This window comes from Acinetobacter sp. ANC_7634, from assembly GCF_056779875.1.
The window spans coordinates 1-57,671 of sequence record NZ_JBWYIT010000014.1 but is presented as its reverse complement, the minus strand read 5'-3'; the positions used below and the strand labels follow the sequence as shown (position 1 = coordinate 57,671).

General features: G+C 38.5%; 58 protein-coding genes (1 of these 58 running past the window's edge). 23 read left to right on the top strand and 35 right to left on the bottom strand.

Annotation, left to right across the window (positions count from 1 at the left end):
• From ppk1 to AC1M9A_RS13160, 6 genes are all read right to left on the bottom strand, one after another.
• Positions 1 to 1,978, bottom strand: partial view of a polyphosphate kinase 1 gene (ppk1, locus tag AC1M9A_RS13185; RefSeq protein ID WP_481610376.1) — the 5' portion only. Its footprint begins 89 nt before the window's first position; the window shows 1,978 of its 2,067 coding nt (coding positions 1-1,978); it begins with the start codon at positions 1,976 to 1,978; its stop codon lies off the left edge, out of view.
• Positions 1,979 to 2,155: 177 nt separating this feature from the next.
• Entirely contained in the window at positions 2,156 to 3,247 is a 1,092-nt protein-coding gene (locus AC1M9A_RS13180) for a porin (protein ID WP_180028952.1), read from the bottom strand.
• A gap of 218 nt (positions 3,248 to 3,465) precedes the next feature.
• The gene (locus AC1M9A_RS13175; protein WP_180028951.1) at positions 3,466 to 3,879 is read right to left on the bottom strand and encodes an HIT family protein; all 414 of its coding nucleotides are present in this window, start codon (positions 3,877 to 3,879) and stop codon (positions 3,466 to 3,468) included.
• A gap of 29 nt (positions 3,880 to 3,908) precedes the next feature.
• Positions 3,909 to 4,175: a YARHG domain-containing protein gene (locus AC1M9A_RS13170; RefSeq protein WP_035266544.1), complete on the bottom strand. Its 267-nt coding sequence runs from the start codon at positions 4,173 to 4,175 to the stop codon at positions 3,909 to 3,911.
• A gap of 83 nt (positions 4,176 to 4,258) precedes the next feature.
• Positions 4,259 to 5,128 (bottom strand): NAD(P)-dependent oxidoreductase, encoded by an 870-nt coding sequence (locus AC1M9A_RS13165; RefSeq protein WP_481610375.1) that lies wholly within the window; start codon positions 5,126 to 5,128, stop codon positions 4,259 to 4,261.
• Positions 5,129 to 5,133: 5 nt separating this feature from the next.
• Positions 5,134 to 6,228 (bottom strand): alpha/beta fold hydrolase, encoded by a 1,095-nt coding sequence (locus tag AC1M9A_RS13160; RefSeq protein ID WP_092768451.1) that lies wholly within the window; start codon positions 6,226 to 6,228, stop codon positions 5,134 to 5,136.
• 141 nt (positions 6,229 to 6,369) lie between these two features.
• Here AC1M9A_RS13160 and AC1M9A_RS13155 point away from each other — a divergent pair, with 141 nt between their 5' ends.
• The 9 genes from AC1M9A_RS13155 (at position 6,370) to trpB (ending at position 14,034) form a co-directional block, all read left to right on the top strand.
• Entirely contained in the window at positions 6,370 to 7,557 is a 1,188-nt protein-coding gene (locus AC1M9A_RS13155; RefSeq protein ID WP_481597984.1) for an O-succinylhomoserine sulfhydrylase, read from the top strand.
• A gap of 24 nt (positions 7,558 to 7,581) precedes the next feature.
• On the top strand, positions 7,582 to 7,911 hold the full coding sequence (locus tag AC1M9A_RS13150) for a YbaB/EbfC family nucleoid-associated protein (protein WP_035266548.1): 330 nt from the start codon (positions 7,582 to 7,584) through the stop codon (positions 7,909 to 7,911).
• Between the two features lie 12 nt (positions 7,912 to 7,923).
• Positions 7,924 to 8,520, top strand: a complete 597-nt coding sequence (gene recR / locus AC1M9A_RS13145; protein ID WP_481610374.1) for a recombination mediator RecR — start codon at positions 7,924 to 7,926, stop codon at positions 8,518 to 8,520.
• 209 nt (positions 8,521 to 8,729) lie between these two features.
• Positions 8,730 to 9,872, top strand: a complete 1,143-nt coding sequence (locus AC1M9A_RS13140; protein ID WP_035266550.1) for a ribonuclease D — start codon at positions 8,730 to 8,732, stop codon at positions 9,870 to 9,872.
• A gap of 129 nt (positions 9,873 to 10,001) precedes the next feature.
• The gene (locus tag AC1M9A_RS13135; RefSeq protein WP_481610373.1) at positions 10,002 to 10,307 is read left to right on the top strand and encodes a YcgL domain-containing protein; all 306 of its coding nucleotides are present in this window, start codon (positions 10,002 to 10,004) and stop codon (positions 10,305 to 10,307) included.
• 34 nt (positions 10,308 to 10,341) lie between these two features.
• Positions 10,342 to 10,713, top strand: a complete 372-nt coding sequence (locus AC1M9A_RS13130; protein WP_481610379.1) for a hypothetical protein — start codon at positions 10,342 to 10,344, stop codon at positions 10,711 to 10,713.
• A gap of 29 nt (positions 10,714 to 10,742) precedes the next feature.
• Complete coding sequence (locus AC1M9A_RS13125) at positions 10,743 to 11,594, top strand: AAA family ATPase (RefSeq protein ID WP_092768445.1); 852 nt, start codon at positions 10,743 to 10,745, stop codon at positions 11,592 to 11,594.
• Positions 11,595 to 11,602: 8 nt separating this feature from the next.
• Positions 11,603 to 12,790 (top strand): vWA domain-containing protein, encoded by a 1,188-nt coding sequence (locus tag AC1M9A_RS13120; protein ID WP_481593959.1) that lies wholly within the window; start codon positions 11,603 to 11,605, stop codon positions 12,788 to 12,790.
• Between the two features lie 35 nt (positions 12,791 to 12,825).
• On the top strand, positions 12,826 to 14,034 hold the full coding sequence (trpB, locus tag AC1M9A_RS13115) for a tryptophan synthase subunit beta (protein ID WP_481593958.1): 1,209 nt from the start codon (positions 12,826 to 12,828) through the stop codon (positions 14,032 to 14,034).
• A gap of 34 nt (positions 14,035 to 14,068) precedes the next feature.
• Here the strand turns inward: trpB and AC1M9A_RS13110 are convergent, their stop codons facing one another.
• From AC1M9A_RS13110 to AC1M9A_RS13095, 4 genes are all read right to left on the bottom strand, one after another.
• Complete coding sequence (locus AC1M9A_RS13110; protein ID WP_481610372.1) at positions 14,069 to 14,959, bottom strand: hypothetical protein; 891 nt, start codon at positions 14,957 to 14,959, stop codon at positions 14,069 to 14,071.
• A 175-nt stretch (positions 14,960 to 15,134) separates the two neighbouring features.
• Positions 15,135 to 15,566, bottom strand: coding sequence for a CBS domain-containing protein (locus AC1M9A_RS13105; RefSeq protein WP_035266567.1), 432 nt, complete (start codon positions 15,564 to 15,566; stop codon positions 15,135 to 15,137).
• Positions 15,567 to 15,653: 87 nt separating this feature from the next.
• The gene (locus tag AC1M9A_RS13100) at positions 15,654 to 16,037 is read right to left on the bottom strand and encodes a DUF2750 domain-containing protein (RefSeq protein ID WP_481597989.1); all 384 of its coding nucleotides are present in this window, start codon (positions 16,035 to 16,037) and stop codon (positions 15,654 to 15,656) included.
• Positions 16,038 to 16,177: 140 nt separating this feature from the next.
• Complete coding sequence (locus tag AC1M9A_RS13095) at positions 16,178 to 16,411, bottom strand: SEL1-like repeat protein (RefSeq protein WP_035266572.1); 234 nt, start codon at positions 16,409 to 16,411, stop codon at positions 16,178 to 16,180.
• 225 nt (positions 16,412 to 16,636) lie between these two features.
• On the opposite strand from AC1M9A_RS13095, the gene AC1M9A_RS13090 reads away from it, so the two are divergent.
• Both AC1M9A_RS13090 and AC1M9A_RS13085 read left to right on the top strand, forming a co-directional pair.
• Entirely contained in the window at positions 16,637 to 16,996 is a 360-nt protein-coding gene (locus tag AC1M9A_RS13090; RefSeq protein ID WP_481587962.1) for a hypothetical protein, read from the top strand.
• Between the two features lie 106 nt (positions 16,997 to 17,102).
• Positions 17,103 to 17,423, top strand: a complete 321-nt coding sequence (locus tag AC1M9A_RS13085; RefSeq protein WP_481610371.1) for a hypothetical protein — start codon at positions 17,103 to 17,105, stop codon at positions 17,421 to 17,423.
• On the opposite strand, the gene AC1M9A_RS13080 is transcribed toward AC1M9A_RS13085, so the two are convergent.
• Both AC1M9A_RS13080 and AC1M9A_RS13075 read right to left on the bottom strand, forming a co-directional pair.
• Positions 17,420 to 18,931 (bottom strand): M16 family metallopeptidase, encoded by a 1,512-nt coding sequence (locus tag AC1M9A_RS13080; protein ID WP_481610370.1) that lies wholly within the window; start codon positions 18,929 to 18,931, stop codon positions 17,420 to 17,422. The genes AC1M9A_RS13085 and AC1M9A_RS13080 overlap by 4 nt on opposite strands.
• Positions 18,932 to 18,938: 7 nt before the next feature.
• Positions 18,939 to 20,246 (bottom strand): M16 family metallopeptidase, encoded by a 1,308-nt coding sequence (locus AC1M9A_RS13075; protein ID WP_481610378.1) that lies wholly within the window; start codon positions 20,244 to 20,246, stop codon positions 18,939 to 18,941.
• A 252-nt stretch (positions 20,247 to 20,498) separates the two neighbouring features.
• On the opposite strand from AC1M9A_RS13075, the gene ftsY reads away from it, so the two are divergent.
• The 3 genes from ftsY to AC1M9A_RS13060 all read left to right on the top strand — a co-directional run bounded on the left by ftsY (position 20,499) and on the right by AC1M9A_RS13060 (position 23,164).
• Positions 20,499 to 21,578, top strand: coding sequence for a signal recognition particle-docking protein FtsY (gene ftsY / locus AC1M9A_RS13070; RefSeq protein WP_035266635.1), 1,080 nt, complete (start codon positions 20,499 to 20,501; stop codon positions 21,576 to 21,578).
• Positions 21,579 to 21,815: 237 nt separating this feature from the next.
• Positions 21,816 to 22,409 carry a nitroreductase family protein gene (locus tag AC1M9A_RS13065; RefSeq protein ID WP_035266583.1) on the top strand — a complete coding sequence of 198 codons (594 nt, stop codon included), beginning with the start codon at positions 21,816 to 21,818 and terminating at the stop codon, positions 22,407 to 22,409.
• 113 nt (positions 22,410 to 22,522) lie between these two features.
• Positions 22,523 to 23,164: a DUF2057 family protein gene (locus AC1M9A_RS13060; protein ID WP_481589509.1), complete on the top strand. Its 642-nt coding sequence runs from the start codon at positions 22,523 to 22,525 to the stop codon at positions 23,162 to 23,164.
• 59 nt (positions 23,165 to 23,223) lie between these two features.
• Here the strand turns inward: AC1M9A_RS13060 and AC1M9A_RS13055 are convergent, their stop codons facing one another.
• The 8 genes from AC1M9A_RS13055 to AC1M9A_RS13020 all read right to left on the bottom strand — a co-directional run bounded on the left by AC1M9A_RS13055 (position 23,224) and on the right by AC1M9A_RS13020 (position 28,945).
• Positions 23,224 to 23,520 carry a cyd operon YbgE family protein gene (locus tag AC1M9A_RS13055; protein ID WP_092768427.1) on the bottom strand — a complete coding sequence of 99 codons (297 nt, stop codon included), beginning with the start codon at positions 23,518 to 23,520 and terminating at the stop codon, positions 23,224 to 23,226.
• 1 nt (position 23,521) lies between these two features.
• Positions 23,522 to 23,623 carry a cytochrome bd-I oxidase subunit CydX gene (gene cydX, locus AC1M9A_RS13050; protein ID WP_035266590.1) on the bottom strand — a complete coding sequence of 34 codons (102 nt, stop codon included), beginning with the start codon at positions 23,621 to 23,623 and terminating at the stop codon, positions 23,522 to 23,524.
• Between the two features lie 26 nt (positions 23,624 to 23,649).
• Entirely contained in the window at positions 23,650 to 24,795 is a 1,146-nt protein-coding gene (gene cydB, locus AC1M9A_RS13045; RefSeq protein WP_481610369.1) for a cytochrome d ubiquinol oxidase subunit II, read from the bottom strand.
• Position 24,796: 1 nt separating this feature from the next.
• Entirely contained in the window at positions 24,797 to 26,377 is a 1,581-nt protein-coding gene (locus AC1M9A_RS13040; RefSeq protein WP_035266593.1) for a cytochrome ubiquinol oxidase subunit I, read from the bottom strand.
• Positions 26,377 to 26,568, bottom strand: coding sequence for a cytochrome oxidase putative small subunit CydP (cydP, locus tag AC1M9A_RS13035; protein WP_481587955.1), 192 nt, complete (start codon positions 26,566 to 26,568; stop codon positions 26,377 to 26,379). Before cydP ends, AC1M9A_RS13040 begins: the two co-directional genes overlap by 1 nt.
• A 415-nt stretch (positions 26,569 to 26,983) precedes the next feature.
• A complete protein-coding gene (locus AC1M9A_RS13030) occupies positions 26,984 to 27,598 on the bottom strand; it encodes an OB-fold-containig protein (RefSeq protein WP_035266601.1) in 615 nt (204 codons plus the stop codon).
• Between the two features lie 17 nt (positions 27,599 to 27,615).
• Positions 27,616 to 27,924, bottom strand: a complete 309-nt coding sequence (locus AC1M9A_RS13025) for a Rieske (2Fe-2S) protein (RefSeq protein ID WP_171076765.1) — start codon at positions 27,922 to 27,924, stop codon at positions 27,616 to 27,618.
• Positions 27,925 to 27,940: 16 nt separating this feature from the next.
• Positions 27,941 to 28,945, bottom strand: coding sequence for an adenosine kinase (locus tag AC1M9A_RS13020; RefSeq protein WP_092768421.1), 1,005 nt, complete (start codon positions 28,943 to 28,945; stop codon positions 27,941 to 27,943).
• A 258-nt stretch (positions 28,946 to 29,203) separates the two neighbouring features.
• Between AC1M9A_RS13020 and AC1M9A_RS13015 the strand changes: the two genes are divergently transcribed.
• Both AC1M9A_RS13015 and AC1M9A_RS13010 read left to right on the top strand, forming a co-directional pair.
• Positions 29,204 to 32,143, top strand: a complete 2,940-nt coding sequence (locus AC1M9A_RS13015) for an insulinase family protein (RefSeq protein WP_481596585.1) — start codon at positions 29,204 to 29,206, stop codon at positions 32,141 to 32,143.
• 73 nt (positions 32,144 to 32,216) lie between these two features.
• Positions 32,217 to 33,308, top strand: coding sequence for a phospholipase A (locus tag AC1M9A_RS13010; protein ID WP_481610368.1), 1,092 nt, complete (start codon positions 32,217 to 32,219; stop codon positions 33,306 to 33,308).
• 39 nt (positions 33,309 to 33,347) lie between these two features.
• Here AC1M9A_RS13010 and AC1M9A_RS13005 read toward each other — a convergent pair whose 3' ends face one another.
• From AC1M9A_RS13005 to AC1M9A_RS12975, 7 genes are all read right to left on the bottom strand, one after another.
• A complete protein-coding gene (locus AC1M9A_RS13005) occupies positions 33,348 to 33,983 on the bottom strand; it encodes a CoA transferase subunit B (RefSeq protein WP_481610367.1) in 636 nt (211 codons plus the stop codon).
• Positions 33,984 to 33,986: 3 nt separating this feature from the next.
• Entirely contained in the window at positions 33,987 to 34,691 is a 705-nt protein-coding gene (locus AC1M9A_RS13000) for a CoA transferase subunit A (protein WP_481610366.1), read from the bottom strand.
• 78 nt (positions 34,692 to 34,769) lie between these two features.
• Entirely contained in the window at positions 34,770 to 35,702 is a 933-nt protein-coding gene (locus AC1M9A_RS12995) for a hydroxymethylglutaryl-CoA lyase (protein ID WP_051586556.1), read from the bottom strand.
• The gene (locus AC1M9A_RS12990) at positions 35,702 to 37,696 is read right to left on the bottom strand and encodes an acetyl/propionyl/methylcrotonyl-CoA carboxylase subunit alpha (RefSeq protein WP_481610365.1); all 1,995 of its coding nucleotides are present in this window, start codon (positions 37,694 to 37,696) and stop codon (positions 35,702 to 35,704) included. The genes AC1M9A_RS12995 and AC1M9A_RS12990 overlap by 1 nt, the downstream gene beginning before the upstream one ends.
• Positions 37,697 to 37,709: 13 nt before the next feature.
• Positions 37,710 to 38,510 carry an enoyl-CoA hydratase/isomerase family protein gene (locus AC1M9A_RS12985; protein WP_481610364.1) on the bottom strand — a complete coding sequence of 267 codons (801 nt, stop codon included), beginning with the start codon at positions 38,508 to 38,510 and terminating at the stop codon, positions 37,710 to 37,712.
• 12 nt (positions 38,511 to 38,522) lie between these two features.
• Complete coding sequence (locus AC1M9A_RS12980) at positions 38,523 to 40,124, bottom strand: carboxyl transferase domain-containing protein (RefSeq protein ID WP_092768407.1); 1,602 nt, start codon at positions 40,122 to 40,124, stop codon at positions 38,523 to 38,525.
• A 26-nt stretch (positions 40,125 to 40,150) separates the two neighbouring features.
• A complete protein-coding gene (locus tag AC1M9A_RS12975) occupies positions 40,151 to 41,323 on the bottom strand; it encodes an isovaleryl-CoA dehydrogenase (protein WP_092768404.1) in 1,173 nt (390 codons plus the stop codon).
• Positions 41,324 to 41,468: 145 nt separating this feature from the next.
• On the opposite strand from AC1M9A_RS12975, the gene AC1M9A_RS12970 reads away from it, so the two are divergent.
• The 5 genes from AC1M9A_RS12970 to AC1M9A_RS12950 all read left to right on the top strand — a co-directional run bounded on the left by AC1M9A_RS12970 (position 41,469) and on the right by AC1M9A_RS12950 (position 47,282).
• Positions 41,469 to 42,095, top strand: a complete 627-nt coding sequence (locus AC1M9A_RS12970; RefSeq protein WP_092768402.1) for a TetR/AcrR family transcriptional regulator — start codon at positions 41,469 to 41,471, stop codon at positions 42,093 to 42,095.
• Positions 42,096 to 42,197: 102 nt separating this feature from the next.
• A complete protein-coding gene (locus AC1M9A_RS12965) occupies positions 42,198 to 43,889 on the top strand; it encodes an AMP-binding protein (protein WP_481610363.1) in 1,692 nt (563 codons plus the stop codon).
• A 98-nt stretch (positions 43,890 to 43,987) separates the two neighbouring features.
• Positions 43,988 to 44,662, top strand: a complete 675-nt coding sequence (locus AC1M9A_RS12960; protein WP_481610362.1) for a class I SAM-dependent methyltransferase — start codon at positions 43,988 to 43,990, stop codon at positions 44,660 to 44,662.
• Positions 44,663 to 44,784: 122 nt separating this feature from the next.
• Positions 44,785 to 45,783 carry a cysteine synthase A gene (gene cysK / locus AC1M9A_RS12955; protein WP_481610361.1) on the top strand — a complete coding sequence of 333 codons (999 nt, stop codon included), beginning with the start codon at positions 44,785 to 44,787 and terminating at the stop codon, positions 45,781 to 45,783.
• Between the two features lie 182 nt (positions 45,784 to 45,965).
• A complete protein-coding gene (locus AC1M9A_RS12950; RefSeq protein ID WP_481610360.1) occupies positions 45,966 to 47,282 on the top strand; it encodes a flavin monoamine oxidase family protein in 1,317 nt (438 codons plus the stop codon).
• 60 nt (positions 47,283 to 47,342) lie between these two features.
• On the opposite strand, the gene AC1M9A_RS12945 is transcribed toward AC1M9A_RS12950, so the two are convergent.
• Both AC1M9A_RS12945 and AC1M9A_RS12940 read right to left on the bottom strand, forming a co-directional pair.
• Positions 47,343 to 48,965 carry a long-chain-fatty-acid--CoA ligase gene (locus AC1M9A_RS12945; RefSeq protein ID WP_481610359.1) on the bottom strand — a complete coding sequence of 541 codons (1,623 nt, stop codon included), beginning with the start codon at positions 48,963 to 48,965 and terminating at the stop codon, positions 47,343 to 47,345.
• Positions 48,966 to 49,078: 113 nt separating this feature from the next.
• Positions 49,079 to 50,434: a flavin-containing monooxygenase gene (locus tag AC1M9A_RS12940; protein ID WP_213032621.1), complete on the bottom strand. Its 1,356-nt coding sequence runs from the start codon at positions 50,432 to 50,434 to the stop codon at positions 49,079 to 49,081.
• A gap of 104 nt (positions 50,435 to 50,538) precedes the next feature.
• Here AC1M9A_RS12940 and AC1M9A_RS12935 point away from each other — a divergent pair, with 104 nt between their 5' ends.
• The gene (locus AC1M9A_RS12935; protein WP_481610358.1) at positions 50,539 to 51,156 is read left to right on the top strand and encodes a TetR/AcrR family transcriptional regulator; all 618 of its coding nucleotides are present in this window, start codon (positions 50,539 to 50,541) and stop codon (positions 51,154 to 51,156) included.
• 4 nt (positions 51,157 to 51,160) lie between these two features.
• Here AC1M9A_RS12935 and AC1M9A_RS12930 read toward each other — a convergent pair whose 3' ends face one another.
• Positions 51,161 to 52,033, bottom strand: coding sequence for an alpha/beta hydrolase (locus tag AC1M9A_RS12930; RefSeq protein ID WP_481589522.1), 873 nt, complete (start codon positions 52,031 to 52,033; stop codon positions 51,161 to 51,163).
• Positions 52,034 to 52,275: 242 nt separating this feature from the next.
• Between AC1M9A_RS12930 and AC1M9A_RS12925 the strand changes: the two genes are divergently transcribed.
• Positions 52,276 to 52,854 carry a phosphatase PAP2 family protein gene (locus AC1M9A_RS12925; protein ID WP_481598005.1) on the top strand — a complete coding sequence of 193 codons (579 nt, stop codon included), beginning with the start codon at positions 52,276 to 52,278 and terminating at the stop codon, positions 52,852 to 52,854.
• Positions 52,855 to 52,858: 4 nt separating this feature from the next.
• Here the strand turns inward: AC1M9A_RS12925 and AC1M9A_RS12920 are convergent, their stop codons facing one another.
• From AC1M9A_RS12920 to AC1M9A_RS12900, 5 genes are all read right to left on the bottom strand, one after another.
• Positions 52,859 to 54,172 (bottom strand): ATP-binding protein, encoded by a 1,314-nt coding sequence (locus tag AC1M9A_RS12920; RefSeq protein ID WP_481610357.1) that lies wholly within the window; start codon positions 54,170 to 54,172, stop codon positions 52,859 to 52,861.
• A gap of 15 nt (positions 54,173 to 54,187) precedes the next feature.
• Positions 54,188 to 54,868: a response regulator transcription factor gene (locus tag AC1M9A_RS12915; RefSeq protein ID WP_092768381.1), complete on the bottom strand. Its 681-nt coding sequence runs from the start codon at positions 54,866 to 54,868 to the stop codon at positions 54,188 to 54,190.
• A 13-nt stretch (positions 54,869 to 54,881) separates the two neighbouring features.
• The gene (locus AC1M9A_RS12910) at positions 54,882 to 56,543 is read right to left on the bottom strand and encodes a phosphoethanolamine transferase (protein ID WP_481610356.1); all 1,662 of its coding nucleotides are present in this window, start codon (positions 56,541 to 56,543) and stop codon (positions 54,882 to 54,884) included.
• A gap of 182 nt (positions 56,544 to 56,725) precedes the next feature.
• Complete coding sequence (gene pcaD, locus AC1M9A_RS12905) at positions 56,726 to 57,505, bottom strand: 3-oxoadipate enol-lactonase (RefSeq protein ID WP_481610355.1); 780 nt, start codon at positions 57,503 to 57,505, stop codon at positions 56,726 to 56,728.
• Between the two features lie 48 nt (positions 57,506 to 57,553).
• Positions 57,554 to 57,671: hypothetical protein (locus tag AC1M9A_RS12900; protein ID WP_481610377.1), on the bottom strand; the 118-nt coding region annotated here is incomplete at its 5' end.

Here is a 57,671-nt window from a genome sequence, read left to right as displayed (position 1 = left end):
GATCTAATTCCCAAGCACGTTGATTATCGTTCAGATAATTCAGTAGACCATCTTTAATAATCGTTTTCTTTAGTTTTTTATCTTCAATCGGAAAACAAGTTTCTACTCTTGAAAATAAATTACGTCCCATCCAGTCTGCACTTGAACAATATAATTTCTCATTGCCTTGATCTAGAAAATAGTAGACCCGTGTGTGTTCTAAAAAACGTCCTACAATGGATCTGACGCGGATATTTTCTGATAACTGTCGTACTTGAGGTCTTAATGAACAGATGGAACGAATGATCAGATCGATTTGAACACCTGCATTTGACGCTTGATAAAGTGCCGCGATTAATTTAGGTTCAGTTAAAGCGTTAACTTTGATAATAATATGCGCTTTATGACCAGACTTAGCATGGTGGATTTCATTGGCAATGAGTTTTAAAAGCTGTTCATGCAAGGTAAAAGGTGCATGGAACAGCTTTTTAGGCTTTGCCATTTTTCCCATACCTGTCAATTCTTGAAAGATTTTATGGACATCTTCACAAATGTCATCATCAGTGGTCAGAAGACCGTAATCGGTATACATTTTTGCATTACCAGCATGATAATTGCCAGTTCCCAAATGAACATAACGTTTCAGATGATCTGCTTCTCTACGAACAACCAGAATCATTTTAGCGTGAGTTTTATAGCCCACGATGCCATACACAACAACAGCTCCAGCTTCTTGTAGGAGGTTGGCGACCATGATATTGGATTCTTCATCAAATCTAGCACGTAATTCAATAATCGCAGTAACTTCTTTACCATTTCGTGCTGCTTCTGCTAAGACCTGAACGATCTCTGAATCTGGTCCGCTGCGATAAAGAGTTTGCTTAATTGCCAAGACATTAGGGTCTTTTGCAGCCTCTTTTAACAGGTTGATGACGGGTGAAAATGAGTCAAAAGGATGATGTAAAAGGACATCACGTTGTTTTAATACATCAAATATACTTTTTGATTGTCTCAATATCTTCGGTATCACGGGTTGATAGGGTTTAAACTTCAAATCTGGACAATCAAAATCTGAAAATAATCGAGCTAAATTTACAGGACCTTGAACACGATAGAGTTGTGAAGGTTCTAAAGAAAATTGTTCAAGTAGATATTGGTTAATCGTTTCTGGGCAATTGTGATCAATTTCAAGTCGAACTTCACGTCCAAATCTTCGCGAAGAAAGTTCATCTTTAAGAGCAACTGCCAGATCGTCTACATCGTCAGCTAAATTTAAGTCAGCATTGCGTGTAACACGGAATTGGTAGCATCCTGTCGCCTTCATTCCTGGAAATAAGTCATTGATATGTTGTTGCAGAATAGCCGACAACAGGATGTAATGTTGCTTACCTTCGCATAAGTCATCAGGAATTTTGACCGCCCTTGGCAAAGTTCTCGGTGCAGGTACGATCGCGAGCTCAATCTGACGACCAAAAGCATCTTTACCTTCAAGCGTGACAATAAAATTAAGGCTCTTATTGACTAAACGGGGAAAAGGATGGGCAGGGTCTAAACTGATGGGCGTGATTACTGGTTGAATAAATTTACTGAAGTAGTTTTGAATCCATTCAGTATATTTATCTAAAATTCCATGATATTGGATAAATTCGATACCATAAGATTTAAGTTGAGGAATGAGCTCGTTATTAAGTATCTGATATTGTTCTTGAACCGCATGATGCGTTGTTTTAGATATTTGTTCTAAAATAATTTCATTGGGAATAGCATCAGCCGCAGTAGTTATTTGATTTAATTCGATCTGTTTTAAAAGTCCAGCAACGCGTATTTCAAAAAACTCATCTAAATTCCGAGAAAAGATGATTAAAAAATTTAGTCGCTCTAATAAGGGGTGGTGAGGGTCTTTAGCTTGAGCTAAAACTCGTTTATGGAATTCTAATAATGAAAGTTCGCGATTAATGTAAGTGTCTGAATTGTGTTGAAAGTTTTCAAAAGAGTGCATAGTACCAATTATTGCTTTTTGAGCCGTCAGGAAAGACCTTGCAGCGATGGTACGTTTGATGTGTGACAGTAATATTACATTGATTGGTATATATTCGATAAATATATATAATTGGATTTATTTTATTTTAATCAAAAAAGCACACAATAAGTGTGCTTTTTTTAAATCAATTAGGGCTTAGAAATCGTAACGGAAACCTAAAGATAAACCTAAAGCATCCTCACCTTTGAAACCCTTCACATTATTTGTACGTGCTTGTTCCCACGGTGTAAGGCTTGAGTTTTTGTCATTAAGCACAGTTGCGACGTTACCGTAAACACGAACTGCTTTATCAAGACGATGTTCAAGTCCTAAAGCAATGAGTGTTGCGTTCGCATCTTTAGCATCTACATCACGGTGCATCACTTGACCACGGATATATGTTTTTGGTGCAAATTTATAATCAGCTGCAACACCAATGACTTGTGCATCAGGATTTTTTACGTCATTGTCATGAGTCATATATTGATATAAACCACCAATATTTAGCTCAGGTGTGATTTTATAAGCACCAGCTAAACGGAAGCCATCACGTTCGCCGCGAGTCGCATCTTCTTCATAGTGTTCATAAGCAGCTGCGAAATCAACAGGACCTTCTTTATAGGTCAATGCAAGATCGTAAGCTTTATTCTTTTTAGAGTCGCCTTTCTTTTGAATAACTTCACCAGTATCTTTATCTACAATTGTTTCCGTGAAGCCTGGAGAATTGCTTTCGTGCAATGAAAGTGCTGCTAATACATTGAACCCATTTCCGAATTTTGGTGATTTATATTCGATGGTATTTTCATTACGCTCATCAAAACGTAAGTCACCAGCACGTGTTACATTACGTAAATCACCTACTTGATCGCCGAAAAAGTTAACTGGACCACGTGCTATTTTAAAAGGGCTATCAAAACGACCGACACGAGTTTGACCGAAATTACCTTTTAAGCCAACAAATGTATCACGTGTTGCAAAATCAACACCTGAATTTTGTCCACCGCTAGCAAAGTTGATTTCTTGTTCAATTTGACCAAAAACAGTCATATCATTTTCTAGTTTCTGTTCAACTTTAAAGCCTAGACGAGATGAATTAGATGATAAACCCACTTCATTATAATCTTTACCATCATCAAGGTAATCTAATGAAACATGCGCACGACCATAAATTTTAACGTCGGCTGCCATTGCGATTGATGGTGTAATTAGTGTTGCCCCAACTGCTAATGCACAAAGTGTTTTTTTCATTTCTAGCTCCAGTAAAGACTGATTTATTGTCCTAATAATCATGATCAGTAGTTTTTTTGTAACTACTGTTCTCTATTGGTGCTAAGTATTCATTACAAATAAGTCAGTAATATTAAGAATTTATTTCATTATCATGAAAATGGATAGAAACAATTTATAGTAATCAAAAGGCATAAACCAAAAAAAAGGAGCCAAAGCTCCTTTTTTATGAGGATCTGTTATAAAGCAGCTTTAATCTTCTCAGCCAAAGTCTTGATACGCTCTTGATCACCCATTTGTGCTGCGTGTTTACCCAGTTCATGAATTGAACTTGGAATAAGATGGAAGTGAACGTGAGGCACGGTTTGCCCAGCTGCAGCACCAGATAACTGCATCAACACTATACCTTTTGCATCTAGTGCTGTTTCAATCGCTTTTGCAATTTTTTGAACGATTTGAATCGTGTACGCTGCAGTGTTTGGATCTAAGTCGAGTAAAGTTACGGCAGGTGATTTAGGGATGACTAAAGTATGACCATCTGCCTGAGGCATAATGTCCATAAATGCAAGAACTTGCTCATCCTCATACACTTTAATTGCAGGAAGTTCACCACGTAGAATTCTTGCAAAAATATTTTGATCATCGTAAGCCATAACTATTCCCAGAATGTAATTAGATTGAATTATTTACAGTTCAATTCTTTCTGACGTTGCTTAATGGAGTCAAGCTTTTGTTGCTCTTTTTCTGAGAACTTAGGTTTAGTTGTATTGCAATTTTCATTGCCGAACTTTGCCTTAGTATCTGGATCTTTAAAACAGAAGCCTTTTGATGCATAGATGATGTTGTAATCATCTTTAAGTTTTTCACACTCTTTTGTAGTATCGGCAAAAGCATTAACCCCAGCTGAAACAGATACAGCAGTAATTAAACCTAATAAAAACTTATTCATGAGTATCCTCATTTAGAAATGGACATTTGATATTGTCACATTTCAATTATATGGGCTTTATATGTGAATTCAATGGCGAAAATTTATTCTAAGGTAATTTTGCTCCATGATTCGTACATTTTAACTGCTGTCGAAAAATCACTATTAGGTTCAGCTATTGCATTAGCAGCACCAATTAGACTTTGAGTAAGCGTAATGACAGGTGCGGATAATTTTGCTTGATGAATGAGGTCTACTGCGATACCAGTGTCTTTGCTCAGTAACGGTAAGGCAAAAGTATTTGGAAAACTTCGATTTAATACCCGTTGAGGCAATACATTTTCAGTCACACCACTTTTACCACTTGAAGCATTGATGCACTCTAATGCTTCATTTAAATCCACACCATGTGCTTTAAGTGCAGTAAAACCTTCAGCAGCGGCACATAAGTGAACAGCCAAGAGCATGTTGTTCACTGCTTTCACAGCAAAACCAGATCCTGAGTCTCCTACATGCTTAATCAGTTTACCCATGGCTTGCATTGCTGGTAATGCAGCTTCAAAAGCCGCTTTTTCACCACCAACCATGAAGGTTAAAGTCGCATTTTCAGCACCAATAGTTTGTCCGCTAACCGGCGCATCTAGAAAATATACACCTTTTGATTTTAAAAAAGCTTGTTGTGCTTTAGCTGCATCAGGCACGCCACTGGTACAGTCTACCCAAATTGATCCAGATTTAATGTCGACTTGATGAATGATCTCATTGACTTGCTGACTCGTTGGTAAGCAACTAAAAATGATATCAGCTTGGGCAGCTTCTTGAAGTGATACAGCTTGTGTTTGATATTCAGTTGCATGTTGTTTGGCTTTCTCGAAATTTCGATTCCATACCAAAACTGATTCATAGTGTTTGGGTAAATGAGCTGCCATACGGTAACCCATTGCGCCTAATCCAATAAATGCAACTGTCGTCATTTTCTTTACTCTATTTGTGTTGAACGCTCTGCTAACCAGTGAGCAAGTTCAGGCCAAAATTGATCGGCACTTTTTTGACTCGACATTAAACCTAAATGCCCACCAGGAATAAGAGTAAACGTGACATCACGACTATTTGTCAATTCAGTCAATGGTCTAACAGCATCAGCTGTGACCATTTGATCGCTTGAACCCGCGCCAATCATAAGAGAGCAGTCTATATTTTTTAATTCGATTTTCTTATCTTGAAGTTCGATATAACCATTTTTTAGCGGATTTCTTAACCAGACATTGAATAACATATCTTGGTTTACCCCAGCAGGATAATCAATCATATGATTGAGGAAATAACCTAAAGTGGCATGTTCATGCAAAAGTTTTTTATCATCAAGATTCAGTAATAATTGTTTATGGCCTTCATACCAACCTTTTGGATCTAAAATTTTAAATCCAATTGCATTTAAAATACCTGGGGAGTGAATGAGGCGCTTAGGAATACGACCGTTATAAACTTTATGTTTGAGTAGACGAGTTCTTTCAAGATAGCGATTCATCTTAGCATATAGCTTTCCGATACTACCTGAAGCAAAGCTATCAATTGGACTACCTAAAACGATTAGATTTTTTACATGGTTCGGCTGTCTGAGCGCTGTGTACAACAGAACAAATATTCCCGCCATACTCCAGCCATGTAATGAAATTTGATCAGATTTAGCGTGTGTGCGTATTTGATCGATACAATTCGGGATTGCATCATCAATAAAACCTAAAAAGTTGAGATCGCGATCTTTATAGCTAAAGTGTCCCCAATCCAATAAATACACATCAAAACCTTGCTCTGTATAATATTTGATAAGAGAACGGTATGGATAAAGATCATAAATATCCATCTTGATCGCTAAAGGCGCGACAAAGACCAATGGCTCAACATATTTTTTATTTTCAGATGCGTAATATCGAATTTTACTCGATTTATGAGTACCTATCACTTCATACGGCGTTGCTTGAGATAAAACCAAAGATTTACCGTAAAAAATGCGTGTCCCTAAATTTTTTAACTTGCTTTGTTTAGAACGCCAGTTAGTTTTTAAATGTTCCATGAAGGTTGAAGATCTCATAAGCATGTGATTTGAACGAAGTCTAAGCGATATTTATATATTTTACCTTGACCTTAAATGCTTTGGGCGCTCAAAATGTTGGCAATTATTCACAAAGGCAGTTTTTAGGACTGATTTAGAGCAATGAGCCAGCAAGACGACATTGAATACCAACTTGATACATTAGCACTTCGTACAGGTCATACGCGCAGTTTTGAAGGTGAGCATGCTGAACCGATGTTTCTAACTTCTTCATTTGTATATGCAAATGCAGCAGAAGCAGCAGCTAAATTCTCTGGGAAAGAGCCCGGTAATATTTATTCTCGCTTTACAAACCCAACAGTCGCAATGTTTGAAAAAAGATTGGCTGCAATGGAAGGTGCTGAACGTGCAGTGGCAACAAGTACGGGTATGGCTGCGATCATGGCGGTGGCGATGTCATTCTTAAAGGCTGGTGATCATGTTGTATGTTCTCGAGCAGTATTTGGTTCAACCGTGGCCTTATTTGAAAAATACATTTCTAAGTTTGGTGTGACTGTCAATTTTGTTGATTTAACAGATTTAGATGCTTGGAAAGCTGCGATCAAACCAGAAACTAAACTACTATTTGTAGAATCTCCGTCAAATCCATTATCGGAAATTGCTGATATTAGCGCATTAGCAGATATCGCGCATGAAAATGATGCCTTACTCGCAATTGATAATAGTTTCTGTACGCCAGTGCTACAACAACCATTAAAACTGGGTGCGGATCTTGTCGTGTATTCAGCAACAAAATATTTAGATGGTCAAGGTCGTGCGTTGGGTGGTGCTGTCGTAGGTAGTCATCAATTACTTGAAGAAGTTTTTGGCTACGTTCGTACAACTGGGCCTTCTATGAGTCCGTTCAATGCTTGGGTTTTCTTAAAAGGTTTGGAAACGCTTCGTCTACGTATGAAGGCTCATTCTGAAAGTGCACAAAAGATTGCTGAGTGGCTTCATCAGCACGATAAAATTGAGAAAGTATTCTTTGCTGGCTTAGCGGATCATGTAGGTCATGATTTGGCTAAAAAGCAACAAAAAGGTTTTGGTGGTATAGTTTCATTCGTGGTAAAAGGTGGGCGAGAAGCTGCTTGGAAAGTAATTGATCACACTCAATTTATTTCTATTACTGGAAATCTTGGGGATGCAAAATCAACGATTACTCATCCTGCAACGACTACTCATGGTAAATTGTCTGATGAAGCGAAGGCTGCAGCTGGCATTGCAGAAGGTTTAATTCGTCTTTCAGTAGGTTTGGAAGACGTTGATGATATTATTGCAGACATTCAACGTGGTCTTGATTTAGTCTAATTTAAATTTGTTCGGAGTATACAAATGAACATTAACATGCTTATGCAACAAGCACAGCGCATGCAAAAGGAAGTAGAGTCCAACATCAAGAAAGCGAAAGAAGAGCTTGCACAGAAAGAAGTGCATGCTGAAGCTGGTGGTGGTTTGGTAAAAGTGACAATGACTTGCCGTAATGTGGTAAAACGCATTGAAATCAATCCAGAATTACTTCAAGACGATCCAGATATGATTGAGGATTTGATTGCAGCTGCTATGAATGATGCTGCACGCCAAGCCGAAGCGATTTCAGAAGAAACAATGAAGTCTGCAAATAGTGGTATGGGATTACCTCCTGGCTTATCAGGTTTATTTTAAGGATATTGCCGAGTGTTCAGCGAACGGTTTGACCAACTCGTCCAAGCACTGCGAATTTTACCAAGCGTTGGGCCTAAATCGGCTCAGCGCATGGCGTTGCATTTGATCATGAAGAATAAGCAAGGTGCTTTGGCATTATCTGAAGCACTTAGCGATGCCGCTGATCATATCCATGAATGTTCTATTTGCCACTCATTGACTGAGAATGAGGTGTGTGACATTTGTCTGTCGCAAGACCGAGATGATACCTTGCTCTGTGTGGTTGAATCTCCTGCAGACGTGATGGCAATTGAGCAAAGTGGAAGTTTCAGAGGCAAATATCATGTATTGGGGGGGCATTTATCTCCTTTAGATGGTATAGGGCCTGAAGAGGTTGGCATACCTGCATTAGTTCAACGCTTAGCTGAAGGTCAGGTAGCAGAGGCTATTCTCGCTACCAATGCAACGGTTGAAGGACAGGCTACGGCACATTATTTGGTAGAAGCTACACGTCATTTGAATATCAAAATGACACGTATTGCTCAAGGTGTACCACAAGGGGGGGAGCTTGAGTATGTCGATAGTCACACCTTAAGCCAAGCAGTTCATAATCGTATGCAAATGAAATAAGCACAAATTGTGCTTATTTTTTTGATTAGAGAAATATCACTTTTCTGAATAGTTTTTTAGTCAAAAAAAATATTAAATTTTTCATGTTTTATAACTATTTACAGTGTATACATAGATTTGCTTGACGCTTTAATTGAAAATTTATATTTAAAATTGATAATTTAAGCTAAAATACATCTCGATACCAATCTAGCACATTGTTTTTTATGATGTTTCAATTTATCCAAGAGCAAAAAGAACTCGAGCATGTTTTGACACTAATGAGTCAACAAGATGTTTATGGTTTAGATACTGAATTTATCAAAGTTGATACACTATGGCCAAAATTGGGTGTCTTGCAAATCAATGTCGCAGATCAGGTGTTTTTATTAGACGGTACACGTCTAGATTTTTCGAGTTTCTGGCCTAAAGTTTTTGCTGCAAAGCAAAATATTTTCCATGCTTGTGGTGAAGATATTGATCTGATTTACCATTATTCAAAAGGCAATCATCTTAATAATGTATTTGATACTCAGGTGGCTTTGTCTTTTCTCGGACACGGATTACAGGTCAGTTATCAAAATGCTCTCAAAGAAATTTTAAATATAGAAATTGATAAAGATCAAACACGTTCAGATTGGCTTGCACGTCCTTTAACTGAAGAGCAAAAAGCATACGCAGCGAATGATGTCTTATATATTATGAATTTAGCCGATGCGCTAAAAAATGAATTAGAGAAAAAAGGGCATTATCAGTATGTACTAGAGGATTGTAAGAGCCTCACGCTTGAGATTGCGACAGAAACGCCGAAAGAGAAACTATACGAAGATGTCGGAAATTATAGACACTCTCGAAAGCAGTTAATGCAGCTACAATTGCTCAGTGTTTGGCGTGAAGAAATGGTGAAGGCTTTAAATCAGCCTCGAAGTTTTATTCTGAAAAATGCCACTATGATTGATTTGGTGGAAAAAAATCCAAAAAATACATTTCAATTATCCCAAGTTAAAAATATTCGTCCGAATGTGGTTCGTGAGCACGGTAAAACGATTTTGGATATTATTGCGTTGCTGCCCCCAATGGAAGAATGGCCATTACGAATTGCTCGACCAATTAAACATTCATCTAAAGATATTACACATGATGTTGATAACATGATTGGTAATCTTGCAGAAGAGTTGGTGATCCCCAAAGAAGTGTTAATGCGAAAAAAATGGCTCGGGGCTTTATATCAGCATGTGGTTTTTCATGGCGATGAACAAGACTTACCTCAATATTTACTCGGTTGGCGTTATGATTTACTGACGAAGCCATTAATTGAGTTGCTTCATAAAGATGCACAATATTTGAGTATGCAAATGAAAGTCAATGAATGACTTCTCTCAAAATTTGATTAAAGAATTACCAGTCATCCTAAACTAGACTGATGCGTTAACAAACGCTAATGTTTCGCCGTTTTTTTTGATGTATGCTTTGCTTTGAGTTTAAAAGGTGTTGTTTGAATCATGTGGTGTGAAATCTACAAATCTAGTAAGAAAGACGAAATGTATATTTACGTTGCGCGTCCTGAACAAGCGGAAAACCAAGAAGCTGTTGATCCGTTATCAGTATTATCTGATGCAATGAAAAATGCATTTGGCCGAGCGACATTTGTGATGTCACTGGAATTACATGCCGAACGCAAATTAGCGCGTGTAAATGTTTTACATGTGATGGATTCAATTCAGACGAAAGGATTCTTTTTACAATTGCCGCCTGAAGGATTGATCAATCCTAATGCGGTAGAGCCAGAGGGACTACGCGGTGCGTGATAATCAAGTTGGAGGATGGGATCAGTTTGTTTCAATGTTGGATTCAATTCCAGAATATAACATTGCAATTACCGTCTATATTCTCGGAACTTTGATTATTCTGTGGTGTTGGTACGGCATAGCGAAACGCCTACCTTCACCTTTAGGTGGAGTGACTTGGATTTTTGTGTTTGCTATTTTGGCAACACCAACGATTTCTGAAGGTCCTAATTCCGCCTTAGCACCTGCAACTTTTGGTTTGATCTTTGGGGTATTAACAAAAGATTCACCTTTGATCTGGTCTAATTTCTCATTGATTGCCTTTGTTATTGCTATAGGGTTATTGGCAGGTTATTTCTGGACTAAGTACGCTTCTAAACAAAAGAATCCGAGACACACATCGTCAGTGAAGACACCACCACTTTAATTATCCAAATAAAAAAATAAGGTTTCATTATGTCTGTTGATGCACATCAATTTACGGGTACAGATCAATATATCGCCACAGATAGTCTCAAGCTTGCTGTGAAGGCCGCTCGAGCGTTACAAAAGCCTCTTTTGGTGAAGGGTGAGCCAGGTACAGGTAAAACATTATTGGCTGAACAAGTTGCTGATAGCCTGGGTTTAAAACTGATTACTTGGCATATCAAATCAACGACGAAGGCTCAACAAGGTCTTTATGAATACGATGCCGTTTCAAGATTACGCGATAGTCAATTGGGTGATGAGCGTGTTTATGATATTAAAAACTATATTAAACCAGGTAAATTGTGGGAAGCATTTACCTCTGAAGAACGTTGCGTTTTATTAATTGATGAGATTGATAAAGCAGATATCGAGTTCCCAAATGATTTGCTTCATGAACTAGACAAAATGTCATTCTTTGTTTATGAAACTGGTGAAACAATTACTGCAACACAGCGTCCAATTGTGATCATCACTTCAAATAATGAAAAAGAACTTCCTGATGCTTTTTTACGCCGTTGTTTCTTTCATTATATTGAATTCCCAGATGAACAGACCATGCGTGAAATTATTGCAGTTCATTTTCCAAGAATTTCAACGACATTGGTCAGTGAGGCACTTCAGGTCTTCTTTAAGCTTCGCCAAATACCTGGTCTTAAGAAGCCACCTTCAACTTCTGAATTAATTGATTGGTTAAGCTTATTGATGGCTGATGATATGCCTGAAGATATTTTAAGAAACCATGATAAGTCAAAAGCAATTCCACCGCTGTATGGTGCGCTCATCAAAAATGAGCAAGATGTGCAGCTACTTGAGCGCCTCGCATTTATGACTCGTCGATAGGTGATACTATGTTCGTAAGACTGTTTTACACCTTGCGAAAATACGGAATCCCCGTAACGACGCGCGAGCTGATTGATTTAAATCAAGCAATTAGTCTAGGTTTGGTTTTTGCAGATCAAGATGATTTTTATCAGCTTGTGAAGACAGTCATGGTCAAGGATGAGCGTTACTTCGATAAGTATGATCGTGCTATGAAGGATTATTTTCAGGGCATTCAAACCTTTGATGTAGATGATTTACTCAGTAAAGTTAATCAACTTCCTAAAGAATGGTTTGATTTAGAACTCCTTGAAAAACACTTAACGCCAGAGCAACGTGAAGCACTACAAAGAGCAGGTTCTTTAGAAGAGCTCATGAAAATGCTGGAAGAGCGTTTGCGTGAGCAACATAAAAAACACCAAGGTGGTAATCGTATGATTGGCACTGGTGGCACTTCACCGTTTGGAGCTTTTGGTGATCACCCAGAGGGGGTGAGAATTGGAGGGCCGGGACGTAAAAAATCTGCGGTGAAAGTGTGGGAACAACGTAAATACCAAAATCTTGATGATGATCAAATTTTGGGAACACGTCATATGCAAATGGCGTTGCGTCGTCTGAGAAAATTTGCGCGTCAAGGTGCTGAAGAAGAGCTTGATATAGATCAAACGATTCGCGAAACGGCTAAGCAGGGAATTCTTGATGTACAGATGGTGCCAGAGCGTCGTAATCGAATTAAAGTTTTGATGTTGTTCGATGTAGGCGGTTCTATGGATGCCTATATTGCACAATGTGAAAAACTGTTTAGTGCAGCCAAAACAGAATTTAAGACTTTAGAATATTTCTATTTCCATAACTGTCTTTATGATTACGTGTGGAAAGACAATCATCGCCGTACTTCGACAAAAATGAATACCTTAGATTTATTTAATACCTATGGTAAAGATTATCGAGTGATTGTTGTTGGTGATGCAAGTATGGCGCCATACGAATTAAAATCTGCTGGTGGTTCTGTCGAATACATGAATGAAGAGTCGGGTGAAATTTGGCTGCGTCGTTTGCGCCAGCATTATGAAAAGACGGCTTGGTTGAATCCTGAAACTGAGAATTACTGGCATTACACTCAAACGATAGGAATGATCAAAGAATTATTTGAAGATCATATGTATCCAATGACTTTAAAAGGCATTGAAGATATGACTAAATTCCTCTCGCGCTAACTTTTTTAAATTATATTCATCTAAAGGATCTTGATATGAGCTATCAAATCAATGGTGTGGCATTGCCAAATGAAGAAGGTTTTTTTGGTGAATATGGTGGTCAATTCATTCCACCTCATTTAAAAGCAGCAATGGATGAAATCAATGTTGCTTATGAAGAAATTCGTAAAACACCTGAATTTCAAAATGAGCTTTCAGAGCTGTTTGCGCATTATGTAGGTCGTCCAAGTCCTTTATTTCATGCCAAACGACTTTCAGAACAATTGGGCGGTGCTCAAATTTATCTGAAGCGTGAAGATTTGAACCATACAGGTGCACATAAAATTAACCATTGTTTGGGTGAAGCTTTACTTGCTAAATACATGGGCAAGAAAAAAGTCATTGCTGAAACTGGGGCAGGTCAACATGGTGTCGCATTAGCCACCGCTTGTGCCTTGGTTGGTATCCCATGTGAAATTCATATGGGTCAAGTTGATATTGAAAAAGAACATCCAAATGTCGTGAAAATGAAAATTTTGGGTGCGAATCTAATTTCAGTCACTCGTGGAACAGCAACATTAAAAGATGCTGTTGATAGTGCTTTCGAAGAGTATTTGAAAGACCCTGATAGCTTTATTTATGCCATCGGATCAGTCGTTGGTCCACATCCATTTCCTAAAATGGTGCGTGATTTCCAAGCAATTATCGGTGATGAAATTAAAGTTCAATCACAAGACAGATTTAACAAATATCCTGATTATATTGTTGCTTGTGTTGGCGGTGGCTCAAATGCAATGGGAGCATTCAGTGCATTCCTTAATGATGGTAGTGTGAAATTGATTGGTGTTGAACCAGCAGGACATGGTTTAGATACTGATCAACATTCGGCAACATTAACTTTAGGTAAACCAAGTCAACTTCATGGTATGGCGTGTTATGTGCTGGAAGATGAAAATGGCGAGCCATTACCTGTGCATTCGATTGCTTCTGGATTAGATTATCCTGGTGTGGGACCTCAACACAGTTTCTTAAAAGATATTGGTCGTGTTGAGTATTCAACAGCAACTGATGAAGAATGTCTGAATGCATTCATGACTCTATCTCGAGTTGAAGGGATTGTGCCTGCATTAGAAAGTTCACATGCTGTTGCTTGGGCGATACGCGAAGCTCCACAATTGTCCAAAGATACCATTGTGGTGGTGAATTTATCAGGTCGAGGTGATAAAGACTCGGACTATGTGGCAGAAAAATTAGGTTTAAATTAACACATAAAAAACCAGCTTTGGCTGGTTTTTTTAATTACATTTCTGGTGGTTCTTCATTCAAAGGCGTAAGAATATTTTCAAAGGAGGAAATTTCAATAGGAATGAGCGGCGTTTCGATTGAAAGATCTTGAACAAGTGTTTCAGTCGCTTGTTGAGCTTGTTGAGCTTGTTGAGCTTGTTGAGCTTGTTGAGCTTGAACCATGGTTTTCATAATTTCATCAGCTGGTGCACTTAGTTCGTGTGCTTTTTTGCTGTCATATTTGGTGGCAAGTTCTTTTAAAATTGCGTAAGACAAATAACTCGTAAATGCTGGATTCTCAGATTTAGCCTTGGATGGAAGTAGAGAAACGCAAGCGGCATGAAATAAACCATGTTGTACGTATGTTGCATTGAATGCAGGATCTTTAGCTTTATCAGGATCACCTAAATAACCAATCTTGAAGCCAATTTCAGATGCAGCACAGGCATTGGTCACTTCAGAAGAGGGATTGCGATAGTCAGCATTTTTTTTGAAATATAGCACTTCTGCGATCGACATCATTTCATCTTGAATTTCTTTAAGTCGGCCATCTAAATTTGGGACTGCAAAATAATTTTTTAACTTAAATAGTGTTACAGTGCCTTCGAGCCATTTTTGAGGTTGCTCTGTATAACTCAAATTTGTATAACAGGCAGAAGTTTGCAGGGCTGCTTCAACAAATTCTTTGTTTTTTCTTGGATTTTTCATATCTTGATCAGCCCCTAAATATCCCATCATGTAGGCTTTTTTATAGGTATTACATGCAGGGGTGATGAGCGTCTTTTTTTGATATGTTTTTGCTTTTTTTAGCAGCTCTATTTGATTCTTTATCGTTGGTTCAAGTTCAGATGCATAAGTGGAAGCAGTTACAAATAAAGCGGTGTAACACAATAACTTTTTATACATCATCAGTCCTTAGGCAAAAAATTCCATAATGTAATGACTTTACTGATGCTGTTTAAATAGTTCAATGACTCAATAAAAGAAAATCATTGTAAAAGATGACTAATTTCAATCAATTGTCCAAAATTGAGATCATGATGGAGTTATCAAAAAAAGCCCCCGAGATGGGAGCTTATTTTTATCCTGAAATATACTGTTGAAGTTGTTCAATTAATACTTTTTGGTCTTCCATCGCGGCTTTAACCAAGTCACCAATTGATACAATTCCGACGAGTCTATCGTCTTCTAATACTGGCAGATGGCGAATATGACGTTCTGTCATTAAATCTAAACACTCATCTACGGTGTTGCTTTTACTTACAGATAAAACCGTACCAGTCATGATTTCTGAGACTGTAGTTAAGTCTGATGTACGTTGCATAAGTGCAATTTTACGCGTGTAATCCCGTTCAGATAAAATTCCAACAAGTCTTTCATCCTGTACGACAACAACGGCACCAATACCTTTTGTTGCCATTAGTGTGATTGCTTCTAAAACCGTAGCATCAGGTGTGATGGTAGAGATTTCTGAATTGTTTTTATTTTGTAGGACTTGAGCTACTGTTGTCATAAAGGTTCCTCTTGTTGGTTATTCGTCCATGTATAAGTTAATAACTGAAATCTTAAATCTTTACAATTGTTTTAGTGGAATTTTCTGCTAAATAGATGGGCTCAAATGATTTTGAAAAAATAGCATCTGCATGTGTGGAATAGTGAGCTTAAAGTGGCGATCTCGATGATTGCACAGGGCAGGTGTGACTTTTAGTCGCGTTAGGGTTGGGAGTAGTGAATTTTTAAAATCATCAGACGTTATTTTTCGAGGCTGATAGTGCGGCCAGTGAATTTTTGCATAATGTAAAGCCTGGACTGAGTTGAGCCAGAAGGGGAATATGTATTCTTGATTGATTGATCGAATGGCCCAACCTTGATGTTCTGGATTGTACAGTCCCCACAGTACTCCACAATACATCATGGTTTTAAGGATATTAACTTTGAGTAAAAAATGCTTTGAATTTGGTTGCAACTGTACAAAGGTGTTCATGATCGTTCGATGATTCATTACCAATGATGATAAGTTCAGTCTAATGATTTTTTCTTAAAGTTTAGTTGCATTAATTTAAAGTTTGGTAAGCAAATATGTAAATAAAAGAGCTAAAAAAACGCCACGAATGTGACGTTTATTTATGCTTGCATTGTGGCCATGTTTTGCCAATACTGTGCTTTCAAAGAATCACGTTCTACACGGAAACCTTGAAGATAGAGTTCAGCTAGAAACATCGCTGCTTTACCATGACCCGCACGTGCTGCATTCTCAAGTTCTGAAACTGCGTCTGTAAAATTCATTTCAAATTGAATGGTATTTACAGCATTCGAATACATATGTTCGAGGTCTTGTTGAGAGAATTGTTTAATCATATAAAACTCCTTATTCTAATTATGATTAGTACTACAGTTATAAAGACCTAAATTAGGTCAAAATGGAATATAACAAAGTAATATTAAACTAATATTACAATTTGCGTTAATTGTCAAATAAATTTTCAAGATAAATCTTTTAAAAAATACTTACATGATTAAACTTTAATCATTTTATATTGGGTTTATGATAAAACTGTAAATAACTATAAAGGAGAATGACTTATGACTAATACCATTGATGGTTTCACATTTGGCAATCCACCAGAGCCATCCGATATTATTGCGCTTGCACATCATCATAAAAAACAACTTGATGAAGCAATTTTTCATCAAGAAATCCATTTAGGTCACTACTGTTTAGAGCAGCGTAAACGTGTGCATGATTACACGCAGACGCTTGATCCTGCAGCGAAAGCTGAATTTTATCGCTATTATGACGGCGAATTAAAACGTATCGCCGTCATTGACGAAGAACACCCTGATGATGCTGAAGGTGGTTTAAGTGTTTTCACTATTTTTATCGTACTCGCGGTGATCGCTGCTATCTTATATTTTGGTGTTGTGCAGAATGTTGTCTCTTAAAGGTGAATAAGCGCCATTTTTTGCATAATGGTTCTTCTTTAAATCAACGTTAACACTATATTTTTAAAGCATCTCGGATTACACTTAAGCTAATCCGAGGTTGTACATGCTCCATTTAAGAAAAATTTCGTCTGATCTTTTCTCACAATTAAATATTGAGCAGATTCAAAATGCTTTCATCATAGGCATTGTACTTTTTATTCTTATTGTCTCTAGTATTGCACTGAATCGTCCAATTAATTCAGCCCACTTTGAACAAGTTCAAGCGCTCGCGGCTCAAAATCGTTTAGAGCGAACGCATGAAATGGCAAATTTGTTACTTGCAAAACCTAAGATTAAAAATATTGAATTTTATCGTTTGCTGAATGCTTATCATATCGAGAATGCTCATATAAAAATTTATCCAGCGATTGAAAAGTTGGATTAGTTTTCAATCTTATTCAGATTGAGCCCAAGATTTTGATTCAGTATTTCTTTGATCTCCTTGGCAGTGACACGGTCAGAGACAGCAATAACAGTCATTTGATCGGGGTGTAAATGTTTTTGTATTGCATTTTGAATATCTTGGCGAGTTAATTTTCGAATCTGCTCCTGATACTCATTTAGATAATTGGAATTAAGTCCATAAAAACCAATTGATGCGATTTGGGCATTAATATTTGCATTGCTATTTAAGGTCATTGGAAAAGACCGAAGAATACTTTCTTTATTTTCTTTAAGCAAAGAGTCAGTAATTGGCTGTTTTTTGAAGTCAATGAATACTCGATGTGCGAGCTTTAAGCTTTCGAGCAATTGGTCTTGTTGTGTCGCATATCCAAAACTAAAAACGCCAGGTACCTGTGGTGTAGTCAGCGTACTCGATGCGCTATAGGTGAGTCCTCGTTTAACTCGTAACTCTTTTGATAAGATTGAATTAAAACTCCCACCACCAAACATTCTGTTGGCAACTTCCAAAGCGGCACGGTCTGGATGTGCTCGTTCTAAAGATAAATGACCCAATAATGCATGTGCTTGTAGGCTTTCGCGTTTTAGTACTGAAATTTTAAAACCTGATTCACTGACGGGAGTTGGAAGGTCGGGCTGCTTTTGCCCTTGCGGTAAATTGATACTGATCAGTTCCGAGATCTGTTGAGCTTGATCTTGAGTGAGTTGTCCTGTGATTGCTATATTGGAATTTTGAGCGACAAGCAATCGATCTCTAAATTCTTTGAGTAATTCAGGCGTAATCTTTTTTAAACTACCTACTGTCCCAGCTGTTGGTTGAGCATATGGATGATCCCCATACAGCATACGATACAGTTGTATTGACATTAGTCTAGATGGATTCTCTTGAAGTTGTTTTTGCCCAATTTGAGTATTACTGAGCGTGAGATTAATGCCTGATTGTTTGAAGGTGGCATGTTTGATTAAATGCAGTAGTAAGTTTAATGCAGGGTCAAATTTTTCAGGATCATTTAACACTCTTAGTCGAACAACAAACATATCGCGATAGGCATTGAAAGAATATTTGGCGCCTAATCCCTCAAATGTGGTGGTAATCTGTTTTGCACTGAGCTGATCTGTTCCTTCAAGCATAAGGCGAGCTGCCATATTGGATATACCGTAAAGTCCTTTACCTATGACTTCATCTCGTGCAGATCCAGCATTAAATGTAATTTGAATGTCGACCATTGGCAGATCATTCGTTTCAACAAATAAGGTTCGTACATTTAAAGAGTTTTTAAGTTCTTGAACAAAAGGCGCTTTATAATTTTGGGAAGAGTTTGTGATCTCTTTTAAGCTTAACAAGTTTTTAATCGAGCTTAGACCACTGGGATCTTCTTCGATGATCTGTTCAATTGGTTCCGCTTCTATAAGTCCCTCCGCATGCGACAGTGAACTCAAGATGGCACCACACAATACACTCGTTAAAAATAGAGAAGACAAATAATTCATAAAACGCCTAGTTGTTGTTTTTCTGTTCAGGATAAAGATGTAAAACGCTCAAATTGTCACGATTAAAATAAATATTGGCAATGCGTTGTAAATCATGCGGTGTGACTTTATCGAAGTAATCAGGGAGTTGATCAATCATGCGATAGTCTAGATCATTGATGCTGAGCAAACCAATGAGTCGAGCTTGCCCAATAATATCATCTTGGCTATACACTAAATTGGAAACGAAATTCGCCTTGACCCGATTGAGTTCTTTTTCATTCACTAATTCTGATTTGAATAAATCTAGTTCCTGCTGTATGCGTTTTTGCGCTTGCTCAAGACTGATACCCTCAGCAGGTATGGCAGAGATTAAAAATAGGCTATCCCCACGATTATATGGATCATAACTCACATTAATTGAGGTCAGAATTCGCTTATCTCGGATCAGTCTCTCTTGTAGACGTGCTGAAATTCCGCCGTCCAATAGATTTTGAATAATGGTTAAAGCGTAGGCGTCTTGAGGGTTTTTTGCTGTTTTAATGGAATTGACATTCCAAGCCATAAACAAGTTGGGCACATGTACAGCCTGATATTGCTGCATGAAGCGATATCCAATTCTTGAAAATTCAAGCACATCATTTCGCTCAGGAACGGTTTTTTTGGGAATCTTATTAAAATATTTTTTGACTTCTCTAATGGTTTGTTCAGGATCTACATCGCCAATAACGACTAATGTTGCATTATTCGGTGCGTACCAAGTTTGGTACCATTTTTTTAAATCATTTAATTGAATGTTATTCAGATTTTTCATTAAGCCAATCACTGGTTGGCGATAGTGACTGGTCGGGTATGCAATCCATTTAAATCTTTCAAAAGCAAGGTTTCGAGGATTGTCCTCTGTTCGTTGCCGTCGTTCAGCCATTACAACTTTAATTTCGGGTTCGAAATCTTCTTGGCGCAGAACTAAATTTTGCATTCGATCTGCTTCTAACTCTAATGCCAGTGGAAGATATTTTTTAGGATAGAATTGATAGTAATTGGTGTAATTTGTGGATGTGAATGCATTGACACTACCACCATAAATTCGACTAAGGCGTGTAAATTCATCATTCGGTACTTTTTTAGTGCCTTTGAACATCATATGTTCTAGTACGTGTGAAATGCCGAGTAAATTCCCTGACTCATCACTACTGCCGACGGCATACCAAATTTGGCTAATTACTACAGGTGCGCGGTGATCTTCTCTAATAATGACTCTTAAACCATTATCCAGTGTTGTTTCGACGGTGTTTCGAGAGAGTTGAGTAGTTTGCTGATTTGCAAATGCCATCATCGGTGCTGATGTAATCGCAGCAATGATGATTGTCTGTTTGAAAATGAGTTGCAGAGAGAATTTGAGCCGGCTGAGAGACACAATTAATCCGAATAATGACTTTAAAATTATTCTTGATGATGTCGTATATTTATTCAAGATTGAACTGTTGCAATTTGGTTGATCGTTTTAAAAGTAATTGCAGATCGTGAATTTAAAGCAATTTATGCTAAACTCCATTCTTTTAATCGCAATGCTTTTCAAGGAATCGGCATGCAAGAACAGCAAAATAAATTCTTGATTGATGCGGATATTGGTGATGACGATGTCACCTTACCGAGCCTCCCGGCCGTTAATGTGCCTATTATCGAAAACAATGAAGTAGAAAAGCTGGAAACGGTGCCGGCCGTTGAAGAAACAAAACCGAAAGGTGGTTTCTTCAGTCGTATGAAAGAAGGCTTATCAAAATCTCGTAAAAATTTAGCTGACGGAATGATGAACATTTTAGTCGGTGGTAAAGAGATTGATGATGAGCTGCTCGAAGAAGTTGAAGAACAATTATTGGTCGCAGATATTGGGGTAGAGGCGACGAAAACAATTATTGCCAATTTGACTGAAAGAACTGCGCGTGGCGATTTGATCTACTCTCATTCTCTCTATAAAGCTCTTCAAGAAGAATTAGTTGCTTTATTAGCACCACGTGTCAAACCGTTACATATCGATCCGAATAAAAATCCCTATGTGATTTTGGTTGTGGGTGTAAATGGTGTAGGTAAGACAACCACGATTGGTAAACTCGCAAAACGATTGCAAGGTGAAGGTAAAAAAGTCATGCTCGCGGCAGGTGATACTTTCCGTGCTGCGGCGACTGAACAGCTACAAATTTGGGGTGAACGTAACGATATTCATGTCGTTGCACAAGGTCATGGTGCAGACAGTGCTTCAGTAATTTTTGATGCTTTTGAAAGTGCACGAGCGAAAGGGATCGATGTATTGATTGCAGATACCGCAGGGCGTTTGCATAACAAAGGTCACTTGATGGAAGAGCTCAAAAAAGTAAAACGCGTTATGCAGAAAATTGATGCGACTGCACCGCACGAGGTGATGCTTGTTGTGGATGCTGGCACAGGACAGAACGCGATTAACCAAGTTGAAATGTTTGATGAAGCTGTAGGTTTAACGGGTCTTACTATTACTAAATTGGATGGTACGGCAAAGGGTGGTGTGCTATTTAATATTGCGAGCCGTACACATGTGCCAATCCGATTTATTGGTGTAGGTGAAAAGATTGATGATTTGAGACCGTTCTCAGCAAAATCATTTGTCGCTGCATTATTCGATAACGAAAAATAATTATTCTTGGGTTAATTTAAAAAGCTCCTTATACGGAGCTTTTTTTATAAATACTTAAAATTCATAAAGTTATTCAAATTTGAGAAAGCCGAATTTTTTGACTCAATACATTAAATACGCAATTTGTTCCAAAAATAGAACACTTTGTTATAAAGATAAGGCTGAAAAGGTTTCGTAATATGAATAAGATAGCATCATCGTTAGCACACAATGAATGTTAAAAATAAGGAATAAGTTATGTCTTTTCTAAATCAAATTAAAAATCGCCGTACCATCTATGCAATTGGTAAGAATGTTTCTTTAGACAATACTCAGATTGAAGAAACCATTAAAGAAGCGGTACGTCAAAGTCCATCGTCATTTAACTCACAGACATCACGTGTTGTAACACTTTTTGGTGAGTCACATGACAAATTTTGGAATATCGTTTTAGAAACTTTACGTAAAATTGTTCCTGCAGAAGCATTTGAGGGAACTCAAAATAAGATCAATAGCTTTAAAGCGGGTCATGCAACTGTATTGTTTTATGAAGATCAAGATACGGTGAAAGGTTTACAAGAGCAATTCCCACTTTATGCTGAGAATTTCCCAATCTGGTCTGAACATTCAACAGCTATTGCTCAATTTGCGGTTTGGACTGCATTGTCAGAAAAAAATATTGGAGCATCATTACAACATTACAATCCAATTGTGGATGAAGAAGTGGCTTCAACATTTGAAATTCCAGCTTCTTGGAAACTTCGTGCTCAGCTTGTGCTCGGTTCAATCGAAGCGCCTGCTGGAGATAAAACGTTTATTGATGACGAGATTCGTTTTAAAACTTTTAATTAATCCAAATCATATAAAGGCACTTCGGTGCCTTTTTTTATGACGAGTTCTGTCATTAAATTGTCATCGCTTGGTAGCATAGTAGTCATATCTAACAATCTAATATTGAGTTATTTATGAAATTAAAAATTGCGTCTGCATTGATATTTACGGGTTTGAGCAGTCAAATTTTTGCAGCGGCGACCTTGGTGGTTCCAGAGGAACTGGTCGTAATTTCATTGAATAATCAAGAGGTTAAATCAGGACTATTTAAATCAAAAAAACAATACCAAATTGATGTGAATCAACCTTTGGTGAATGTTCGATATAATCAATACTTTGAACTACCTTTAAATAATCATGAGATCGTAAAGTCGGATATTCTTACTTTGAAATTGCCAGCCCTAGAGGATAATAAGTCATACAAATTGGATTTAATTCATCCACCACGAGATTTGGACCAAGCAAAAACATTCGCCAAAAATCCTCAATTGGCAATTTATAATCAAAATAATCAACTCATTTCAAATAATCTGATTGTTCAAATGACCTCGCAAAGTTTGCTAGGCGGTACGATCAATCAGATATTGCATAATGAGCCACAAGCTAGCCCAATGACCAAGTCAAGTTCATCATCAATAAATACTCAAACAGTGGAACAAGCTGACATTAAAAATACAAATTCAAATACTCATGTTGGTCAGACGTTGATTGAAGTATGGAAAAATTCTTCAAAGCAGGAACGTCAAAAATTTATGACTTGGCTTGCAACGCAATAAAACATTTAATATTTCATAAACAGATATAAAAAAGCCCTCATAGAGGGCTTTTTTATAAATTAAGTGAACAGCCAAGTATAGTAACCATAAATCATCAATGGCCATGCTACAAATGGACTAAATAAATACTTCCATATCCAATAACGTGGTATAAACCCTACGCCATGGATAAATCCACCAGATATTCCAATCATAATCAGCATCATGGCACGATGACTGTAATTACCACTTGCATCCAACATCAGACTTGGGTGGATGAGTAATATGGTAGCGAGAGGCAATGCCATCAGAAATGAAATGATCATTGCGAATGAGTATTTACGTTTTTCAGAATTTGACATTGCAAGCTCACTCATTTCATTCACCATCTAAGTCTTGATGTTGTTCCATGTAAATGGCTGCAAGTACACTCGCGAAACATGCCATTAACACACCTAGTATCCATGCGAAGTACCACATAATTATCTCCTAACAGTGATTCGGTTTTAATACAGACTATGCGTGTGGTCTTGAATATGTTTCTTGGTGATCACACCCCACATTTTGTAGTAACACCAAGTGGTGTATGCCAAGATCAGTGGAACAAAAATACATGCAGCAACAGTCATTACTGAAAGCGTCATTTGGCTAGATACTGCATCCCACATCGTCAAGCTAATGTTTGGATGAATACTAGATGGCATCAGGAATGGGAATAGGGCAAAACCAGCAGTGAGAATTGTGCCAATCACAGCGAACGATGTACCCAGAAAACTCAGTCCCGCTTTATTTTTAGACGATGCTAAAACCACAATTATTCCTCCGATAATCGCCATTACCGGTGCCAATATTGTGATTGGATAAATAGAATAATTGTTCATCCAGCCATGATTGGCATTAGTGAGTACTTCTTTAGCAAGTGGATTAGCTACACCATTCGTATCATAAGGTGTTACAAGCGTGTAGCCTTCGATATTGCCGAAATACAACCATGCACCAGCACCGAGAAAACAGATGAGAAAAAGAATACCCATATATCGTGTAGCTTGAGCAGAGCGTGTTCTTAATGCACCTTCAGTGCGTAGCATTAACCATGCACCACCATGCGCAGCAAGCATGGTCAAACTGACCAATCCACAGACCAAGGCAAATGGATTTAAAAGTGCAAAGAAGCTTCCTGTGTAAGTTGAACGAACAGTTTCATCAAGTGTAAAGGGGATGCCAAGGAACATATTGCCAAATGCAACACCAAAAACGAGTGCTGGTACTGCGCCGCCAATACATAAGCCCCAATCCCAAGCATTACGCCATTTAGTATTTTCGAGCTTAGAGCGATAGTCAAAACCAACAGGTCTAAGGAATAAAGCAAATAATACGAATAACAGCGCCCAGTACATACCCGAGAAAGCTGTTGCATATACCATTGGCCAAGCTGCGAAAAGTGCACCACCCGCCGTAATAAACCAAACTTGGTTTCCATCCCAATGTGGTGCAATGGTGTTGATAGCAGCACGACGCTCTTCATCGTCTTTACCGACGAACGGCATCAGTGCCATAGAGCCCATATCAAATCCATCAGTCAAAGCAAACCCAATAAGGAGGACGCCGACCAATACCCACCAAATGATTTTGAGAAGTTCATATTCAATCATGTTAAATCTCCTCAGTTGACTTATTGGCTGCTGCTAGTTTTTCGAAATGATACTTTCCAGTATGTAAAGAGCTTGGTCCTAGTCTTGAGAACTTGATCATTAAATACATTTCTATGATGAGCAGCACTGTATAGAAAGCAGCGAGTGCTAAAATTGAACCCCATACATCCGCTGAACTAATACTTGATGCAGATAGGTGTGTTGGTAAAACTTCACCAATAGTCCATGGTTGACGACCAACTTCAGCAACGTACCAACCTGTTTGAGCTGCAATCCATGGAAGTGGAAGGGCGATCAGTGCAAACTTGAGCAACCAAGTTTTATTTTCAGCATTACGTTTCATGACGGCATACGTTGCAAGAATGAACAACAAGAGCATTAAGAAACCTGACGCCACCATCGCTCTAAATGCCCAAAATAAACTTGGAACATGAGGGATAGTATCTAAAGCTGCAGATTTAATTTGTTGTTCAGTAGCATCAACCACAGTTGGTGTGTATTTCTTCAACAATAGACCATAACCCAAATCTTTTTGAGTCTCGTCAAATGCAGCTTTGAGTTCTGGTGATTGATCTCCAGCACGAAGTTGTTCAAGCTGTGCATAAGCGACCATACCATTACGGATACGTTGCTCATGTTGTGCGATTAAATCTTTGATCCCTGTGACTTGTTCAGTTGTAGAGCGAGTCGCAATTAAACCCATGACATATGGAATTTTCACAGCATAGTCTGTTGTTTGCGTCTCGGGATTGGGGATACCAAATAATGTGAATGCAGCTGGTGCTGGATGTGTATCCCATTCTGCTTCAATTGCAGCGAGTTTGGTTTTCTGAACATCACCTAATTCATATCCTGATTCATCACCCAGTAAAATTACGGATAATGTCGAAGCAAGACCGAAAATAGCAGCAATGGCAAATGAACGACGGGCAAAGGCCAAATCACGTTTTTTAAGTAGGTAATAACTTGAAATTGCCAATACAAAAATTGCACCAGTCACGTAACCCGCAGAAACAGTATGGACAAATTTAACTTGTGCCACTGGGTTAAAGATTAGTGCGGCAAAATCTACCAGTTCCATACGCATGGTTTCATAGTTAAATGCGGCACCGACAGGGTTTTGCATCCAACCATTTGCAACCAAGATCCAAAGTGCTGACATATTAGAGCCTAAAGCCACTAACCATGTCACACATAAATGTTGGACTTTAGAAAGACGTTCCCAGCCGAAAAAGAATAAACCAATAAAAGTAGATTCTAAAAAGAAGGCCATTAATCCTTCGATTGCTAATGGTGCACCAAAAATGTCACCTACATAATGTGAGTAGTAAGCCCAGTTTGTACCAAACTGGAATTCCATCGTTAGTCCAGTGGTTACCCCTAAAGCAAAGTTGATCCCGAATAACTTACCCCAAAACTTGGTCATGTCTCGGTAAATCTCTTTGCCTGTAATGACATAGGTGGTTTCCATGATGGCAAGGATAAATGCCAAACCTAGAGTGAGGGGTACAAATATAAAGTGATACATTGCGGTCATTGCAAATTGAAACCGCGATAGATCGACCACGCTTTCAGAAATCATCAACGTGTCTCCTTCATTTTAAGTTCGCTGCCCGTAATTCGTTCAGCGACTTGATGGTCAAAGTTTTTAGGAATGGTAGGTGCATCAAACCAGATATTTTTAATCACGATAAGAATGATTACTTTGATAATAAGAATCAGAGTAATCTCTTTGATTAAATTTTTATTTAAACTTGAAGGTTTAATCATCATATTTAAATGCATTATTTGAATCTATTTTAATTATTATTATCTTTTTTTTATTTAAAATAAACACTTTATAGTCATAAATATTTTTAATATAAAAAATATAATAAAAACAGTTATTTATAATTTTCATTTTTAATAAAATTAAATCCTACTAAAATGGTTATATTAAAAAATAAAATAGACTAAAATACTTGGTATTAATGTTTTAATTCCAACTAAAATAATAGGATTATTGTTTTAAAGTTTATTAAATTAGTTGGTTTTAAATCTGATTGAAATGGTTGGTTATAAGAATTTTATTAATTTTTATATAATCGTTGAGTTGGTTGGATTTAAATTTAATAGGCGTCACAAAATACCTTGAATGAACTATTTTCAAATCAAATGCATATAATTGAAGTGGGGTGTTAATAGCTAATTAATGCTGATCAACATTGAAAAGTTGATTTGTTTTTGCAATTTTTTTAGCAATAAAATGAGATCTTTTTGCACGGATCAGGAGGATTTGAGATTGAAATTCAAGTTCCCCAAACTCTGGTTCAACTTGTACATAATGTAATTGACCGAATTCATCGCGAACGCGTGCTTGAGCAGAGAAACCAGGTCGTGCATTACCACTAGAAACAGTTGCTAGTCGACCAAGCAAATTTGAGTGCTCTGATTTGTATTTGGGTTTGATTACTTGATCCAAACAATGAATCATAAATACCGTAAAGAAGATTGCGATAATTAAAGCGGGTAATAAAACATAGTACCAAGCTAGAAAGGTTTTCTGGCTTGCAAATACAATGAGCTGAAGAAAATATCCAGCAAAACTAAAATTGATCAGAAAAAAAACAAGAATGAGAACTTTGGAAAATTTAACTTGAAGCAAAGGAAGGCGAATAAGCCAATAAGGTGTTAATTTTTTTATAAATTGACTAGGTCTTAAGCCAACAAAATAGCCTAAGGTTTCAGCCATGCTGAGCATTAGCAATGCAAACACGCACATATGAAATGGCATTAAATCAATTTCCATTAAAAATGCCAGCATGTCCTTCACCTCATGACTTAAGATTCTAAGTAAATTCCACCATCAGAATGAACTTTAATCTCGACTTTTTCTAAAGATTCACCTTGGCATGGGCCTGAAATGCACACACCAGTTTCTACATCAAATAAAGCACCATGAGTAGAGCATTCAATGAACTCTTGATCACGATCTAAGAATTGATTTTCAAGAAACTCGAGCTCAACTTGTAAATGTGGGCATACATTTTGATACGCATAGAAGCAACCATCTCGTTGCGTAATGAAAATGTTGTCACCATTTTCAGTTTCAAAAGATCGAGATTCTCTTTCAGGAATGTCTTCAGTCATGCAAATTTTATTCATTTTATGCGACTTCTATTTGAAATTCTTTAAGAAGTTTAGCGTAATCAGCTACGTCTAAACGTGGACCAAATTGAGCAACCACTTGGCTTGAGATTAAAATAGCCAATTCAGTCGCTGTTTGTAAATCTTTACCAGCATTTAATGCATATAAAAATGCACCAGAGAAAGCATCACCAGCACCGTTCGTGTCTAAAGCAACAACTTTACGTCCTTTCACTTGAAGTTCAGTTGATTCCGTTGCTACAAGAGCGCCGTCTGCGCCAAGCGTAATAATGACGGTAGAGCTTAATTTTTTAAGTGCAGCAAGAGCATTTTGTAAGCCATCAGTTTGTGTATACATCAATGCTTCTTGTTCATTACAGAATAGAACATCTACACCATCATCTAATAATTCGTCCAAGCCTGTACGCGCATACTGCACCATAGCAGGATCAGAGAGCGTTAACGCAATTTTCACATTATTTGCTTTCGCAATTGCACGCGCTTGCTTTACGGCAGCTCGTGCTGTATCACTCGTAGAAAGGTAACCCTCTATATATAACCATTTAGCGGTTTTTAGCGCTTCAAAATCAATTTGTTCATTACTGAGTTCAGCTGTAATACCTAAGAAAGTATGCATGGTACGTTCTGAATCAGGACTGACCAAAACCATGCAAGTCCCAGTTACGCCTTCACTGATCGAACGTTCAGAGGTTTGTATTCCTGCATCATTTAGACCTTTTAAGTACAACGCTCCAAGATCATCATTGCCGACACGGCATCCATAAAACGCTTGACCACCTAAGGCACTAAAAGCCACTGTTGAGTTAGCTGCAGATCCCCCAGAGGCTTGACCTTTATATTCTTGAGAATTTTTTAAGTTTTGAAATAGACGGGCTTGAGTTTCCCCATCTGTAAGCTGCATAGTACCTTTTTGCAAATTTTGCTCTAAAAGAAATTCATCAGATACTTTGAATTCTTGGTCAATGAGGGCATTGCCAATCGCAAAAAGGTCAACTTTAGCCATGTCTAAATTCACATCACGAAAAAAGAAAACGATTTTACACCAATGCGATTGAATTCAGTAGCGTATAGCTTGATTTTCAAGCTTTAACCCACATTTAATCGAAATGAATCATTTAATTCAGATATAGTTTTATTGATTTAGTTTTAATCTGACTATTTTACTCGGAAAATAGTTGGAGTTTGTTGTATAAATGATGAATTGTATTGAACTATCAGTATAATGATCTTTGTTAAAATTTATGTAAATTAAGGAGCACACATGACCGTAGATGTTACTGAAACCATTCAAAACACCGTTCATCCCGCGTTTCAGTTGGTACGTCAACATCATGTAGCCGCACTCGATATATTAGTTTCAGAATACCGTCATAAAGAAACTGACGCTGTGCATTTTCATCTAGCAACTGAACATGATGAAAATGTTTTTTTAGTTGCTTTCCGTACACAACCGATGGATTCAAAAGGCGAAGCACACATTCTTGAGCATACTGCATTATGTGGTTCTGAAAAATTTCCTGTACGTGATCCATTCTTTTTAATGATCCGTCGTTCTCTAAATACGTTTATGAACGCATTTACAGCTGCCGATTGGACAGCTTATCCATTTGCGACACAGAATAAAAAAGATTTCCAAAACTTACTTTCCGTCTATTTGGATGCAGCATTTGCAGCCAATTTAAACCCTTTGGATTTCGCTCAAGAAGGTATCCGAATTGAGTTGGAAAATGGTGAGCCTGTTTACAAGGGTGTGGTTTTTAATGAAATGAAAGGTGCAATGAGTTCACCTTCAGATCAGTTATATCACCAACTTGCTCATCATTTATTCCCTAAAACGACTTACCACTATAATTCAGGTGGTGATCCTAAGGATATTCCTGATTTAACTTACGAAGAGTTAGTCAGTTTCTATAAGTCACATTATCATCCAAGTAACGCTATTTTCATGACTTTTGGTAATCAATCTGCCTATGAGTTACAAGAGCAGTTTGAAACTTTAGCGTTATCTAAGTTTAAGAAAGGTCAAACCTTATATTCGACACCAGAACAGCGTCTAGAAGCACCTATTGAGGTGACAGAGACTTACGCGGTAGATGCTGAAGATTTGAAAGATAAAACCTACCATGTACTGGCATGGTTACTTCCTGAATCTAGTGATATTCAACTTCGTTTAGGCTTACGTTTGGCTGAAGGGATCTTATTGGAAGATTCTGCTTCACCATTACGTCACTATTTAGAAACGTGTGGTTATGCTCAATCTACAGGACCAATTTTAGGTCTTGATGATTCTAACTATGAAATGACTTTCTACTGTGGTATTCAAGGTTCAAATCCTGAACATGCAGAAACATTCAAAAACGGTGTGTTGAATGTGCTGAACGAGGTTGCCTCGAAGCCTGTAGATCAGTCATTGGTTGATGCGATTTTGCATCAAATTGAATTACACCAACGAGAAATTGGTGGAGATGGCACGCCTTATGGTCTAAGCCTCATCCTCAATGGTTTAAGCAGTGCAATTCATCATAATGATCCAATACATGTTTGGGACGTAGATTCGACCATTGAGCAAGTGAAAGAGCAGTTGAAAGACCCGATGTGGTTGCCTAATCTGATTAAGACCCATTTGATTGATAATCCGCATCGTGTACAGATGACGCTTGTACCAGATGCGAATAAGTCGAAATTAGAGGCTGAAGCAGAAAAACAGCGTTTAGCTGATATAGGCGCACGCTTAACAGATGATGAAAAAGCGGAAATTGTACGCCAGACTGAAGCATTAAATGAAAGACAGGCAACTCCTGATAACTTAGATTTATTGCCGAAAGTTGGTTTAGAAGATATTCCTGCCGAACTTCCAGTCGTTCAAGGTCAATTGAGAGAAATCATTTCTAATAACTTAGATACACCCTTGAACTTATACCATGCTGGTACTAACGGAATTTATTATCAACAAGTGATTATTCAAATTCCTGATCAAGTCGTGAAATCACCTTACTTTAACTTACTCTCCGTGCTCATGGGGGAGGTTGGTGCAGGTCAATATAATTATTTAGAATTACAGCAATTACAAACAGCGGTAAGTGGTGGCCTTGGTATGGGGGCATCTCTACGTAGTAAAGTTGATGATAAAGGTAAAATTAGCGCATTTTTAACGCTGACAACCAAATCGCTTGCCCACAAACTAGATACGATTCAATTGTTAAAACTGGCATTTGAGAAACTGCGTTTTGATGAAAAGGACCGTATTATTGAACTTTTACAACAGCGTAAGACGCGTTGGGCATCCCGTTTGTCTGGTTCTGGACATAGCTATGCCATGCAGATTGCTTCTCGTAATATGAGTGCATTGGCATTACGTGATTATAATAATACCGGCTTAGGTGCGCTTAATTGGCTGAGCGAGCTTGTGCAAAGCATTGAAACAGATGAACAAGCATATGCGAACCTCATTCAAGAGTTGCAAAATATTCACCGTTTGTTGTTACTCGCGCCTAAACAGTTCCTACTGGTCTGTGAAGAGCAACAGTCTGAACGTTTAATTGAAGAAATTCAAAATGTTTGGGATAAACTTGAAGTGAAGCGTGAGCCAGTGCATCTTGCTGAAGTTAATTTTGAACAAACGCAAAATGACGAAGCATGGCTGATTCAATCCAATGTCCAATTCTGTGCTTCTGCTTATCCAGCAGTTGAAGTTTCTCATCCGGATGCAGCACCGTTAATGGTGCTTGCGGCTTATCTACGAAATGGTTTCCTACACAGTGCAATCCGTGAAAAAGGAGGCGCTTATGGTGGTGGTGCAAGCTATGATGGCAATGCTTGTGCATTTAGATTCTATAGTTATCGTGATCCACGTTTAGCAGAAACTTTCCAAGATTTTGAAGCAAGTATTGATTGGTTATTGAATACTGAACAAAAACCACACCAACTTGAAGAGGCGATTCTGGGTCTTGTATCGAGCATGGATAAGCCAGGTTCTCCAGCAGGTGAAGCAATTACTGCATGTTATGCATTATTGCATGGACGCACGCCTCAATTCAGAAAAACTTTACGAGAGCGTTTGCTCAATGTAACGTTAGATGATCTAAAGCGTGTAGCAGAAACGTATTTAGTGAATCAAAAACCAACGAAGGCTGTTGTAGCACCAATGGCTAAAAAAGAGCAACTTGCAGAACTTGGGTTTTCAATAAAACAAGTGAATTAAAATTAAAAATGGGGCTTAGCCAATGCGAAATAGAATAAAACGTTCACCAATATGGTTGGGTGTGTCGTCGTTTATGTGTTTGCCTATACAGACAGTTTGGGCAACAGATGTGGTACCAGCGAATCCAGCGTCACCACAAGCGTGCATTGCACTTGATTCAAATGCAGAGCGTTTAGCCTGTTATGATGCGTTGTTCAAAGCCCCTGAACTTGAGCAACCTGCTTATGTTTCTGAGCGTCAGGCTGCGCGTGAAATACCAGCACCGCAGGTTGAACCACAGGATTTAAAGTCTAAAATCGAACAAAAAGTTGAAAACTTGTTTTCGGTGGAAGGTCCTGTAATTACACCGAATTCATCGTTGCTTGATAAACGATGGGAATTGGCTGAAGACAGTAAATTAGGTACATGGAATATACGTGCACATCAACCTGTCTATTTACTTCCTGCATTTTGGACGTCTGATAAGAACGAATTTCCATCGAGCCCAAATCCTCAAAACACCGTAGAAGATGATCAAAATTTAAAGTCTTTAGAGTCTAAGTTTCAAATTTCACTCAAAACCAAAGCTGTTGAAAACTTAATCGGGAATAATGGCGATATTTGGTTAGGTTATACCCAGTCATCTCGTTGGCAGGTTTACAACTCTGAAGAATCACGACCATTTCGTGAAACGAATTATGAACCTGAAGCAAGTATTGTGTTTAGAACCAACTATGAATTTTTAGGTTTAAATGGTCGCTTACTCGGTTTAACGCTGAATCATCAATCAAATGGACGTTCGGATCCTTTATCACGTAGTTGGAACCGTGTGATGTTGAACTTAGGATTTGAGCGTGATAATTTCGCTATGATGATTCGACCTTGGTATCGAATCGAAGAAGATTTCAATGATGATAACAATCCTGACATTAAAAACTATATTGGTCGTGGTGATTTAACGACTTTTTACCGTTGGAATGATCATGATTTTAGTTTGATGTTAAGACATTCACTTAAGGGTGGGGATGATTCTCGAGGAGCTGTTCAATTTGATTGGGCATTTCCAATCAGTGGCAAACTTAGAGGTCATTTTCAATTATTCGATGGGTATGGTGAGAGTTTGATTGATTATAATCATCGTGCTACCTATGCGGGTATTGGCGTCTCTTTAATGAATGCTTTCTAAATAAAAAAACCACGCTTAGGCGTGGTTTTTTTAGCGATCTTATTGCGATTGAATTAGGGGAACTCCAGTCACTTTCTGTATCTCATCAAAGTTGACGTCATGAGCCAGTTCTATCAGTTTTACCCCTTGAGGCGTGATATCCAAAACCCCTAGATCTGTAATCACGCGATGAACGACTGCTTTACCTGTAAGGGGCAGTGAACATTGCGGAACAATTTTTGGGGTGCCATCTTTGGCACAATGTTCCATTAGCACGACGACTTTTTGTACGCCAGCCACCAAATCCATTGCTCCACCCATACCTTTGACTTTTTTCCCTGGAATCATCCAATTCGCAAGATCACCTTGCTCAGAGACTTCCATAGCGCCAAGTATAGCTATATTCACGTGCCCACCACGGATCATGGCAAATGAATCAGCACTGGAAAAAAATGCAGCGCCTGCTCGCGCCGTAACAGTTTGCTTACCCGCATTAATCAGGTCAGCATCTACGCTTTCTTTTGTTGGAAATTCGCCAATTCCCAGCAAACCATTTTCAGATTGGAGCCAAACATTGATATTTTCAGGAATATAGTTCGCAACCAATGTTGGCAATCCAATCCCTAAATTGACATAAAACCCATCTTCGAGTTCCAAGGCAGCTCGTTGTGCCATTTCATTACGCGTCCATGCCATAACTTATGCCTCCGCCTTTAAGGTCATTTGTTCGATTCTTTTTTCTGGTGCGGTGTTAAGAACGATACGATTTACATAAATGCCAGGCAAATGTATTGAATCGGGATCGAGCTCACCGATCTCTACAATTTCCTCAACTTCAGCGACTGTAATTTTCCCAGCCATCGCACAAACGGGATTAAAATTTTGAGCTGTTTTCCTAAAGATTAGGTTACCTGCCTTATCTGCTTTATACGCTTTGACCAAAGCGACATCTGCAGTTAAAGAGGGTTCTAAAATATATTCTTTACCATTGAACTCACGCACTTCTTTACCTTCTGCAATCAACGTACCTACGCCTGTTTGGGTGAAAAATGCAGGAATCCCAGCTCCACCAGCACGGAGTTTTTCAGCCAAAGTGCCTTGAGGGGTTAGCTCGACTTCAAGTTCACCATTTAAGTATTGTCGCTCAAATTCTTTATTTTCTCCGACATAGGACGAGATCATTTTTTTAATTTGTTTTGTTTCGAGTAGTAATCCCAAACCAAAACCATCTACACCTGCATTGTTTGAAATACAAGTCAGCTCTTTAGCTCCTGTTTGTTTCAGGGCAGCAATCAAAGCCTCAGGAATACCACATAAGCCAAAACCACCAACAGCTAAGGTTTGACCATCTTGAATGATATCGTTCAGTGCACTTTCAGCACTTTCATACACTTTGTTCGTCATTGAACACCTCATTGTATTTTTATTTTGTTCATCCTGAATCAGCTTCCGATCTTCATCATTTCATAATGCTGATACGTACTAAGCACATTTTTTTTGCCAATACGCATTGGCATAGTTAGATGGATTGTTTCGTTGCAAAACTTGACTAATGTTACGACTCGCAAGCATCAGGGCATCTAGGTCAATGCCAGTTTCATAGCCCATATTGGACAAGAGATAAAATAAGTCTTCAGTGGATACATTACCCGAAGCACCTTTTGCATAAGGACAACCGCCAAGTCCTGCAATCGATGAGTCAAATATGCGGATGCCTTGTGTCAGTGATTGATAGATATTGGCAATTGCCATGCCGTAGGTATTGTGAAAATGACCAGCTAAAAGTTGTGGTTCAATTCGTTCCAAACATGCATTCCAAACTTTGGAAACACGATCAGGTGTAGCTGTGCCGATGGTTTCACCCAAGGATACTTCGTAGCAACCTAGATCAATTAACTTTGCACTGACTTCAGCAACCTTAGATGGATCAATTGGACCTTCATAAGGGCAGTCGACGATACATGAAACATATCCGCGTACTTTAATATCATGTTGTTGAGCAAGCTGTAATACATCAGCAAACTTCTCAAAACTTTCCTCAATTGAACAATTTATATTCTTTTGAGTGAAGCTTTCAGAAGCAGCGGTGAAAACCGCAACTTCTTTACAACCTACAGCTAAAGCTGACTCAAATCCCTTAAGGTTTGGTGTCAGTAAGCTGAACTGGATATCTTCATCATGTGGTAGGCTGGCATAGAGTTGATCACTTTCTGCCATTTGAGGTACCCACTTTGCAGATACACAAGAACCGACTTCGATATTCTTCAAACCAGTTTTCATCAAATCAAGAATAAGATTGCGTCTGTCTTCGAATGTTAAGGGTGTTTTTTCATTCTGAAGACCGTCACGAGGTCCAACTTCAACGATTTTCACAAAATTATCGTGATTTGGTGTGGTTTGATTGGTTGTTTTCATCATGCCGCATTCTCCTCAGCAGCTTGAAACTCAACCAGCTCATCACCAGCTTTCACTTGATCACCTTGTTGGAAATAAGCTGCGACTACGACACCATCAAATGGTGCACGTATAGCGTATTCCATTTTCATTGCTTCTAACGTTAATAACACGTCATCTTTTTTTACACGTTGATTTGCTGAAACAAATACTTGTGTCACTGCACCCGGCATTGGCGCTTTTAGATTTGAGTCAGATGAGGATTGATCATCTGTATTAAAATTAGCTTTGATAAGTTCAAATTTAAAAGTCTGCCCATTTTTAAAGAGGGTGACCGCATCATTGGTTTTTTTAAAACTGATTTTCTCTTGACCAAAAGAGGTATAGATCGCCATGAGATTTTCATTGAGCAACTGACCTGAGATAGCGTAGCTTTCGCCATCAAGCTGTGCTTCGAACCCTTGTGAAGTTGAGATAAATTCAACTTGATACGTTTGTCCGAGATGTTCAAGTTTTATCGGTGTACGCGCATCAACATTACTTCTCCAAAGGGGTTTTGCTTTCCAAACTGGATGGCTTGTATGCTTGGATTCATTTAACTGAGAATGCAGTTCAATAAATGCTGCTGTGACAATTGTTTCAGACGAAGAAGGAGTAGTGGTTTTAAATAGGAACTCATCTTCACGCTGAATTAAATTAGTATCTAGATTGGCATTTTTGAAAGAGTCACATGCCACTAAGCGATCTAAAAATGCAATATTGTTGCCTAAGCCTTCGACATGAAAGTGGCTCAAAGCATGATGCATTTGGACGAGTGCTGCTTCACGATTTTCTCCCCATACGATGAGTTTAGCAATCATTGGATCATAGAACGTTGTGATCTCATCACCTTGCACAATGCCACTATCAACACGGACACATTCATTTTGAGTCGGATAATGAAGATAATTAATTTTTCCAATTGCTGGGAGAAATCCTTTCTCTGGCTCTTCTGCATAAACACGAGCTTCAAGTGCATGGCCATGAATTTTTAATTCAGACTGTTGTTTTGGCAAACGTTCACCATAAGCAACACGTAATTGCCATTCAACCAAATCTTGTCCTGTGATCATTTCCGTCACAGGGTGTTCAACTTGAAGGCGAGTGTTCATTTCCATGAAGTAAGCTGTACCATCTTGTTCAACAATGAACTCAACCGTTCCAGCACCGACATAGTCTACTGCTCGGGCAGCATTAATCGCAGCTTCACGCATCGCTTCGAGTTTAACTTCGGCCATTTTAGGGGCTGGGGCTTCCTCTAGGACTTTTTGGTGACGGCGCTGCACAGAGCAATCACGTTCAAAGAGGTGAACATAATTGCCATGTTTGTCACCAAAAACTTGCACTTCAATATGACGAGGATTGACAACATAACGTTCAATTAGAACGTCATCATTGCCAAAGCTTGATTTCGCTTCACTTTTGCATGAGTTCAGTGCAGGAAGAAAGTCTTCAGCACGCTCAACTAAGCGCATGCCTTTACCACCACCACCTGCACTGGCTTTAATCAGTACAGGATAGCCAATCTGATCAGCTTGTTGTTTTAAGAAATCTGCATCTTGATTGCTACCATGATACCCGGGGGTGAGAGGTACACCTGCTTTTTCCATTAATGCTTTAGATGTTGCCTTTAATCCCATGGCTAAGATGGCAGCCACTGGAGGCCCTATAAAGGTGATGTTGTTTTTTTCACAAGCTTCCGCAAATTGATCATTTTCAGATAGGAAACCATAACCTGGATGGATGGCTTCAGCCCCTGTTTTGAGTGCAGCTTGAATAATACGATCTGCTTGTAAATAACTTTGTGCAGCAGGGGATTCACCAATATAAATAGCTTCATCCGCTAATTTGACATGCTGCGCTTGGGTATCTGCATCTGAGTAAACTGCAACCGTTGCGATACCTAATTTTTGTGCACTACGAATCACACGACATGCAATTTCGCCACGGTTTGCAATGAGAATTTTTTTAAACATATAGAATCCCTTTTTATTGTTCTGCCGTTGCTTGAATCCATGCTGGGCTTTGTTTATTTAAAAAAGCAGTTAAGCCATTTTTAGCTTCATCACCTTGACGTACGTGCGCAATGTGTTGAGCGGTTTGAATCAGTAAATCTTCTGTGACTTCTTGATGATCAACTAAACGAATCAAAGACTTTGATGCAGCTTGAGCTTCAGGGCCACCAAGCAAAATTGCATCAATGATTTCCGATACGGTGGCATCCAACTGTTCTGGATGACAAACTTCATGGACGAGACCAATATGCTTTGCTTGTTCTGCAGAAATACGTTCAGCAGTGAGAAAATATCGAGATGCTTGACGAGCACCGATGGCACGGATCACGTATGGACTAATCGTTGAAGGTGCTAAACCTAATCTCACTTCTGAAGTGGCAAACTTAGCATCAGCGGAAGCCACACAAATATCGCATGCTGAAGCAAGCCCCATGCCGCCGCCAAATGCAATACCATGGACACGAGCGATAGTCGGTTGTTTCAGCGTGGCTAAACTTTGTAACATTTTGGCAAGTTTCAATGCATCCTCTTCATTTTCCACTTTTGTTGCTTGACCTGCTTGTTTCATCCAATTGAGGTCCGCACCTGCAGAAAAGCTTTTACCACGACCTGCCAAAACGACAACACGAACGTCATCATTAGCATTTAAAGTTGTGAAACAGTGATTCAGCTCTTCTATCACTTGTGTATTGAATGCATTGTGTAATTCAGCACGATTAATCCATACGGTCGCAACTTGGCGTTCAATTTCAAGCTGTAAAAATTCATAACTCATGTCATTTTCTCCTTACATGCGGAACACGCCGAACTGAGTTGGTTCAATTGGTGCATTCAATGCAGCAGCCAAACTCAGACCTAAGACATGACGTGATTCTGCTGGATCAATCACACCGTCATCCCACAACCGTGCAGATGCATAATAAGGGTGTCCTTGCTTTTCAAATTGATCACGATAAGGTTGTTTGAATTGATCTTCTTCTTCAGCTGACCAGGTTTCACCACGTTGCTCAATTTGATCACGCTTAATCGTGGAGAGAACACTAGCAGCTTGTTCACCGCCCATCACGGAAATACGTGAATTCGGCCAAGTCCATAAGAAGCGAGGAGAATATGCTCGACCGCACATTCCATAGTTGCCTGCACCAAAAGAACCACCGACCACCAAGGTGATTTTAGGGACATTTGCGGTCGCTACTGCCATGACCAATTTGGCTCCATTTTTGGCAATACCTTCATTTTCATATTGGCGACCGACCATGAAGCCTGTGATGTTTTGGATAAAGAGCAGTGGAATATTGCGTTGCGTACATAATTCGATGAAATGCGCGCCTTTCTGTGCAGACTCTGAAAATAAAATTCCGTTATTGGCAATGATTCCGACCTTCATGCCGTAGATAGATGCAAAACCTGTAATTAAGGTTGTACCAAAACGAGCTTTAAACTCATCAAGTCTTGAACCATCCACGATACGCGCAATCACTTCACGGATGTCAAAGGGTTTGCGTGAGTCACTCGGAATGACACCATAGAGTTCTTCAGCACTATAAAGTGGTTCTTCAATTTCGGTCTTAAATGCTTTCGGTTCGATATTTAGGTTTTGAACAATATTGCGTGCAATTTGAATCGCATGCTCATCACTTTCTGCAAGATGATCTGCGACACCAGATAAACGGGTATGAACATCGCCACCACCAAGGTCTTCAGCAGTCACCACTTCACCTGTTGCAGCTTTTACCAAAGGTGGACCACCGAGGAAAATCGTACCTTGATTGCGGACAATAATTGTTTCATCGGACATGGCAGGGACATATGCGCCACCCGCAGTACAACTCCCCATAACCACGGCTATTTGTGCAATACCTTTACTCGACATGCGTGCTTGGTTGTAAAAAATTCGTCCAAAATGATCGCGATCAGGGAATACTTCATCCTGCATTGGCAGAAATGCACCGCCTGAGTCGACCATATAAATACAAGGAAGATGATTTTGTTCAGCAATTTCTTGCGCACGTAAATGTTTTTTTACAGTTAAAGGATAATATGTACCTCCTTTAACTGTTGCATCATTGGCAACGATCATGCATGTCACACCATGCACTTGACCAATACCTGCAACCACACCTGCGGCTGGTACATCGTCAGCATAAACTTGATAAGCAGCGAGTTGACCAATTTCAAGAAAGGCAGTTCCTGCATCAATGAGTTGATCAATGCGCTCACGCGGTAATAGTTTTCCACGTGCTAAATGCTTCTGACGTGCTTTTTCTCCACCACCTAAGGCAATGGTTTGAGCTTGTTTTTTTAAGTCTGCGACCAATTCAAGCATTGCAGCTTGATTGATTTTAAACTCTTCACTACGTGGATTGATTTTACTTTTAATTTCGTTCATCAATGACTTCCTTGTATTAACTTGAATTATTTGGTTTCGTTGAATAACTCACGACCAATTAACATGCGTCGAATTTCAGAAGTTCCTGCACCGATTTCATAGAGTTTGGCATCACGCCACAATCGACCTGTGCTGTAATCATTGATATAACCATTGCCCCCAAGGGTTTGAATAGCTTCACCAGCCATCCAGGTTGCTTTTTCAGCTGAGTAGAGAATGGCACTTGCTGCATCTTTACGTAAACCACGATCATGATCAGCTTTATCACATGCTGCACCCACGGCATAAACCAAAGCCTTGCTTGCCAACCATGTAGAATACATATCCGCAATTTTGCCTTGCATGAGTTGGAATTCACCTAAACATTGACCGAATTGCTTACGTTCATGAATGTATGGGATGACCACATCTAAACATGCATCCATAATGCCTAGTGGTCCACCACTGAGAACTGCACGTTCGTAATCCAATCCACTCATGAGCACTTTTGTACCGTTACCCACACCACCCATCACGTTTTCTTTAGGCACTTTGACATTGTCAAAGAACAGGGGATAAGTATTTGAACCACGCATTCCGAGTTTGTCTAAGTGACTCCCATGACTAAAGCCTTCCATGCCTTTTTCAATAATGAAAGCAGTCATGCCTTTGGCACCAGCATTGATGTCAGTTTTGGCGTAAACCACCAGCACGTCAGCATCTCCACCATTGGTAATCCACATTTTTGAGCCATTAAGTACAAAGTGATCACCATGATCTTCAGCACGTAATTTCATACTCACGACATCTGAACCCGCATTCGGTTCAGACATTGCCAAAGCACCGACATATTCGCCAGAAATTAATTTAGGAAGATATTTTTGTTTTTGTTCTTCGCTACCATTACGGTTAATTTGATTCACACAAAGATTTGAATGTGCCCCGTATGAAAGTCCAATGGAAGCAGATGCTCGTGAAATTTCCTGCATGACAATGATATGAGCCAAATAACCCAGATTGACACCACCGTATTCTTCACTCACGGTAAGTCCAAGTAACCCCATATCACCAAATTTTTTCCATAAGTGAGCTGGAAATAAGTTGTCTTGATCAACTTGTTGAGCAATAGGTGCGATTTCCTTTGCACAGAATGCAGCTACAGAATCACGTAAAGCGATTAGTGTTTCGTCTAGTCCAAAGTCGATACTCTGTAAATTCATTTTCATTCATCCTAAAATTTAATTTTTATTTCCAGTGAAGCATTTTGTCCTTGCTTGAGAAATACAATACAGTTATTTTTTTAAAAAGTGAATATAGATTCAGAAAATGATTTATAATTCATTTTAGTTGATTGGGTGAACAATTATGAGTTATAAAAGATCCACTTTGATGCAAGAGCGTATGGAGCAAAATCGTCAATCGATACTGCAATCCGCGCGCGAACTTATTGCGGGTGGTGGTTTTAAAGATGCACAAGTGCAAGCGATTGCAGATAAATCTGGTGTCTCGAGTGGTTTGGTCTATCGCTATTTTGAGAACAAAAATCAGATTTTGATTGAAGTGCTTTCACAGGCCATCAAAGGTGAGGTCGATATTCTGAATCAGATTGCAAAAAATGATTGGACTTCGACTGAGAAGTTGACAAAGGCCGTCACTGCTTTCGTAAAACGTGCTCTGAATAGCCCTCAACTTGCATATTCACTCATGTTTGAGCCCGTAGACCCAACGATTGAGCATGAACGTTTTAGAAGTAAGCAACTGATAAAACAATCCATTAAGGAGATTCTTGCCGAAGGAAAGGTCAATGGTGAGTTCGAATTTGAAGATTTAAATACAGCTGCATTATGCGTGGTTGGTGCGATGACATTCGTTGTGATTGAACCTTTAAATCCATCGCGTAATGTGATGTTTGATGACGGTTATAAAGGTTATTTCGTTAAGCAAATTGCAGACTTTTGTGTCAATGCAGTTAAGGCAAAGGAGGAAAATTAATTTAATTCACACAAAAGGATGTCATGTTTAAACGAGTAATCGCGTAATTAATAACGAAATATTGGATTGATATAAAAAAATAGAATCAAGGAGTGTGATTCAATGACGCAATTACGACTCAGTTATGCCTATGGCACCAGTGAGCAACCCTTATTGGGTATGACCATAGGCCATAAATTTGATCAAGCATGCCTACAATATGCCGATCAGGATGCTGTGGTCAGTGTGCATCAAAATGTACGTTTGACCTATCAGCAGTTACAAGAGAAAGTAAATGCTTTTGCATGTAGTTTATTAAAAATCGGTTTAGAAAAGGGAGATCGTCTAGCGATTTGGTCCCCTAATTGTGTGGAATGGACGATCGCACAATTTGCAGCCTTCAAGGCTGGAATTATTTTGGTCAACTTAAATCCTGCGTATAAAAGCTACGAGCTAGAATACGTACTCAATCGAGTATCTTGCAAAGGATTGATCATTGCATCGACCTTTAAGACGACCAATTATCAAGAAATTTTGACGCAAATTGCACCAGAAATTTTACATACGACCAATGGCGTTTTAAATGCTGAAAAATTGCCGCATTTAAAGTATTTGATCAAAATAGATGATCAACAACATACTGGGTTTTATCGCTTTAGTGATTTATTGGCTGAACCGACTTCAGAGCAGTTAGATCAACTTAATGAGATAGCATCTGGTCTTCAATTCGATGAAACCATCAATATCCAGTTTACCTCCGGAACGACAGGTAGCCCCAAAGGGACCATGCTGACACACAATAATATTCTGAATAACGGGTATTTTGTGGGAGAGGCAATCAAACTGACTTCTCAAGATCGAGTTTGTATTTCTGTACCGTTATTTCATTGCTTTGGTATGGTGATGGGTAATCTTGCCTGTATTACACATGGATCAACCATGATCTATCCATCAGCTGTATTTAATCCTCTTGATAGTCTTAAAGCGATTGAACAAGAGAAATGTACCGCAGCTTATGGTGTGCCTACCATGTTTATTGCCATGCTTGATCATGAGCAATTTGACGAATTTGATTTGACCACATTACGTACAGGCATCATGGCTGGCAGTCCATGTCCAAAAGAAATCATGAAGCGCGTCATTGAGCGTATGCATATGCGAGATATCACGATTTGTTATGGCATGACTGAAACAGCGCCAGTAAGCGCACAAAGTTCGATCATAGATTCGCTAGAACAACGAGTGAGCACTGTTGGTCGAGTTCATCCACATATCGAAATTAAAATAGTCGATGAACACGGTAAAGTAGTGCCTCGTGGCAAACTCGGAGAGTTGTGTGTACGAGGATACTCAGTCATGCTGGGCTATTGGGATGAAGAAGAAAAAACCCGAGAAGTCGTAGATGTCGCAAAATGGATGCATACCGGTGATATCGCTGAAATGGATGATGAAGGCTTTATCAAAATCAAAGGTCGCATTAAAGATGTTGTGATTCGGGGAGGTGAGAATTTATTCCCTAAAGAGATTGAAGACTTCTTATATAAACATCCGGCTGTTAGCGATGTTCAAGTCATTGGGCTTCCTGACCCGAAATATGGCGAAGAGTTATGTGCTTGTATTATTTTGCATGAAGGACATGAATGTTCTGAACAAGTGATCAAAGATTACTGCAAAGCCAATATCTCACATAATAAAGTGCCACGATATGTACATTTTCTTAAAGAGTTCCCAATGACTGCTTCTGGTAAGGCTCAGAAGTTTAAACTCCAAGAATATATGCGTGAGCAACTCAATATTTTTGATGAGAGTGCTTAATCGTCATTGAGTGATATTTTTAACTTTAAGCAGAAAATAACAAAGCCGAACTTAGTTCACTAAGCTCGGCTTAATTTTAAAAATAGTCGAAGAGTGAGATGGCAAAGAATTTTGATCACCCAAAAATCGTAGAAAACTACGATGTGCATATCAGACAGCTGATACCAGGATATGAACTCATGCATCTACATATACTGGCGCTACTTGAAACTCATCTCAAAGAAGAAGCTAAAATTGCCATTGTCGGGTGCGGAACAGGGTTTGAACTGAATTATTTATTAGATCATTTTCCTAAGGCGGAGTTTATTGTGTTTGATCCATCGTCAGCGATGCTTGAAAAAACAAAACAGATCGTTCAGTTTAAGCAGCAAATGCACCGAGTCATAATTCTGCAAGGTGACACGACGGTGCTCCAGAAATATCCTGAAAATTTTGATGCAGTATTGAGTATTTTGGTTTTTCATTTTGTTTCACATGCATGCAAAAAGAGTTTTTTAGGTGATATTTACCATGCTTTGAAACCAGATGGCGTGGTTCTGAGTTTCGATCTGATGCAATTCGAAGAACCAAATGATCAGTTAGTATTAAAAAATTTGGTGACAAAAATAGGATTAAGTGAAAAACAAAGTCAGGTCATGTTGGAAAGAATACATGATGACTTTAATTTAATGACAGTGAAAGAGATGAAGAATCTATACCTTCAGGCTGGTTATCAAAATTTAAGAACTTTCTGTCAAATGTCTAATTTTTATGGATTAAAAGCAGTAAAGTGATAATTTCATATTTAGAATAACCTATTCATTTTATCTTATATGAAAATCCTACAAATGGTTATATATCTAAAATGAAAAAGGATTATGATAAAAGTATTGTTTTATGAATATAAGGATTGTTCATGACCACAGAGACTCAATTTCCACAAACTTCTAATCGTGGAATCGCGGTATACAGTAATAACGCTGAAGCGATTGGTAATACACCGCTCATTCGCATTAATCGTGTAATACAGGGTGGGGCTACAGTTCTTGCCAAAGTCGAAGCACGTAACCCAGCATTTTCAGTAAAATGCCGTGTTGGTGCTGCTTTGATTGCAGATGCAGAACAACGTGGTGTGCTTAAAGCAGGCATGCATATTGTTGAACCGACGAGTGGTAATACAGGGATTGCGCTAGCTTTTGTTGCTGCTGCTAAAGGTTATGACATCACACTGACTATGCCTGCAAGTATGAGTATCGAGCGCCGTAAAGTACTCAAAGCATTGGGTGCTCATTTAGTATTAACCGATCCAGCTAAAGGGATGAATGGTGCTGTTCAAGAAGCAGAACGTTTAGTTGCTGAGAACCCAGAGCTTTATTATTTACCTCAGCAATTTGAAAACCCAGCAAATCCTGCCATTCATGAAACTACAACTGGACCTGAAATTTTTGAAGCAACGGGTGGTAAGGTTGATATTTTAGTGGCTGGTGTAGGTACGGGAGGTACGATCTCTGGTATTTCGCGTTATTTTGAGAAAGTTAAAAATCAAGCCCTTTACTCAGTTGCAGTTGAACCAGCAGACTCACCAATTATTGGACAAGCGAAGCGTGGCGAAACACTGACTCCGGGACCACATAAAATCCAAGGCATTGGTGCAAACTTTATTCCTAAGAACCTAGATTTAGATTTGGTGGATGAAGTTATCGCGATTGAAAATCAAACTGCAATTGATTTTGCTCGTCAATCTGCAATCAAAGAAGGGATTTTTGTGGGGATTTCAAGTGGTGCAGCATTTGCGGCCGCTCATGAACTTGCTCAACGTCCTGAAAATGCCGGTAAAACCATAGTGGTGATTTTACCTGATGCTGGAGAGCGCTATTTATCTTCAGTTTTATTTGAAGATATCTCAGCAGATTAACGAGAAAATCAAAGCATTCTAAAAAAACGGTCTTCATGGCCGTTTTTTTGTGATTTATTCGATTAAAACAATTTTTAACTCTTCTTAAGTTACCAATCATTTTAAATTTATTACATCACACGACTATTTTCACAGTTTTGAACGCGATATCTTTAAGCGAATTTTTTCTAATAAAAAAATGAATGAACGACTTTAATCATCCTATTTATATTATCGGCGCTGGTGTTGCAGGATTAAGTTGTGCTCAGCATTTAAAATCAGCAGGATTTAATGTTGTTGTTTTAGAAGCACGTGATCGTATAGGTGGGAGAATACATACACAAAACATTGATGGTCATTGTTTTGACCTTGGTGCATCATGGATACATGGTATTGATAATAATCCGATATGGAAAATTGCAGAGTCCAATCGGATCAATACTCAAGTTTTTAATTATGATCAAGTGGATTATTTTCATGCCAATGGTCAGCCATTTACCGAACAAGAGAGCTTAGAATTTGAAAAATGCCTTCGTGATGTTCAGAAGGTTTTTCAAAATAAATCAAAAGAGCAGGATATCTCCGCTTTTGAGCAACTTGAGAATGTTTTAGGAACGATACGTTTTCAACTTCATTATTTTGATCGAGACGTCATCACACAAAAAATTAAGCAGTATTACTCAAGGCTTGCCAATGATCCTTTTGCGACTGATTTAGAGCAATTAGCCCATAATTTTATGGATTTTGAAGGCTACTTCTCAGGCGATGAAGTGATATTTCCAAAAGGTTATGAACAGATTGTTAAAGTTCTGGCTACTGATTTAGAGATTCATACGAATGCAGATATTGTTGAAATCGATCATGACTCTCATCAAGTGCAGATAAAAACAGCATGTGGACAGCTTTACACAGGTTCTCAAGTTGTGGTGACAGTTCCACTCGGTATTTTAAAGCAAGATAAAATTAAGTTTGAGCCGCCTTTGCCTAGTGGATTAGTCCGATCGATTCAAAAGCTGGGTTTTGGATCTTTCAATAAAATATTTATACAATTTTCAAAAGCTCTAGAATTTAATGGGAATGCACTTAAACACAATACGGCATTTTTTTGGGATGAGCGTGAGCTGTATAGTATTTTAGATTTTAGTCGTTTATATAATAAACCGACTTATCTACTTCTCGTTGGAGGTACAAAGTCAGAATGGGTTGATCAAGCAACGGATCAACAGGTGCATGAATATATCAAGAAAATATTGAAGATTTGCATGCACTCCAATGAAATTCAGAACATCATAATTACCCGCTGGGGAAGTGATCCGTTTAGTTTAGGTTCATTTAGTTTTCCAAAAGTTGAACATACTAAAGATGATGTAGAGATCTTTAAAAAAGAGCATCCAGCGCAAGTATATTTTGCAGGTGAACATTGTCATACCGATTATGCAGGCACTGTGCATGGTGCATATCTGTCAGGTCGTGATACTGCTAATTTAATTATTCGTAATGGCTTAAATATAAAGCTGTAACTGATGTACAGTTACAGCTTTATTTAGTTAGTATGAGTGAGTTGAGAAATTAACCTGAACTCACATTAATACATGTCCATATTCTTCGCGAAGTTTTCTTTTTAGCATTTTTCCAGTGCCGCTAAGCGGTATGGCATCGACAAAAATCACTTTATCTGGAGTTTGCCATTTAGCAATTTTATCAGCATAGTAATCAATGAGTTGTTGTTCAGTGATTTGACTATTAGGATGTTTAACGGCGATTAAGACAGGTCTTTCATCCCACTTTGGATGTTGTGCTGCGATGACCGCAGCCATCGCAATTTCTGGGTGACCCATTGCGATATTTTCAAGCTCTACAGAAGAGATCCATTCTCCACCAGATTTAATCAAGTCTTTGGCACGATCACTAATATGCAGATAGCCATCAGCATCTATAGACGCAATATCTCCAGTATCAAACCATCCATCACTGGTCAATGGTGAGTCGGACTGACCAAAGTATTTGTCAACAATCCAATGTCCTTTGATTTGTAAATTACCAATAGTCTCACCATCATGTGGAACAAGATCGGTTCCTATTTCTTCAGACACTAAACGAATCCTGACTCCAAACGGCGGGCGACCTTGGGAAAGACGTAGTTTTGCTTGTTGATCCTGAGAAAGTTGTTTATGTTTAGCTTTGAATTGATTGGCAGTGCCAAGTGGACTAGCTTCAGTCATCCCCCATGCATGAATGGTTTCACAATCATATACATCACGGAATGTGGCTAACATGCTAGGTGGGCAAGCCGAGCCACCAATCACATTACGTTTTAAAGAGGTCAGTGAACTGTTCATTGCTTTTGCAGCGACCAACAAGCTTTGCCAAATGGTAGGAACACCAAGTGCAACAGTCACTTCATATTGATCAATGAGTTTAACTAGACTCTCACCATCAAGACCCGGCCCTGGTAATATAATTGAAGCACCTACCATCGCTGCGGCATAAGGTGTTCCCCATGCATGAACGTGAAACATCGGAACTACAGGTAAAATAATGTCTTTGGCTGACAGATTGAGTGAGTCAGGTAAGCTGGCCGCTAAACTGTGAAGAACAGTTGAGCGATGAGAATAGAGAGCACCTTTAGGATTGCCTGTTGTTCCAGAGGTATAACATAGTGAACTAGCAGTGGTTTCATCAAATTCAGGCCATGTATATTCTGCAGTTTGACCCGCAATTAAATCATCGTAGAACAAGACTTCGGGTAAGGCTTGACGAATCTTTTCATCAGGTGCATCTAAGCAGATGAAATGTTGCACCAGTGGAATATGTGCTTTTATTCCTGTAATCAAAGGTAGGAATGTTTTATCAAAAATAATCGCTTTATCTTGTGCATCATTAATAATGAAAATCAGTTGTTCTGGAAATAATCTTGGGTTAATGGTGTGACAGATTAAGCCACTACCAGAAATAGCATACCAAGCCTCTAAATGACGATGATTGTTCCAAGCTAATGTTGCAATACAATCGCCGTGAATGAGTTTAAGTTCATTTAATGCCTTTGCACCACGTTTAGCATTATCCGATACATCGCCCCAATTGGTTTCGTAAAGTGAGCCATCGGTGTTTTTTGAAACGATCAGGGTGTCTTTATGAAATTCAGCAGCATGTTCTAGTAAACTGCTGATTAATAAAGGTTGAAACATCATACGTCCGTGCATGCAAAGCTCCTGCTATTGATCATTTAAGTTTTTATTTTGAGTTGATTATATTTATGTAAGGTGAGTGCTCACGATTAACGTAACACTCACTGATGACCTAGAAATACACTAAATTATGCAGTCAGTAAAGAACCAACTAATTTACGGATTGAAACCAAAGGTTTACGCTCTGGAATGATGACACCAGCAGTTTTAAGGTCTGACACGAGTTCAGCGCGGAAGTCATTATAGTCAACCTCTGCTGCATGACGTTGACCGCCTTCAAAGTTGTAATGTGGATGATCTAACTCATGCTGAATCGCTTTTTTCATATCAGCAGGACGTTTATATTTTCCTAAGATTTCCTGACATGCCAAATTGGCTTGATGATCTGAAATTGGCCAAATACAACCTAGTGGCTGGAATAAACCAATGAAATAAAGATTGTCATGTTCTGCATGCATCATTTTACGGTAAAGCGGTAATTTTTCAGCATGTTGGAAATCTATAAAATCTTTATCGAAGAAAGGGAAGACGGTCCAGAAACCAGTACAACAACAAATAATATCAAACTCTTGTTGAGTACCATCGACGAATTCTACAATTTTACCATTGAGACGCTTGATCGCTGGTTTTGGTTTGATTTTACCGTGACGCACATAGTCAATGAAGTCAGAGTTCGCCGTTGGATGTTGTGTCAGCATCGGTTTGTCATTTACAGGCAAGCCAAAATCTGCGTAATTTCCACTGAATGCTTTTACCAATTTGGTCAGAATTTTTTGGCGCATTTTGGGCGGAAGTTTTTCCATTGACTTGACGAGTATGTCTGCGGGATGTCCAAACATAAATTTTGGAACAAACCATTGTGGACTGCGCATCGATATATACACATCTTTTGAGACACGTGCTGATTCTACGGCAACATCACAGCCTGAATTACCTGCACCAATGACTAAAATTTTCTTTCCACGCCAGTCGTCATTTACACCTTTAAAATCATGTGAATGCATCCACTTGCCAGTAAATTCACCTTCATACTCAGGGTATTTCGGTTTCCAGTGATGACCATTTGCAACCATTAAATAGTCATATATTTTCTGTTGTTCTTTACCTTGATCATCGGTGTAATCCACCACCCATTTTTTATTTTCATTTTTATGAATATGGTGAATGGTGTGATGAAATTTAATCTTGTCATATACACCAAAATGTTTGGCATAATTTTCAAAATACTGCTGTAGATGATCATGTCGTGGATAATCAGGGTAACTGTCTGGCATTGGATAATCTTCATATTCAGACATTGTACGCGAGCTAATAATGTGTGTATTCTCATAGACTGAAGAATGACCAGTTTTAGAATTAAACACCCAATTCCCACCGACTTTGTCATTTTTCTCGAAGATATCGTATGCAATACCATTTTGTTGACAATTTTTAGCAGCCGTAATTCCTGACGGACCTGCACCAATGATACAGACTGTGTTCATATTCATATCCTTGAATGATGTTCTTTTTATTCATAACCAACTATAGTTGGTTTTATGACTATAATCGATTTATTTTTAAACAGCAAGACAGGGGATTTTTTTAAATGCTTTTTGATGAAATTAAGCTTCCTGTACAAAAAAGAAGTAAAGCAAGGTTAGAACTTGTACTAGAAACAACAAAGAAAATATTAGAAGAACAAGGCATCAATCACTGTACTATTCCCGAAATTGCAGCACAGTCCGATCTTCCTAAGATTACGATTTATCAATACTTTCCAACAGTTAATCATTTGTTCAGCATATTGGTAAAACGTTATTTAGATGAACTGCAGGCCTATGTTTTGTTTAAAAATGAGTGCTATCAAACTTGGTCAACACGTGATATTTGTTTTGATCTAATTTCTAAGGTGGCTGAGTTCTACAATTCAAATCCTGCTGCAAGTATTTTGATTTTGGGTGGGCCAGTACATGTTGATGGTTTTAATTTACAGGAAATCGTCATTGAGAAGATTGCTCATGATTTACAAGCGGTATTTGAGCAGAAAGTACATCCGCTGAAATTGAATAGAAAAGAGGAAGCGGTGTATTTGGTTGAAATGGTTTTTTCATTAATGAAACACAGCTACTATCAGCATCAACAAGTCACTGATGACATTCTAAAAGAATGCCATTTCATCAGTGAATTTTACTTAAGCAGTAAGGGATATAACTACCAACTTTAAAAGTTTATTTTAGTTTTTCCAAAAAATGTTGATGCGCTGCGATGAGTTGATCAAAAACGGGCGAATGGAATAGATCGAAGTGACCGCAGACGAACTCACGATATTCACCTTGTTTTAGTTTTTGTGCGAGTTTACGTGTTGCTTTGATAGGAATAAGTGAATCTAGTTCCGCACCTGACACAAAAACAGGGCATTGAATTTTATGAACGATCATTGTTGGTCGGTATAAACCAATAGTTGCAACGATTCGAGCTGGTACAGCATTTTTCCAATGCATCCCATCTGGGATCAGTCGATAATAGGCATCATAGCAATCTTCACCCGCCAAAATAGCAAACCGATCTTTTGCAACTACAGGCATGGTTTTGACTCTACCTATTTTTGCTAGGGCTAAATCTTGTAATGCAATCATGGTTGCAGGCAATAAATATTTTTTCGGATACAGCGTCAAGCTCGCTAAACCATCAACGTGTGGAAAATTAGAGATCACTGCTTTAAAGGTGTGTTCACTTGCTAATGTTAGAACATGCGCACCACTGAACGAATACCCCCATAAAATGATATTTTTTTTCGAGATGTAGAATCGGGTTTGAATATAGTCGATAACGACTTTCCAATCCTGAAGTTGACTATTTTTATCAACAAGATGCTGAACAGGACCACTGCTTAATCCAAAACCAGAATGATCAAATACGCATACGTTATATCCCAATTCAGCATAAGCTTCAGCGAAAGAGTTTAAGCCACAGCTTTTTTCTCCACCCAAGCCATGAGCCATAATGATGATACTAGAATCTTTTGTGATCGGCACTGGCATATAAAAATCCGCTTGGATTTGATAGTTGCCATTCGGAATAAGTAATTCTTGAGTTTGCATCGTGGTTTTCCTTAACACTTTTTTATTTTTAAAACCCAACTCAGGTTGGTTTAAGCATATCGTTATGCAGTATAAAAGTCTATTTGATGTCAAATCGTTCAGAAAGTTTTAAGCCTGATTGATTTAAATACATTTTTATTCGATGTATTCGTATGAGTTTTTTCTATCGCAAGCAATGTTTCGCCTTAATCTTGAGCTATTTCATTTTGGTCAATCTATTTCCAGTACATGGTGCAGTCGACATGAAATTGATTCAATTAGGCTTAAATTCAAAAGGAGTGTTCTATTTAAAAGATGCATTTTGGCCAAGTGTGGTCGGGCATGAATGGGTTAAATATGTGCTAATCGCGATGTACTGCAGTATGCTGATATCTGCAGTCATGGTTGCTCATCCCAAATCGAGAAATCAACGTTTGGAAACCTCTAAAAATTACATCACAATTTTTGCAGTTGCTTTAATTTCAATTATTTTAATAGCGTTGTTCAAATCACAGTCGAACTTGATGTGTCCATGGGATGCAGCTCAACCTCAGGGAATGACAGTTGTCTGGAGTCTCAGTAGTAAAGTTGGGCATTGTTTTCCTGGAGGTCATGCTTCTGCAGGTTTTGCATTATTGAGTGGGTATTTTGTGTTCAGGAGCAAAAAAAGCAAATTAGCTCAATTTTACTTATTGAGTGCAATTCTCTTGGGAATGCTTATGGGATGGACGCAAATGCTTAGAGGTGCACATTTTTTTAGTCATAATCTTTGGACAGGTTGGTTGATTTGGATGTTCAATGTCGTAATATTTAGTCTAAAAGATAAGGTTAAATTAGCCTAAGCAATTAATGTAGTTTAATTTCCACTCTCACCAATAAACCACCTAATTGAGGGCTGCGATCAAAGATAAGATTACCCCCCATACGTTCTACCGCTTTTTCAACAATTGATAAACCTAAGCCACTACCAATTTCTTGATGTTGCTCAACTCGATAAAATCTTTTTTTAATACGTTCATAGAGATCTGCTGAAATTCCTGGGCCACTATCTTCCACTTGAATGATCGCTATATCATTCTCTTGAAATGTCGAAACATTAATGATGCCATTGGGAGGCGTGTATTTAATCGCATTCTCTATTAAGTTGGTTAATATTGAATCTATAGCAGATGAGTAATTTATAATTTGAACGTGTTCATAACGTTCCATACCTAAATCGATTTCTTTGGCTAAGGCTAAATGAATCAATTGTTCAATAGATTGATAAGCACGTTCATCTAACCGAATACTCATTTTTTTCTCGTTACTGGCATTCAATGAATCTTGTTGAGCGAGATTTAAAAGCTGTCCGACCAAATGCTGAGTTCGATGTAAACCATTATTCATTTTGATTAACGATTCGTGATGGGGGAGCTCTTTGAGTAAAATTTTAGTTTGAAGATTTAATGCTGTAATTGGTGTTCTTAATTCGTGAGCGGCGTCTGCAATAAATTGTTTTTGTTCTTGTTGGGCATCAGAGATCCTTTGAAATAATTGATTGATCGCTTGAATGCTGGGTACTAGCTCAATAGGGTACTGTTGAGGGTCAATTACGGTCAGCTCATTTGGTTTACGTGTACTTAATTCGGATTTAAATTGCTCAAATGGAGCAAAATTTCTTCTAATTATAAAACCTAAGCCATAAATCGCGAAAGGCATAATGATTAAATAAGGTAAAAACATGTTGATTGCGAGCTCTATGGCTAAAGCTTGTCGAACAGAGTCTTGTTGGCTCACTTGGACTTGAACAGTTTTCAATGGAATCACATAGGTATGCCATTTACCATAATGATTAGTGTGATGATAAAAACCTGACTTAGCAACTGGCTCAACCAACTGTTTAAACTTTTCGTGTAAATGTGATTGTTGGTCATAGGCCCAAACATCTACAAATAAATCTTCTTCATGGTACTGTTTTAAATGTGAAAATTTACTCTTTATAGGATCTGGATTAAATTTTGCAACGCGCTCTGCCAGATTTTTCAGCTGAGCATCAAGTATTTCATTTGTTTCTTCTAAAGCTGTTCTATAGGCTGAAAAAACCAATATACATCCCATTACCACACTAAAAATTGATGTAAATACAACAAGTTGCTTTTGTAAAGAGTAGGGTTGCGTCATGTATCAATTCTTGTTTTATGGTGTAGGCTGACCTAGCCGATAACCTAATCCTCGCACATTACGAATAAAATTTTTACCTAATTTTGAGCGTATGCGATGAATATAGACTTCAATGGTATTACTGCTGATTTCATTTTCAATATCATACAGTTTTTCTTCAAGATTAGACTTCGAAAAAATCTTATTTGGATAAGTTAAGAGTGGAATTAATAAAGCCCACTCACGGTTTGAAAACTCAACCGTCTGATTTTCAAAACTCGCGATATGTTGTTCAAGATCTAACCTGAGTCCGCCAAATTCTAAAATTTGTTTTATCTGGGGTGTATTTTGTTGAGATGCACGTCTGAGTATGGCGTGAATACGCGCTAATAACTCCTCAAACTCGTATGGTTTTACTAGATAATCATCAGCGCCTTGATTTAATCCATCGATACGGTGCTGAAGTTGATCTCTTGCTGAAATAATGAGTACAGGAATTGAAGGAAATAGTGAGCGAAGATGTTTGAGTACTTGCATGCCATCCATCATAGGTAATCCAAGATCGAGCAGCACTAAATCAAATGCTTGTTGATTTAATTGTTTTAAGCCATCGATGCCATTATTGACCCAGACTACTTCAAATGATTGATATTGGAGCAACTTTTGAGATGACTCTGCAATCATAAAGTCATCTTCAATCATCAGGATTTTATTCATATTAGGCTCTGTTCTATAATTGAGGTTTGCATTGTTGGCTGAGGTCTAATGCGGGTTGTAATGTTGTAGTATGAATATTTAATAAACTTAGCATGGTGTGAAAGACATTGTCTTGGCTTAGTACATCATTTTTCCGAGATTCAATGCATCGTACAGTTGACGCTTGATGTTTTCGCCATGCTGTTGAAAACCACATGATCATCGGAACATGAGTTTGTTGTGATGGTGCAATTTGATAAGGGGCGCCATGTAAATACATTCCATGTTCACCCGTGGATTCACCATGATCTGATAAATACCATAAAGCGGATTGAAATTGAGTTTGTTTGTTTAATAAATTGATTGTCGAAGCGAGAATATGGTCTGTATATACAATTGAATTATCATATGTATTGATCAGAGCTTGTTGACTACATCCCTGAATTGCGCTGGTGTTACAGGTCGGCTGAAAGGGTGTGTATTGATGAGTGGACCGTTTATAGTAAGCTGGGCCGTGACTTCCCATTTGATGGAGTACGATAAGTCTTGGCGTTTTATCATTTTTGGGAATGGCTTGAATATAGGCATTAAGGCTATCAATCAATATTTCATCTTTACATTCACCCTTAGAATCGCACCATTGCTTACGAATAGATTCGGGAATTTCATAACGCTCAACCCGATTACAAACCTCTTTGCATCCTGAATTGTTATTGATCCACGTTACTTTGTAGCCCGCGCGTTGAATAATATCGAGTAAGTTCTCCCGTTGTCTTGCGACTTTTTCTGTATATGCTTGTCGAGTCATACCAGAAAATAAACAAGGTACGGATACCGCCGTTGCAGTACCACAGGAACTGACGTTACGAAAATTGATTATATTTAATTTGCGTAATTCTGGATTTGTAGCTCGATCATATCCATTCAACTGAAAACTTTCTGCACGTGCTGTTTCTCCTATCACTAAAACCATCAGTTTTGGAGTTTGATGGGTCGCCGTTTGAATAAATTGGTGTGCATCACGTCCGTAGGGGTGAATAGTCGTATTTTTGGGAGGTTGAAGATGTTTATAATAACTGAAGGACGCTGCAACGACGTTTTGAGGACTGATCATCCCTTTCAACTCTCTGTTTTCTCTAAAAATAGCTGCATAGTCAACATAATATAAATAAGCGCAACCTAACACTAAAACTAAACTGATTGCACTGTGTAACATTTTCCTGCAAAGGGTATGAGAAAACGTTGATTTTTTGATATTCACCCAATAAATAAAATAAAGAGGAACCAAAATAAAAAATAGGACCCAAACAACTAATCTTATATTTATCAGATCAAGTGCTTCCATCGTATTGGTTTGCATCAGATTTTGAATCTGATCAGCATTGATAATAATGCCTAAATTATTTACAAAATATGCGGACATACCGCCTAATACAATCCAGATACCTGCAAATATCTTTACGTTCGATCTCCAATGAATAAGATTGAAAATAAAAAAATAAGCGGCTGTGATTAAAACAGTTGAGCCTAGTAAAAAAAGAATTGCTGGATAACCTTGATAAGGTGTGAGTGAAGTAAGTTGTTTGTAGAACGCAATATTTAAACCAATGCCAACCCATACTGAGAGTACTAAATTGAATAGTGCTAGGCTTATCGTTGGTTTTTTCCATTGCTGAATGATAGATGTGTAGCGCATACGATGAGTTCTAATATTTAACTACGCTGAGATTAGGTTTTATTTCTTAAAATTTACTGAATAAATGATTGAAGTCTAGGGCATAAAAAAAACCAGACTGGTGGAGCAATCTGGCAAAGCGTCAAGATGAGTCACCCGTGACAAGTGATGTTTCCTGAGTTCAGGTTTAAGTTGTTCTGAACTTAAGCCTGAATAAATTCAGCCACAGCCTGGTTAAACGCCTGTGGTTGTTCAACATTCGAAATGTGCGAAGCATTAATCTCAACAAGTTGACTACCCGCAATCGCTGCTTGCATAAACTGACCATCTGCCACAGTGGTCACAGGGTCTTGTTGACCTGCAATAATCAATACAGGAATCGAAATCTGTTTGAGTTGTTCACGTACATCCGCCTTAGCCAAAGCTTCACAGCAGCTTGCATAACCTTCAGGGCTGCCAGCTCCTAAGTCGTTTGAAAGTTTTTCAATCACTGCTGGGTTGCTTTGGATAAAGGGATCTGTAAACCAACGACCTGCAGCCGTTGATGCAATCGGTGCTAAACCTTGTTCACGAACCAATACGGCACGATCATTCCAAGCATTTTCATTGCCAATTTTAGCGGCGGTATTACACACAATCACATGACTAAAGCGTTGAGGATGATTGATCGCTAACCATTGGCCTGTCAAACCACCCATCGAAATACCACAGAATGCAGCTTTATCAACATTTAAATGGTCGAGTAAATTCACCACATCTTGACCAAGTTGATCAATGGTATATGGACCTTGAGGCGCGTCTGATGCACCATGACCACGCGTGTCATAACAAATCACATAATGAGAAGCTTTAAAAAACTCAATTTGTGATTGCCACATGCTGAAATTTGTCCCTAAAGAGTTAGAGAAAACAAGAGCAGGCTTGCTTGAATCACCAAAAGTTTGATAATTGATTTGCGCATCATTTGAAGAAAAAGTAGGCATAGAATCCCTCCCGACCTCCCTTGATAAAAGGGAGGGGGTTTTTAATAGTTAAACACGTTCAATAATTAAAGCGATGCCTTGACCCACACCGATACACATAGAGCACAATGCATATTTGCCACCAGTTGCTTCAAGTTGATTCAGTGCAGTCGTCACCAAACGCGCA

Bases quoted from the DNA above. Each gene is read 5' to 3' on its own strand.
- AC1M9A_RS13090 (WP_481587962.1), top strand. From the start codon at position 16,637: ATGACTAATACCATTGATGGTTTCACATTTGGCAATCCACCAGAGCCA.
- AC1M9A_RS13065 (WP_035266583.1), top strand. From the start codon at position 21,816: ATGTCTTTTCTAAATCAAATTAAAAATCGCCGTACCATCTATGCAATT.
- trpB (WP_481593958.1), top strand. From the start codon at position 12,826: ATGAGCTATCAAATCAATGGTGTGGCATTGCCAAATGAAGAAGGTTTT.
- AC1M9A_RS13100 (WP_481597989.1), bottom strand. From the start codon at position 16,037: ATGAACACCTTTGTACAGTTGCAACCAAATTCAAAGCATTTTTTACTC.
- AC1M9A_RS12950 (WP_481610360.1), top strand. From the start codon at position 45,966: ATGAACGACTTTAATCATCCTATTTATATTATCGGCGCTGGTGTTGCA.
- AC1M9A_RS12915 (WP_092768381.1), bottom strand. From the start codon at position 54,868: ATGAATAAAATCCTGATGATTGAAGATGACTTTATGATTGCAGAGTCA.
- AC1M9A_RS13000 (WP_481610366.1), bottom strand. From the start codon at position 34,691: ATGACGAACAAAGTGTATGAAAGTGCTGAAAGTGCACTGAACGATATC.
- AC1M9A_RS12990 (WP_481610365.1), bottom strand. From the start codon at position 37,696: ATGTTTAAAAAAATTCTCATTGCAAACCGTGGCGAAATTGCATGTCGT.
- AC1M9A_RS13150 (WP_035266548.1), top strand. From the start codon at position 7,582: ATGAACATTAACATGCTTATGCAACAAGCACAGCGCATGCAAAAGGAA.
- cydB (WP_481610369.1), bottom strand. From the start codon at position 24,795: ATGATTGAATATGAACTTCTCAAAATCATTTGGTGGGTATTGGTCGGC.
- cydX (WP_035266590.1), bottom strand. From the start codon at position 23,623: ATGTGGTACTTCGCATGGATACTAGGTGTGTTAATGGCATGTTTCGCG.
- AC1M9A_RS13015 (WP_481596585.1), top strand. From the start codon at position 29,204: ATGACCGTAGATGTTACTGAAACCATTCAAAACACCGTTCATCCCGCG.
- AC1M9A_RS12935 (WP_481610358.1), top strand. From the start codon at position 50,539: ATGCTTTTTGATGAAATTAAGCTTCCTGTACAAAAAAGAAGTAAAGCA.
- AC1M9A_RS12940 (WP_213032621.1), bottom strand. From the start codon at position 50,434: ATGAACACAGTCTGTATCATTGGTGCAGGTCCGTCAGGAATTACGGCT.
- AC1M9A_RS12995 (WP_051586556.1), bottom strand. From the start codon at position 35,702: ATGAAAACAACCAATCAAACCACACCAAATCACGATAATTTTGTGAAA.
- AC1M9A_RS13135 (WP_481610373.1), top strand. From the start codon at position 10,002: ATGTGGTGTGAAATCTACAAATCTAGTAAGAAAGACGAAATGTATATT.
- AC1M9A_RS13175 (WP_180028951.1), bottom strand. From the start codon at position 3,879: ATGGCTTACGATGATCAAAATATTTTTGCAAGAATTCTACGTGGTGAA.
- ftsY (WP_035266635.1), top strand. From the start codon at position 20,499: ATGCAAGAACAGCAAAATAAATTCTTGATTGATGCGGATATTGGTGAT.
- AC1M9A_RS13060 (WP_481589509.1), top strand. From the start codon at position 22,523: ATGAAATTAAAAATTGCGTCTGCATTGATATTTACGGGTTTGAGCAGT.
- AC1M9A_RS13085 (WP_481610371.1), top strand. From the start codon at position 17,103: ATGCTCCATTTAAGAAAAATTTCGTCTGATCTTTTCTCACAATTAAAT.
- AC1M9A_RS13170 (WP_035266544.1), bottom strand. From the start codon at position 4,175: ATGAATAAGTTTTTATTAGGTTTAATTACTGCTGTATCTGTTTCAGCT.
- AC1M9A_RS13105 (WP_035266567.1), bottom strand. From the start codon at position 15,566: ATGACAACAGTAGCTCAAGTCCTACAAAATAAAAACAATTCAGAAATC.
- AC1M9A_RS12910 (WP_481610356.1), bottom strand. From the start codon at position 56,543: ATGCGCTACACATCTATCATTCAGCAATGGAAAAAACCAACGATAAGC.
- AC1M9A_RS12930 (WP_481589522.1), bottom strand. From the start codon at position 52,033: ATGCAAACTCAAGAATTACTTATTCCGAATGGCAACTATCAAATCCAA.
- AC1M9A_RS13005 (WP_481610367.1), bottom strand. From the start codon at position 33,983: ATGGCATGGACGCGTAATGAAATGGCACAACGAGCTGCCTTGGAACTC.
- AC1M9A_RS12960 (WP_481610362.1), top strand. From the start codon at position 43,988: ATGGCAAAGAATTTTGATCACCCAAAAATCGTAGAAAACTACGATGTG.
- AC1M9A_RS13125 (WP_092768445.1), top strand. From the start codon at position 10,743: ATGTCTGTTGATGCACATCAATTTACGGGTACAGATCAATATATCGCC.
- AC1M9A_RS13080 (WP_481610370.1), bottom strand. From the start codon at position 18,931: ATGAATTATTTGTCTTCTCTATTTTTAACGAGTGTATTGTGTGGTGCC.
- AC1M9A_RS13030 (WP_035266601.1), bottom strand. From the start codon at position 27,598: ATGCTGGCATTTTTAATGGAAATTGATTTAATGCCATTTCATATGTGC.
- AC1M9A_RS12925 (WP_481598005.1), top strand. From the start codon at position 52,276: ATGAAATTGATTCAATTAGGCTTAAATTCAAAAGGAGTGTTCTATTTA.
- AC1M9A_RS13120 (WP_481593959.1), top strand. From the start codon at position 11,603: ATGTTCGTAAGACTGTTTTACACCTTGCGAAAATACGGAATCCCCGTA.
- AC1M9A_RS12985 (WP_481610364.1), bottom strand. From the start codon at position 38,510: ATGAGTTATGAATTTTTACAGCTTGAAATTGAACGCCAAGTTGCGACC.
- AC1M9A_RS13040 (WP_035266593.1), bottom strand. From the start codon at position 26,377: ATGATTTCTGAAAGCGTGGTCGATCTATCGCGGTTTCAATTTGCAATG.
- AC1M9A_RS12945 (WP_481610359.1), bottom strand. From the start codon at position 48,965: ATGCACGGACGTATGATGTTTCAACCTTTATTAATCAGCAGTTTACTA.
- AC1M9A_RS12970 (WP_092768402.1), top strand. From the start codon at position 41,469: ATGAGTTATAAAAGATCCACTTTGATGCAAGAGCGTATGGAGCAAAAT.
- AC1M9A_RS13130 (WP_481610379.1), top strand. From the start codon at position 10,342: ATGTTGGATTCAATTCCAGAATATAACATTGCAATTACCGTCTATATT.
- AC1M9A_RS13160 (WP_092768451.1), bottom strand. From the start codon at position 6,228: ATGGAACATTTAAAAACTAACTGGCGTTCTAAACAAAGCAAGTTAAAA.
- AC1M9A_RS12975 (WP_092768404.1), bottom strand. From the start codon at position 41,323: ATGAATTTACAGAGTATCGACTTTGGACTAGACGAAACACTAATCGCT.
- AC1M9A_RS13010 (WP_481610368.1), top strand. From the start codon at position 32,217: ATGTGTTTGCCTATACAGACAGTTTGGGCAACAGATGTGGTACCAGCG.
- AC1M9A_RS13020 (WP_092768421.1), bottom strand. From the start codon at position 28,945: ATGGCTAAAGTTGACCTTTTTGCGATTGGCAATGCCCTCATTGACCAA.
- AC1M9A_RS12965 (WP_481610363.1), top strand. From the start codon at position 42,198: ATGACGCAATTACGACTCAGTTATGCCTATGGCACCAGTGAGCAACCC.
- cydP (WP_481587955.1), bottom strand. From the start codon at position 26,568: ATGATGATTAAACCTTCAAGTTTAAATAAAAATTTAATCAAAGAGATT.
- AC1M9A_RS12920 (WP_481610357.1), bottom strand. From the start codon at position 54,172: ATGACGCAACCCTACTCTTTACAAAAGCAACTTGTTGTATTTACATCA.
- AC1M9A_RS13025 (WP_171076765.1), bottom strand. From the start codon at position 27,924: ATGACTGAAGACATTCCTGAAAGAGAATCTCGATCTTTTGAAACTGAA.
- AC1M9A_RS13140 (WP_035266550.1), top strand. From the start codon at position 8,730: ATGTTTCAATTTATCCAAGAGCAAAAAGAACTCGAGCATGTTTTGACA.
- pcaD (WP_481610355.1), bottom strand. From the start codon at position 57,505: ATGCCTACTTTTTCTTCAAATGATGCGCAAATCAATTATCAAACTTTT.
- AC1M9A_RS13055 (WP_092768427.1), bottom strand. From the start codon at position 23,520: ATGAGTGAGCTTGCAATGTCAAATTCTGAAAAACGTAAATACTCATTC.
- AC1M9A_RS13165 (WP_481610375.1), bottom strand. From the start codon at position 5,128: ATGACGACAGTTGCATTTATTGGATTAGGCGCAATGGGTTACCGTATG.
- cysK (WP_481610361.1), top strand. From the start codon at position 44,785: ATGACCACAGAGACTCAATTTCCACAAACTTCTAATCGTGGAATCGCG.
- AC1M9A_RS13180 (WP_180028952.1), bottom strand. From the start codon at position 3,247: ATGAAAAAAACACTTTGTGCATTAGCAGTTGGGGCAACACTAATTACA.
- AC1M9A_RS13075 (WP_481610378.1), bottom strand. From the start codon at position 20,246: ATGATGGCATTTGCAAATCAGCAAACTACTCAACTCTCTCGAAACACC.
- AC1M9A_RS13110 (WP_481610372.1), bottom strand. From the start codon at position 14,959: ATGTATAAAAAGTTATTGTGTTACACCGCTTTATTTGTAACTGCTTCC.
- AC1M9A_RS13095 (WP_035266572.1), bottom strand. From the start codon at position 16,411: ATGATTAAACAATTCTCTCAACAAGACCTCGAACATATGTATTCGAAT.
- AC1M9A_RS13155 (WP_481597984.1), top strand. From the start codon at position 6,370: ATGAGCCAGCAAGACGACATTGAATACCAACTTGATACATTAGCACTT.
- AC1M9A_RS12980 (WP_092768407.1), bottom strand. From the start codon at position 40,124: ATGAACGAAATTAAAAGTAAAATCAATCCACGTAGTGAAGAGTTTAAA.